The following is a 57,671-nucleotide window of genomic DNA, read 5'->3' on the forward strand; positions in this document are numbered from 1 at the left end:
AGATAGGCGTCGTAATGGACTTCGCCGGCATTCCATTCGTCGCCCTCATATCTGGCTTGGGCTTTTTCCGACGCGCTTTCCGAAGGGGCGGCAAGCCAGCAAAATGCCGATCGGCAAGCCACCGGCAGCGGCGCTTGCATGCCGTCGTGATAAGCGGCAACCAGGTCTTGCAGCTGCTGGTAGGCGTCATTTTGCTCGATAACGGGCATTTCAAGCACCGTGTCGGCACCGATCACCAAGGTGTTTACTGGCAAACCATCGGCACAAGCCGCCAAATGCTGTAGCCACTGCAATAATACATTCGGATATTTGATGGATTTATCCTTATTCAGCAGAGTTTGCGCCGTCAAATGTAACAGACCGGCTTGCTCGCTGTGCCGGCGCAGTTGACTGAGATCGCCGGTCAGTTGCACCGTCACGCCGCCGGCCAATGCAAACGGCGCTAGCTGCAACACATGCGGTTCTAAAACCTCTGACCATGCCGAAGCCAACTCACGATAACGCTCCCAAGCCGCTTTGACCGGCTCGACCAGCGCTGCGAAACTTATTTGGGCAAAACCACCCAAAGGCAGTTGTCCTTTCTGCATCATCACGGCCTGCTGCCGAGACAGAAATTCTTCCGTCTCATGCGGCTGCTCGGCGGTTAAGCCTTGCAGCAGTTCATCGCTGAATAAATAGGCTTGCAGACTATCGATTCCAAACGGTTCGCAATCTTCACTGGTGACCGTTTGGCCATCGAAGCCAAACTTCAGGGTTTGATTGCAAAAGCTTTTGACCGGCGCGCGCAAAAATCGCGCAAGCGATTCCAAGGTCAATAAATAGGTTTTATCGTCCGGGCCAGAGGCGATCAGACCGCTAAGCGGCTGAGCCACTGCGGGTGCAAACCATTCCCGGGCATAGGTAAAAAGATTCGGATCACGATTTTTGCGGACATACGCTTCGCTAAACGGTTGCAAGGGGTGCGCTACGGTAATGCTTGGCAACAAGGTGGGCTGGTCGGCAAGCGTCCAGCCCTGCGCCAGCACATCGCGCAATTGACTGATTAAAACCGAAGGCGGCCGCTCGCTATTATCACGGATACTGCGCCCTACCCAGCTTATATATAGCTGTTCGCGCGCCGACAGCAACGCTTCCAGGAACAAGTATTGATCGTCTTGCCGGCGCGAGCGGTCGCCGGGCCGATATTGACCGCGCTGACTCATCAAATCAAAACTATGCGCTTGTTGATTGCGCGGATAGTCGCCGTCGTTCATGCCCAACAGGCAAATCAACCGGAAGGGGATGGCGCGCATCGGCATCAAGGTACAGAAATTAACTCGGCCGCTGAGAAAGCGTTGATGTAAGGAGGGTTCGTCGACGCCAGCTAGCCAAGCCTCGCGCACCACAGCGATGGGCAATAAATCTGTCTGGCTTAAACCGGCTTGTTCGCAGTACCCGGACCAGCTAGCCAACGAACTTGTCAGGTTTTCCAAGGTCTTTCGCTCGCGCTCGTCGCTTACTTGAAAAAAATCGTCCAGCAATTCGGACAATAGTTGCAACCAGTCGCCAGGTGCATATTCCTGTCGCAACAGCTCTGCGTATTTTTCCAGGGTTTCTAAGAGAAACGCCAAACCACCCAGCCATTGCGCATCCAGGCCGCCGATTTCTTCATACGGCTGAATCTCATCAAAAGCCGCGCCGGCACCGACCGCGTACCCCAGCAACATACGCCGCAGCCCAAACTGCCAGGTATTGGCCTGCAAGTTTGCGGGCATATTGACTCGTTCCGCGCGTTGCCGAGCATTCAAGCCCCAGCGTATCCCGGATTCTTCTATCCATTGATGCAGCTTGGGGATCGCGGTTTCGTCAATCGCAAACCGTGCCCGCAAGGCCGGCACTTCGAGCAAGCCCAGAAATTCGCTGACCGCAAACCGCGACTCCGGTAAATTCAACAAGGCTTCCACGGCAAGCAGCAGCGGGTTTTGCCCACGCTGTTGCTGATCAGCCAGACTGTAGGGAATATAACGTGGATCGTCGCTTTGAATTTGCCCGAACACCGCATGGATATGCGGCGCATAGGTATTGATGTCCGGCACCATCACAATGATGTTTCGCGGAGATAAAGGCTTAACGCTTTGTTTTGCGCTATCGAAACGCGCCAACAATTGGTCGTGCAGAATTTCGACTTCGCGCTGCGGACTGTGAGCGATATGAAATTGGATAGAGGTATCGACGCTGGCCAGAGATACCGGTTGCTCGGGCAAGGGGTCCAAGTCCAAGATAGACTGCTGCAGATGTTGCAGCAAGCTACGCTGACCCGCTTCTCCGTAATCTTTGAACATATCGATTTTGCTGTCCGGCCAATGCCAGTTGGCATAGGCTTGGGTTTCATCGAAATGATCCAGCAAACGAATATAATCGCGGCCCTGTTTACCCCAGGCCGCCAATAAAGGTGGTGCCTGCAAATGCAACTCCGCATCGCTTAATGCCGCGCTCATACCCGATTTATACGTCTGCCGGCGGCGTTCGGCCTTTAGCAGTTCTTTGTCTTCGATGATGTCGGCCCAATAATGCTGACAAGGGTTATGCACGAACAACACAATCTGACAAAACCGGCCCAATTTGGCCAGCACTTCCAGCGACTGCTGCGGCAGGGAAGACAGACCGAACAACACAACGCGGCGCGGCATATTGGCGGGGCGAGCTGTTAACGCATCAATCTTGGCCATGAACTGCGCATGTACTGCTGCCCTACTGGCAAACGGCGAGGACTCCTCGCCCAAATCTTCGAGCACCGTGCGCCACAACGCGGCTTGCCAAAGTTGCGAACTCGGCAGCGGTTTGCTTTCGCCATGCCCGTTGCGCAACACATCCTGTCCTGCCGCCCAATCCGACACCCAATCGGAGCGATACACTTGGTATTGATCGAACAGATCCGCTAGTTGTTCGGCAAGTTGGTGGCGTTTGCGGCAATGGCTGTCCTCGGTTAAAAAACTCGCCAAAGTTTCAAAACCGGGTTGTTTCAACAAGCCTGGCAATAATCGGTATAAGCGCCAGATCAACGGGTCCTTAGCTAACAATTGCTCGGTGGGAATCTGCTCGCCTAATACCGCCCGGTAAATGCTCCAGATAAACAATGACGGCAACTGCATCTTCAGCGCGGCGGCAATGCCCAACGCGGAGTTTTGCGCCAAACTTTGCTTTAACCAATGCCCCATGCCGTTGCTCTGCACCAGAAAAATCTCGTTTTCCAAGGGCTGCAACGGATGCTGTCTGAGCCAGTACTCAACCACATCGCGTAGTTCTTCCAGTTGATTGGAGTGAATCACGGCAATGCCGTTGTCGAGGGAGTGGGTGTGACCTGCTGCGGGCATGTAGGCTGAAATAATTTATAGGGGCGCTGCGCCTATTATCGCTGCTTTTGACTGGAGCATCGAGACCTTGCGAATTAGCCGCAATACAGTCTTAGCTATTCGTCTACCTTTGTATTCCCTGTGGCGGAAATAGAAGCTCGATTGTGAAAGCTAGTGCTTAATCGCGCTAATACGCGATAGCTTAAATCCTTTTATATTCAATGCCTTGAGCTTAATTTTTATATCGCTTATTTATGGAATTAAGCACTAGAACAACTCAATCTCGGTGGCATGCTGGGTGGATTTAGGATTTTCGCCTTGCGGCTGTTTTTCCGTTTCCGACAGCAATAATTTTAAGGCGGCAATGCGCTGTTTGAAGCGCGCTAAACCGTCGCGCTCTTCCCGGTCGTGATGCAATCTTAAAAGCGCGTGCAAATAATGGCCGACATTTTTGGTATCCACGGCTATCTTAGCCATCATCTGCGTGACGATGTCTTCAAATTGCATAGCCATCACCCCTTCCTGAGCCAGCCGCTGTATTTCATTGCTTGCCACAGTGATGTTAGTTGAATGCCCATTCGCCTGGGATGTCATCTGAATCAATTCCTGACCCAGGCTGCCTAGGCTTTCGCGTGAGCGTTCCGCCAGGCTTAGATCAGTCTGCGCTGCTTGCGATACCTGCCGATCCACTTCTTGCAAGGACTGGATGATATCATCGAGAGTGGCGCGGATTTCATCGCTGAATTGCCGGGTCTGAGCAGCTAGTGCTTAGTTGCGTTATTAAGCGCTAATAATGTAATCTTGTAGGGATGTCACGAGTAGCCCCAAAAATTGAGTGTTCCGCGGAAGTACGGGCAGAGTTAGAGCGGCGCGCAGCGAGCCGAACGGAAGAAGCTCGAATGGTCGAGCGAGCCCGAATGATTCTGGGCTGTCTGGATGGCGCGCAAGTCCAAGCGGTTGCCGCGCAATGCCGAACGCGAGCCAATACAGTCATCAAGTGGCGAAACCGCTTTATGGCTCAGGGGCTTTTGGGGCTGTCAGACGAACCTCGGCCGGGCGCACCGAAGACGTATGATGAGCATTTTCGACAGCGTGTCTTGGCAATCCTTGAACTGCCACCGCCAAAGGGACAAGCCGTCTGGGATGGTCCCGCTGTAGCTAGGGCCCTGGATAGTTCGGTTTACGCGGTTTGGCGCGTGCTCCGTAAGGAAGGGATTTGTCTGCAACGACAGCGATCCTGGTGCGTCAGTACCGACAAAGAATTTGCGGTAAAGGCGGCGGACATTGTTGGCTTGTATTTGAGTCCGCCCGAGAATGCCTTAGTCATCAGTGTCGACGAAAAACCCAGTATCCAAGCGCTGGAACGAATGACCGGGTACGTTGAAACCGACAGTGGCAAGATCGCGCGCGGATTCCAGAGCACCTATAAGCGTCATGGGACACTGAATTTGTTTGCAGCTCTGCAGGTCGCAACCGGTAACATCATCGCCCAGATAACCGAAACGAAGCGGCGTGAAGATTTTCTCGGGTTCATGGACACGATTGTTGCCGAGACGCCGGCTGGCCAAGAGTTGCATGTGATTCTGGACAATTACTGTACCCACAAAAAATGCGACGCCTGGCTGGCTCAGCATCCGAATGTCCATTTCCACTTTACGCCCACCTCAGCCAGTTGGCTGAATCAGGTGGAAATCTGGTTTGGCATCCTGTCGCGCAAAGCTTTACGCGGCGCCAGTTTCCAAAACATCGCAGCCCTGCGGCAAGCGATTGAAGACTTTATTGCCGCTTACAATCCAACGGCTACACCTTTTCGATGGCGGAAACGCGAGGTCCGCGGTGCGCAATTACGAAATACTATCGCTAACTTACGGAATTAAGCACTAGCTTTCTAACTTCATCGGCAACAATACCAAAACCGCGGCCGGCGTGACTGGCCCGCGCCGCTTCAATTGCCGCATTCAAGGCCAGTGTGTCGGTTTGCCTGGTCAGTTTGGTTACCCCGTCAAGCGAATCTTCGATGCGTAAAAACTTGCTCTGCATCTGATTAAAACTGACGGCTATGCCCACGCTGGAGTCATTGACTTCCTGGATTTTTTTAACGAATTCATCAATCAGCGCATGCGTTTCATCGAAAAACTTATGTAAACCGGCCTGCTGCCGTTGTTGCTCGTCATCGGCGCCGGCCATTTGCAATATTTCATCCACTAGGGCGGTCAAAACCTTGCGTTGGTTGGTCGATTGCTGTTCCAGACCTGTCAAACTATTGGATAGTTTATGCGCGGAGCTTTGGATGGTATCGCGAGCCAAAGCCAGGTCTTGTTCCAAAATGCTGAAGCGATGTTCTGCGTAGTCCATGGCGCGATCAGACAAAAACTGGTACTCCGTCATCACCGACTCAAGTTCGTCTAACCGCTTCTGTTGGCGGTCTTGCCAATGTTTACGGCCGCGATAGGAAAAAGCTAAAGCGCCCATCAATAAAGCTACTGATAGCAAAGTAAAGTCAACCGGCGTTTGCAACGCTTGCCGACTCCAAATCCAGCAAACACTGTTTATGACAACAGCCAGACACAGCAAAACAGTATCTATGCGTTTCATATCGGCATGACAAGATGTTGGATCGGACCAGACGAGGTATCGGCAACCACCCGATTGCGGCCTTGATGCTTGGCAAGGTATAGCGCCTTGTCGACGCGATCAAGGAATTGGCTTTCGTGCTCGGTAATGGAAAACTGTCCGACGCCTATGCTGATAGTGACTTGTATCTGCTCGACGAAGGAATGGTCTTCTATCGTGGTACGCAAGCGATTTGCAAACTCGACGGCATCCTGAAGAAGTGTATGCGGCAGCAAAATCGCAAATTCTTCCCCGCCCCAACGAATGGCATCGTCGCTGCATCTGACCACGTTCATCAGTTTCAAACTGATGGCTTTCAAGATTTCGTCGCCAATCAAGTGGCCGTGTGTATCGTTAATGTGTTTGAAGAAATCGATGTCCAATAGCAACAGCGAAAACGCCGGGGCATCGTAACGCCGCATGCGGCCGATTTCATCGGCCAGCCTTTTATCCAGCATCCGTCTATTGCCAAGTCCGGTAAGGGGATCGGTCAACGAGGATTTTTCAAAGCCCTTGGCCTTGGCGTCCAGAATAGCCACCAGCTCTTTGAGTTCACCGGCATGATGTTTGATTAAATCAATCCAGGTGCCATAGGCAAATCCCACCAGTTCACTCTGCGTAACGACACCTACCAACTGGTTTTCCAGATTCACCACGATGGAGCGTTTGATGTGACAGGTTTTTAACTGCGCGAGCGCGTCTTGAATGGTTGAACTGACCTGGGTGGTAATGACCGGACTCGTCATATACTCCCGGAGCGGTCTGTCGGTGGTATCCGCGGCGGAAATTAGTTTAAAAATATCCTTGGTGGTAATGATGCCTATCGGTATTTTGGCTTCGACCACAATGATGGAATCCTCCATTTTTTGCAGATGGTTCAGCACATCATCCAAAATCCAGTCCGCAGTAAAGGTGACAGGCTCTATTCTGGTCACCAACTCGCCGATGGTTTTCTTTTGCACCAGAACGGTAGGATCGACCGCCGATAAAATGTCGGTATCGGTCAATATCCCAACCAGACTCCCAGCGGAATCGACGACACCTAAATACCGGTCGCCATTGTTTTCGAGGATTTCGAATGCGGTCAGAACCCGTTCATTTTCGAAAACGCAGGTAATCTTGCGTAATGTCAATTCAGCCAAGGTGGCATCACTGCTGCCGCCCGCGTGCAGATGCCGCAGCAAGTCTTCAACGGAAAATACAAAATATTCGTCGCCGATCTCCAGCACCACGCTGCTGACGTTATGCTGGTCTATCAACTGCGAGACCGAACGAATAGTCATATTTAACGTCGCGCGCAAAAGTTGTTTTTGCGCAATCGACCCAACCGTTGGAAAAATTGTAAATTCAGTCACGAGCGTCTCAAATTTGGCTATGCCTTGCGGTTATTGCTGGCCGAAAAGGGTTTGTTGGGTAGCAAGGGGGGCTAAGCCGGGGATTTTTGGCGTTTCTCACGCTTGTTGCTTTGTTGGGTGTTCAATATTTTAAACGGCGGGATAGTGACCAAATCATTCGGTCCTTGGCGCGTATTTGACTTGAAGGTATCGTGCAACCTCAGAAGATCCGTAACCGTTTTGGCGTTGGTTTTACGCATTAAATTAGCACGATGCACTTTGACGGTTTTTACGGAAATATCCAGTTTTTCGGATATTTCCTTGTTGGTGTGGCCCAGTACCACCAACTCGCAGGTTTCAATTTCGCGTTTGGTCAGATTACGGAATTGATTGTTGATAGTGGTCGCGAACTCATACTCGAAAAACGCCAGTTCAAGGCATTTGCGGATCTGTTCCAGACTGAACGGCTTTTCAATAAAATCAAACAAACCGGTTTTTATCGAACGCAAGGTGGTTGAGAGATCGCTTGAGCGGGTGATGCAAATCCGCGGGTATTCCAGTAACAAACCAAACTCGGAACCGGACGGCGATATTTCGACCACGTCCGGGTCAAACACCATCACAAAGGCAATATTTTTGCTGGTTAAATTCGCCTTATTGTCTACGATCCAGCGAGCCAACTCATCCCGACTGGCAACATATTCCACGTTGGCTTGCAAGCTCTCTCTGACCCGATTGATACCTTTAAAGGACGAGACCTCCCGGTCAGCAACCAAGATTAATCTATCGGTTTCCAAAATCTGCAGCGCCATAGTCTATAAAAGTTGATACAAAGGTTCGCATTCCAAAGCTTGTCAAGTGTACGTAAGTCCTAAGTTTTGTCTATTGGGCTAAGGTCTTAGATACGTCATCCGCTGCCCTGCTGTTCAGGCTCATTTATGCTTTTACTGAACCGGGCTCCCTACTTATCATTGGTATGCGATTTGGGCTGGTCGAAGCCCAGGCTGGTACGCATTAACTCAAACGGTCATTTAGTGGGCAACCGGGCGATCTTTGGCCTGCAAAGTCAATCCCCATGTGTTTCCAGGCTACGAAAACGACGCTAAATACCAAGCCCGAAAACAGGAAAAACTCGCCATTTATCAGAAGTACAATTTCAATTTGATTGAATTAACGGATACGGACGTGTTGAATCTGGACGCTATTTTGCCGAGGGTTTGTTGAATTTTGGGGTGCAGGGAAATTGATTTTGAATATTTCGCTGACGAGTTTTCTCACCCAATGAACCGTTGCAACGAATCAGCTCTAGCGTTTCAAAACATTTGCAGGGCTTCGTGTTGCTCTGCCCAGCCTTCCGCCCTTTGCGATATGTGAATTTCGCTGTTATCGATAAATTTCGATACAGGCCTTGTCTTCTTCAACCAATGCCGCTTGTATAGCGTTCTGATTAGCTAATAAGCAGTTAATGGTTGCCGCTTTGGATTGATTGCCGGTTTTTAGCCAGATAATTTTTGGTGGTTGGCCAAGTAAATTCGAAAGCTCAAAAAAGTCCGCGTCTTTGGTGACAATGACAAAGCCGTTGGACTTTGCGTACCGCCAAACGGTTAAATCATCGGCGTTTTCCATACCCAACAACGCTATTTGTGTCGTTTCTGGAAAGGCATCCAGCAAAAACGCCACCGCCCGACGGGATAGATTTTCGTCTAATAGCAGTTTCATCAAACAATGGCGGATACATTACGCTCACGATCTGCGGCAAAAGCCAAGCAGGCACGAATGTCGCTGGTTTCCAGTTCCGGATAATCCTCCAATATTTCATCCTCGGACATGCCATCGGCTAACCAAGACAAGACATCGTAAACGGTAATCCGCAGCCCCCGGATACAGGGCTTCCCGCCACGTTTGCCTGGTTCAAGTGTGATGATATTTCGATAGTCTATGGTCATGGCTTACATCCAAATAACAGTTAACTTAGAGTACCACCAGGCGATTCACACGTCATCCGTGATCACGTCGGTGTTAGACGCTCGCGAACGTTATCGCGGTTTGGCCAAAAACGCGGCGCGTTTGGCCTTCCTGACGGCGATAGCCAACGTGCTGCGCGGTGACGCTTATGAACGCCGGAGCCTGATTGCGTCCGAAATTTGAAAATAAGCCCGAAAACGGGCGGGTTTGCGAGGAAAAACCACTTTTTTGATAATAAACCGGTCGAATATTGAAATTTTTGACTCACTTTGACAGTGACTGCCTCTCAAAATGTTTTTTTTCAGAGGTTCCTTAAGGCCTCAATGCTTAGCCAACTTAGCCGCCGCAAGCTCGAATATAATAATTTCCGCCTCGCCCTTACCAACGTTTTCCACGGTCATTTCCGCGCCGGTTTCCCAGAACACTTCGCCTTGGCTGTAGACTTTGGTCTGGCCGTCATCCACAACCTTCAGTTTTCCCATCACCACATATCTTGGGCCGGGCCCTTCGTGGGTATGCAATGGGGTTTGATACCCCTTGGGGAAGCGCACCCGCAGTACATGGCTCTCCACTTCTTTACTGGGTAAAGTCACCGGCTTGGTCATTAACAATTCCCGCGAGAATTTGCTGGCGGTCTCGTCGGCTTGCACCATCGGCGACACACACGTCAATAATCCCAACACAGAAAGTAAGTAGCAAACGCGGTTTGATTGTTTCATAAGGGTGGCCTCAGCGCTAAGGGATGGGTGATAAGTAACGAGTATACAAAAAACGCTAGTTACCGCGCCCACTGAATTGGCATGGCGGGCGCTAATAAGCTAGTCTTCGGCTGGCACTTGCTTGGGCATTTCGCGGTTGATTAAGAAATACACCAGGGGAATCACCACCAACGAAAACAAGGTGGACGCAATAATGCCAAAGATAAAGCTCCAGGCCAGGCCCGAAAAGATGGGATCGAGGACGATCATCACCGAGCCCAACACTGCCGAAGCCGCCGTCAAAAAGATCGGATTCAAACGGGTGGCGCCGGCTTCGATGATGGCATCGGCCAGACTGATGTCCGGATTTCCGCGATAAATGTTCTCGATAAAATCGATCAGGATTATGGAGTTGCGCACCACGATCCCGGCCAAGGCGATCATGCCGATCATGGCCGTGGCGGTGAAATACACGGGATCGGCATATTGACCCACATCGGACGCAAACAGGTTGATGAACCAAAAGCCCGGCATGATGCCGATTACCGTCAGGGGAATGGCGATCATCATGATCAGCGGCACACCCAAAGAGCCGGTCTGCCCGACCAGCAGGATATATATCATCACCATCGCCGCGGCAAAGGCCAGGCCCAAGTCGCGGAACACATCGACGGTGATTTTCCATTCGCCCTCCCCGGCCATTTCCGCGCTGTATCCGGCTGGTAGCGGTTGCTGTTCCAAGGCATCCTGCAGATCCCATACCGCTTCCACCGGGCTGCGTCCGGCCATTTCAGCTAGCACATACGACACCTGGCGTAAGTTTTTGTGATAGATGGTTTGATCGGCTATTTCGTGGCTGAACCGCCCGATCTCGCTTAAGCGGATCAAATCGCCTTTCGCCGATTTCACCGACAGGTTTAACAAATCAGCCTCTGAGGAACGCGCCGCTCTGGGGTATTGCAGTGTGATCAGCAAGGGCTGGCGTTCGCTGGCAATATGCAAGGTACCGGCTAGGCCACCTTCTACCGCCAGTTGCAAACTGCTGGCGACTTGCTGATTGCTGATACCCAATAGGGCCGCTTTGTCATGATCCAGCACAAACTGCCATTGGTCTTGCGGGGCTTGCACGTAATCGTCCACATCCACCACGCCCTCGGTCGTTTGCAAATGCTCACGGACTTGTTTCGACACCTTCACCAAGTCCTGATAACCGGCTTCCGGCGGCCCGTAAATTTCTGCGACCACACTGGACAGCACCGGCGGCCCTGGCGGCATTTCTACAATTTTTAAGTTAGCGCCATATTTTTGACCGATGCGTTCTATATCCGGACGCATCCGCAAAGCAATGGCATGCGATTGTTGCCCGCGGCGGGATTTATCCACCAGAATGATACGTATGTCGCCGACATAAGCACCCTGGCGCAAATAGTAATGCCGCACCAAGCCATTAAAATCCATGGGTGATGCCAAACCGACATAGGTTTGATAGCTACTGACTTCGTTTACCGTGGCCAGATATTGACCCAGGGCCGTGGCGACTTCATTGGTGGCTTCCAAAGAAGAACCGCGCGGCATATCAATCACCAATTGCAGCTCGTTTTTATTATCAAACGGCAGTAATTTCAACGGCACGACTCTGGTCACCGCCATCAAGGTCGACAACACGAACGCCACAAATACCGCCAGCAAAAACCACAAGGCTTTGGATTTGTGACTTAGTAGCGGCGCCATAATGGCCTGATACAGCTTGAAACCTCGGGATTCCTGTAACCGAAATTCCGGTCCATGATCTTTACCGTAATCGCCCTTTAACAATTTATAACTAGCCCAAGGCGTCACCGTGAAGGCGATCAGCAAGGACATCAACATCGCTATCGGCACGTTAAAGGCCATGGGTGCCATATACGGTCCCATCATGCCGGTAATAAAAAACATCGGCACGAAGGACATGATCACCGCGAAGGTTGCCAAGATGGTCGGCGGACGAATTTCGTTCACCGCAGTCAGCAAGGCTTGTAACGGTGGCTCTTTGCGCATTTTGTAGTGGCGATGGATGTTCTCGACATCGACAATCGGGTCATCGACCAGCAAACCCAAAGACAGAATCAACGCGAACAGCGTCACGCGGTTGATGGTGTAACCGAAAATCAAATCGCACAGTAAGGTAATCGCAAAGGTCATCGGCACCGCCAACGACACGATCAGCGATTCTTTAAAACCCAGCGCCAGCGCCAGCAGAACAATAATGGTCAGAATTGCGATGCTCAGATGCATCACCAATTCATTGACTTTGTGATCGGCAGTTTCGCCGTAGTTACGGGTGACTGTGACCAGCACTTCATCCGGAATCAGCGTGCCGTGCAATTGTTCGGTCAATTCCAACACCTGCTCTGCCACGCCGACCGCATTGCTGCCGCGGCGTTTGGCAATAGCGATAGTAGCCATTTGCCGCTCTTCGCCGACCATCGGTAGAGAACCACCTTTGTGCCCTACCGTTTGCATTTGCTCCACACCAGGACCGAAGCCGATGCGAGTGTAATAGTCAGTGTCTTGCGGGCCATCGACGATCTGCGCCACATCGTGCAAATACACCAGACGGCCGGCGACGTTTTTCAAGACCGTCGCCCCGACCTGCTCCGGGGTTTCATAGTGCGGGCCGGCTTCCAGCAGGATTTCGTTATTGTGCTGATTCAAATGCCCAGCCGGCAGATTGACATTGCTTTGCGCCAGAGCCTGTTGAATTTCCGGCAAGCTTAGGCCGCTGGCTTGCAACTTGGCGGGATCAGGGTACACCGAAATCTGCCGAGGCGCGGCGCCGATGACCCAACTTTTGCCGACATCGTCGATGGCGCGTAAGCGCTCGATCAGCTCTTCGGCGATGCGGCGTACCGCCATAATGTCTTCGTTGGCCTTAGGCATGGACAGGCTCAATAGCAAGATCGGCACGTCATCGATTTCCACCGGCTTGACGACCCAATCGCTGACGCCGGGCGGGATGATGTCCAGATTGGCTTGCAGCTTATCGCGGGTTTTGATCAAGCTGTCTTCGATACTCTCGCCCACCCGATAGCGCACCGTCACCAGCGCTTCGCCGGGGCGGGAGGCGGAATAGACATATTCCACACCCTGAATTTGCTTGAGTAATACTTCCAGCGGGGTGGTCACGCGCTTTTCCACTTCTTCGCTGCTGGCGCCGGGGTAATGCACGAACACATCCATCACCGGCACGATGATTTGCGGATCTTCCTCGCGTGGCGTCAAAGTCAGCGCCGCCGCTCCCGCCAACAGGGAAATCAATAAAAACAGCAGCGATAAATGCGAGGTGGTGAATAAGCGGACGATGGCAACCGTCAGGCTGTCTTTTTTCGCTTCCATGGTTTTGTTCAACTCGCTCATTGCTCCAACCCAGCGTTACTCAAGATGGTTTCGCCGGCGCGCAATCCGGAAAGTATTTCGACTTGGTCGCCATACTGTTTGCCGGTGCGAATATGTCGCGTCAATAGCCTTTGCCCATCCAGTACTTTAACCGCTTGCAGTTGGCCGTAATGCAAAATGGCTGCAGACGGGATCATCACGGCTTGTTGTGCACTGGCACAAGCCAGCTCCAGCCAACCGAATTGGCCGTGTTGCAAACCAGGCATGTTAGGTAATTTAACTTTTACTGCCAGGGTGCGGGTTTGCGGATCGATTTCCGGCGCTATTTCGTCTACCGTCGCCGCCAGCGTTTGTTGCGGCGTATCGAAGCGCACTTTCACTTCCATGCCTAACTTAATGACTGCGGCACAGTGGCTGGAAATGGCTGCTTCCAGGCGCAAGTCATCGGGTTTGTGCAAAGTGACGATGGCTTGATTGGGCAAGCCCATGTCGCCCGGCTCTTGTAAACGCTCACCGACTACCGCGTCGAACGGCGCATAGAGTACGTTCTCGCCCAGCATCACTTTGCTTTGTTGCGCGGAACTGGCCGCTTGATTGGCCATGGCTCTGGCACTTTGCGCTTGCGCCAGCACTGCTTCGTAGTTTTGGCGGGTGGCCGCTTGCTTGTTGTATAGATCGATAATGCGTTTTTCTTCGGCATTGGCCTGGGCCGCCTGGGCCTGAGCCGCCGCCTGCCCCGCGCTGGCGGCATTGTAAGCCGCCCGCAGATCGCGATCATCGAGACGGGCGATGACTTGGCCTTTTTTGACTTTGTCGCCCGGATTCACGGTTATTTCCAGAATGCGCGCATTCAATTTCGGGGCAATTTTCGCCGCCAGGCGGGATTTGACCACGCCTTGCCAAGACAAATTGTTCTCCGCAGTCTGCGTGCCTACTTTTAAGGTGTGTGCGCCGGCGGGTATGCTGCTCTCAGGCAGATCCGTGTTGCCGGGTTCGGTCTTATCCTGGCCACCCAAGATGCCCAGGGCAAATAAAATCACCAGCAACAGCGCCGTGATCGCTGCCGCAGGGACCAGCCATCTCGGCGCATTTGATTCAGAAAAATGTTCGGTCATCGTGACTCCTTTATTGCCAGTAACCGGTGGCTTGTTTCAGTTCCGCTTCGGCCCGCAAGGCATCGAAACGTGCAGTGATTTGTCGGGTATGCGCCTTATCGCGCGCCACTTCAGCTTCGATATAACGGGTCACGGTCACGACACCGGCTTGGCGTTGCTCATTCACTAAACGCAGGGCTTCTTCCGCCGCTTTGACCGCAACGGCGCTGACTTCGGCGCGACTCAGCGCATCTTGTAGTTTGATTTGGGCGGATTTCAGCTGTTGCTCGATGCGCAAACGGGTCTGTCTGGCTGCCTCTTGGGCGGCCGTCAGTTCGTGCTCGGCTTTCTTGATTTTTTCTTGCGTCGCAAAACCGGAAAACACATCCACTTCCACCATTACCCCGGCAGTGACGTTATCGCGGTTGCTGCTGAACGCCAGATCTTTGCTGTCGGAACCATAACTGACAAAGGCGTCAGCGCGCGGTAGGTGCGCGGCTTGCGCGACATCAAGCTGACGTTCGGCCATCGCCACACGCTTCTGCGCGGCTTGTAGTTCAGGATGGTTGCTGAGTGCTTGATTCAGTAATTCGTCAAAAACCGCCGGACTGGCCGGTAATGCGGCTTGCCGAGTTGTATCGATGGTAAAAGGTGCGTTAACGGGTAAGCCCAGCAAGGTTTTCAACATACTCTGCGCCAGCTCGATGGCGTTTGCAGCTTGTATTTCCGCATCCTTGGCTTCGGCCAATTGTACTTCCAAGGACAATACATCGGACTTTAATACCGTGCCGGCATCAAAGCGAATCCGTGACTGATCCAACTCGCTTTGCACTGCCGTAATCGAGCGCCGACTAATCTCGTGGGCTTCCATTGCCGCCAACTCGCCGTAATAGGCTGCGGTGACGTTATTCACCAACTGATTGCGGGTCGCGGCCTTTTCCAGTTCCGAGGTTTCGATACCCAGTTCCGCCGCCTGTTTGCGGTAGTAGTCCTGTCCACCGCGAAACAACGAATACGTCGCTGTCACTTGCGGCCGATAGTTATCAACACCGCCGGGATGATTGAAGTCGTTGCCGGCAAAGCTGAGCCGACGCTGGGCAATGATCATCGCAAAGGCTTGCGCCGGATTATCGCTGTGCTGATAGGACAAACTGGCTTTGATTTGCGGGTAAAAACTGGCCAAGGATTCGCCCAACTGCGCATTGGCCTGTTGAATACGCGCTTGCATGATGCCCAGCTCGGGATTGTTCGCCAGCGCGGTGTCAATGGCTTGTTCCAGGCTATATTGACTGGGTTCGGTATCGGCTAAGGCCGTCTCCAAAACCAGCATCAGCACGAAAACTAACCGCCATAAAGTTCGATGTATCATTGAGTAATCTGCATGCAATTAGGGCAAATGGATTGATAGAGAAGTCTAGACGCATAGCGCCATTGGTTGGCCAACGGCACTGTTGCGTTTGTCATCCCCTATCAGCGCGGCGCAAACCAGTGTCAGCCTTTCAACCGCATAATGCCAAACATTTTTAAGGTCAGTTTTTCATAGTAAGGCTCGCTAATACCCTTGCGAACTTTACGCATGAAGTATTTTTCATAACCAATTTTAGCCAAATGCACCCATTTACCGCTGGACGCCCACTGCACGTTACGTGGCGGAATTTGCGGCATGGCCAGGAAAGCGACGCCCGAATCGCCAAAGTCCGCCAGACATAGTGCATTCCAGGTGCCTTTTTCTTTAGGCTGCTTGCCATCAAGTTCTGCCCGTATGTTATGAGCCGTAGCAGTAACCATCGACTCGATCATGTAACCAGTCTTAGGCGTGCCGGTCGGCACCGGGGTTTGCTCGAGCGGTGGAATGGCGATGCAAACCCCAATTGAGTAGATATTTTTATACGTGGGATTACGTTGATTCTCGTCAACAATGACAAAACCGCGCGGATTCACAAGCTTGTCAATACCGGTCAAGGCATCGACACCTTTAAAAGCCGGCAGAATCATACTGTGTTTGAACGGTAACTCGTGTTTCTTTTTCTCCTGACCGTTTTCATCCACTTCCGTGACATACATCATGCCGGCTTCGATCTTGTCGATTTTGGCATTGCAAATCCAATTGATATGTTTGTTCCGCATCTCGGCTTCGAGCATCCCTTTGGTATCGCCTACGCCGCCTAAGCCCAAATGGCCGATATAGGGTTCCGAGGTGACATAGGTCATTTTCACCTTATCGCGGATTTTACGTTGCCGCAGATCGGTTTCGGCGATGAACATGTATTCATAGGCAGGGCCAAAGCAAGACGCCCCCTGGGCGGCACCGACGATAATCGGACCCGGATCTTCGACAAACTTGTCCCAAAATTCACCGGACTCGCCGGCATGATCGACGTGGCACACCGATTGGGTATGGCCGTTGGGCCCCAAACCCGGCACCTCGTCAAAGGCCAGTTTCGGACCGGTGGCGATTACTAAAAAATCGTAATCGACTTGCGAGCCATCGGCCAATTCCACGTGATTGTTTTCCGGGTGAAAACGGGTGACTTTTTGTTGAATGAAGCCGATCTTCTTTTTCTTGAACATCGGTGCCAATTCGACCTTGATATCTTCCGGCTTGCGCCAGTTGACCGCCACCCAAGGATTTGAAGGCACGAAATGAAAAGTCGGGGTATCGGCGATCACCACTACCTCGTCTTCTTTCCGAGCGTTTTCTTTCATTTCCAATGCCATCGGGATACCGCCGATGCCCGCGCCTACGATTACGATTTTTGCCATGAGACTACTCCAAATTGATAGATAATTATTTTTTTGCCGCTGTTATTGGCAGCTTTCTTTAATGCCCAATTTTTTAAGAATCATTTCCAGCGGGCAGAATCGGGTAAAACCGCTTTGAAACAAATTGGCCCCGACAAATGCGGTAAACCAAAGCCAATTGCTAGACTGAAATAAGGGGCTGCCTTCAACGCCGAGACTCAGCGACAGCAACACAAACAAGCCGGCGACAATACGGACGATACGTTCGGTGGTCATGACAACCTCTCTTTGCTACGTTGCGCCAAGCTCTCGCACGATTGATCGATGCCGTGATGGTCGATGTCGCACACCGATTCCAGCCACATGGCGTTGATGATGGCGAAGGACGCCGCGAAACCGACGCCGAGTATCCAAGCGAAATACCACATGATGTGTCTCCTTAATAAAGTGTGTGACTGTCTTTAAGCACAGCCGCTTCGGTCACGCTGCCCCACATCACCCGGTACACAAAACGGGTGTAGAGCAAGACGATGGGCAGAAAAATGATGGTGATCCAAAACCCGAGTAATAAAGTGTTATGACTGGAGGTACCGTCCCACAACGTCAGGCTGGAACCGGGCGCGGTTGATGAGATCAACAGGAAGGGAAACAAACCAAAACCAACCGTCAACGCCACACCGCTAATGCCTAGGCTACTGAGCACGAATGCCCCCATTCTGGACTCGCCCTTGCCTAGCAACCAAGCCAGCCCGATACCGACAAACGCAGTCAGCGGTGCCAGCCACATCCAGGGATAGGCCATGAAATGTTGCAACCAGCTTGCGCCATGGGCGACGACAGTTTTATGCAGGGGGTTGGACGGTGCATCGGTAGCCGCCATTTGGGTAATTTCCGGGCGATCAATACCCACGAATACCCACACAGTAATCGTAGCCAATGCCAATAAAAGCATCGGCCCCAAGGCATTGACGGTATTGATAGCGCGGTCATGAATCACGCCTTCGCTACGCCATTTCAGAAATAATGCGCCGTGGAAAGTAGTTAGCAAAAGGCCGGTGAACCCACACAACAAGGCAAACGGACTCAACAATGCCCAGAACGACCCGTCGTAAAACGCGCGCAGATCTTGGTCGAAATGAAACGGCAGGCCCAGAAGCAAATTGCCTACCAATACGCCGAGCAGTACCGGCGGTAAGCTGCTGCCTATAAACAGGCTCCAATCCCAACTGTTGCGCCAGCGCGGATCTTCGATCTTGCTGCGGTAATCAAACGCAGCCGGGCGAAAGAACAAGGAGAACAATACCAGCAACATTGCCGCATACAACCCGGAAAACAACGTGGCATACACTGCCGGCCAAATCGCGAATATCGCCCCTCCTAACAACACCAGCCACACCTGATTACCTTCCCAGGTGGCGCCGACGGTGTTGATGATCACCCGGCGTTCCACGTCGGATTTACCGATAAACGGCAGCAAGGTGCCAACTCCGAAATCAAAGCCTTCGGTCAATGCGAAGGCAATGCCGACGACACCGATAAAGACCCACCAAATCAGGCGGATGGTTTCATAATCAAACATAATGAACTCCTGTTGACAAATGGATTAGGCGGCTTGCTGTTCGAGACAATAGCGGCCGGTATGCAAGCTGCTGGGGCCGAGGCGAACGTACTTCAGCATCAGATACATCTCGATGATCAGCAATATCGTGTAGAACAAGGCAAAACCGCCGATACTGAACCACAATTGCCCGGCGCTGAGGCTGGAAACGCTCATGTGGGTAGGCAATACACCGGAGATCGTCCACGGTTGGCGACCGACTTCGGCAACAAACCAACCGGTCTCGGCGGCAATCCAGGGTAAGGGGATGCACCACACCGCCATGCGCAACAGCCAGCGTTTTTGATCGGCCACGCGGGTAGCGCAGTAGTAAAACGTCATCGCAAAGATAAACAGCATGATAAAGCCGCAAGCCACCATGATGCGGAAGGTCCAGAATAGCGGGGCTACTTTGGGAATCGTGTCGTTGGCGGCTTTTTGGATGGTCGCGGCGTCGGCATCAGTGACCTTATCGGTGTATTTTTTCAACAATAAGCCATAACCCAGGTCGGCTTTATGGGCCTCGAACGCTGCTTTGGCACTTAGGTCACCGCCACGCAGTTTTTGCAAATTGTCGTAAGCCAGCATGCCGCTTTCGATGCGCACCACGCTCTCTTCACGCAAATCTTTTAGACCTTTAACGTCTTCATCAATGGAACGGGTAGCGATCAAACCCAGCACATAAGGCACTTTCAACGCCATATCGGTTTTCTGATTGTCCTGATCGGGCAAACCAAACACGGTGAAACCAGCAGGGGCCGGGTGGGTATCCCATTCCGCTTCAATCGCAGCCAGCTTCATTTTTTGGGTTTCGCCGGAGGTGTAACCGCTTTCGTCGCCCAGCACGATCACCGATAAGACGGAGGCCAAACCAAACGCCGAGGCGATGGAAAACGAGCGTCTGGCGAAACCTATGTCGCGCTTATTAAGCAAGTACCAGGAGCTGATGCCCAGCACGAACATCGAGCCGGTGACATAACCTGCCGCGACGGTATGCACGAATTTGACTTGCGCCACCGGATTGAAAAACACGTCAGCAAAGCTAGTCATCTCCATGCGCAGCGTTTCGTAGTTAAACGCCGCACCGACCGGATACTGCATCCAGCCGTTGGCGATTAATATCCATAACGCCGACAGACTGGTGCCCACTGCCAGCAGCCACGTCACCACCAAATGCTGCACCCGGCTCAACCGATCCCAACCGAAGAAAAACAGACCCACAAAGGTCGATTCCAGAAAGAACGCCATCCAACCTTCCGCAGCCAATAAGGGCCCGAAGATGTCGCCGACGTAATGCGAGTAGTAAGCCCAGTTGGTGCCGAACTGAAACTCTAGCGTCAATCCGGTGGTGACACCCATGGCAAAGTTGATTCCAAACAGCTTGCCCCAAAATTTGACCATGTCCTTATAGACTTCCTTGCCAGTCATGACATACACCGACTCCATGATGCCGAGGATAAAGGTCATGCCCAGGGTCAAGGGCACGAAGAGAAAATGATACAGCGCGGTTAGCCCGAACTGCATGCGCGACAGCATGACTATATCGTCACCGAACATGGCGAGACTCCTGGGTGGGTTGTGAGGAAAAATCGGAATTGATGTGGACAGGTGCAGCGGGCAAGGCAAAGTGTGCGGCGATGTCCGGTTTAGAAACTGGGCGCTCTTGCCAGCGGAAAATCAGAAACCAGAGGCCTGTAAGTAGAATCACTTTTATCAATAGCGCTGCGGCTATTTCCCAGCGTAGCAAGCCGGATTTCGGTAAGGCGGGATGGGTAGTATCTGTCATAGCCACCTCTTTGTTTAGAGCCATGGAAATGCTTGCGGGTAAATCGGCCTTGTGCGGCTTACTCAGGGAAAACAACGTTTGCCGAATAGCTCGGCAATATTGGCTAGCAGTGGCCGGCAATCCCTCTTTATTTGTAGTGTAGTTCGGTTTTGAATTCGGCACCTGTCTTAGGCAGTTAGAAACCAAAAGCGCAGAAACGCTGTTTTTGATCGCCATCGTATCTTGGCGACGACCGCCTAGCGGCGGATGGTTGTATCTTGAGGTATCAGTTTCTGAGAGTTGACCGAAAAACATACGCACTTCACAAATATCATTAATCAATAATATTTCTATATCAATTTGCGTGCCAAACGTGATTTCTCCGATTAATCAAGGTAGGTAAGGGCCAATCAGCTATTTAGAGGTGCAAAATACGTTTCATTATGAAACATTGAAACAACACACAGTAGGATGAAACAAAAATGAAACGTGACACACCGATTCTGCAACAGTCTCCCGCTTTGATAAACCGACGCCCTAAATGCTGCCGCTCCATTGAGTATTGGAGCCCAAGGGCTTAAAGGGACTCCGCTCCTCGCCGGAACGACGATTCCAAAAAATTCAAAAGAGGATCAACCCGGGCTGTTTATCACTGGTGTTTCGTGCGGATTGCGCGCGTCGAAACCCAAGCGGATGCGCCTATCGACACACCAAACGGTATTTAAGCGCCGGGTTAATGCTATGCGACTGGCAATTCGGTACTTCTGTTATCACCGAACCAACAGTTTATAGGTTTGCTCCACCATTTTAGTTAAGCCGCGCTCTTTAAAATGCAGCTCGGTCGCTAAGGCGTCGTCACTGGTCAGCAATTCGATTTCACACCAGTGACTGTACAAACGCTCAACCTCGTCGGCTTGGACGCTAAACGGCGGCCCCGGCATTTCGTGTTGCGGATAATCGAATGCTATCAGCAACATTTGCACGTTGGCGGGTAACAGCGAGGACAATTTCATCACGTAATCAATGCGCATATCCGGCGGCAAAGCCACCAGCGCCGCCCTATCGTAAACCGCATCAAACTCACCGACGTCGGCAGCTTGCAATGCAAAAAAATCCCCGCAGAAAATCTGCAAACCGTCCACCTCGCTGACCCAAAAATCGCCCTGGCGCCGCACCGTTGGTTGCAAATTGTTATCGGCGAAAAACGACTCGACAGCCAGCGGACTTAATTCCACCCCCACCACCTGATAGCCCATAGCCAATAGCCAGAGTAAGTCCTTGCTCTTGCCGCACAGCGGGACAAACACCCGCGCTTTTTTGGGGATAGACAAGCGCGGCCAATGCGTTTGCAAAATGGGGTTGAACTCATGCTTGTGAAAACCGATTTGGTTCTGTTGCCAACGCTGATGCCAAAAATCGTGATCCATAGCCTGCCCTCTGATTTGATATTGCAGAAATAGCCATTCTATTTGACTTGCCGGTTTACTGCTTGGCATTGTTGGCAACAAAAAAGCCGACTTTTTCGAACAGCGGCGATAGCTGACAGCAATCAGCTCTTCATGTCCGCTGGCGCGGCTTATCGATACTGAACATCCTCTTGAATTTCCGCTGTTAAATGCCTCATTGACCTGCCGCCAGCCTGGGCTTCGAAGAGCTCAGCCCGAACGGGTAAAAAGGACCGGCGTAATAAATATAAGCTAACGTAAGAACCCATGGACGTAGATCCAGCAAATCGTGATACATTTCGATGCGTCGCGCGGTCAAGCGAGCCGGAGCCGTTGCGAACGCTTCTTCTGCATAGGCAGAATAAAGAACCGGTTCAACACACGCTGCCGAGCAAGCCATACGGGCTTAACTCGGTAGTCGACAATTTTTAAACCATCACAAGGAATTTTCATGGAACGTCGCGATTTTATTCGATTGAGTGCCGCCGGTGCGGCGATCAGCGCCATTGCCCCCAGTCTGGCCCAAGCCGCGGAAGCCGGCAAACAACCTACACCGCCGGGCGATGTGTTTTACACCAAGGATGCGCAAGGCCGCTGGGCCGGCAAAGCCGCGACGCATTTGCCGGTGATTGAAGTCGTTAAAGCCGACGATAAAACCACCGTCAAAATCACCACCCCGCACGAAATGAAAGGCTATGAACATTACATCGTCAAACACGTATTGCTGGATAAAGACTATAAATTCCTGAATGAGCGGATGTTCGATCCCAGCAAAGACCCGGTCGCCATTTCCGAATTCAGCCTGGCAGGATACAGCGGTACCGTTTACGCCTTGAGCCTGTGCAACAAGCACGATCTTTGGTTGAATAGCGCCGAGGTATAAAGCCATCAGATCGGCGATAACAAGGAGGTTATCGCCGTTTCGCCACTTATTTCCGTCAAACTCTCCTGGGTATCGGCGGTCATCGACCCGCACCCGTCATTTATCTTGCTCCAAAGCGGCCACAAGTCCAAACATCGTTTTTCGGGTTTCGCTTCTACGAAGCGGACTTTCGTGGTTTCCGGCAGTCGGCGTATTTGAGCCATTGAGTATGCTCCGACCAATGGCATCAAACCGGCTGTATTCCGACCATGATTTGGCTTATCTCAAACTCCAGATGTAGATGCAGGGTACGCTCGCGCACCCATAGCGGGTCATCATGGTAGCGACTGACACAAGTTACGCGATGTGTACCCAAGCAGACTGCACAATGTTTTCAAGCGGCTATGATCGATTCGGTTGTCATGACTTGTTTCCTGCGGCAATCGCTACAACCCGGGTGCTATCATGGGTCCCATCGATAAACATTTAAAATTTTTCCAATGATTGCAATTCTTGAAGCCAGTCGCGCGGGTTTATTGTCCAGAGCGCATTGGCTGAATAACCTGTTGGCCGGCGTGATTGTCGGCGTAGTGGCGCTGCCTCTGGCCATGGCCTTTGCGATAGCCTCCGGCGCCAAACCTGAGCAGGGGCTATACACGGCCATCGTGGCCGGTGGGCTGACATCCTTGTTTGGCGGCAGCCGCGTGCAGATAGCGGGGCCAACCGGCGCCTTTATCGTGATTCTAGCCGGCATTACCGGCAAATACGGCATCGGCGGCTTGCAAATAGCTTCCTTGATGGCCGGCATCATATTATTGCTTATGGGGCTTACCAAGTTGGGCGGCGTCATCAAATATATACCCGATCCGGTCATCGTCGGCTTTACCAGCGGTATCGGGGTCATCATTTTTGTGGGGCAATGGAAAGACTTTTTTGGTTTGAGCCCCGCAGCCGGCGCCGAGAATTTTCATGAAAAATTTTGGGCGTTGGCACAGGCGTTTCCTGGGCTGCACCTTGAAACCACCTTGTTAGGTGGCTTGACCTTGGCGGTGTTGCTGATTTCCGGCCGGATTCTGAAACGTATTCCCGCCCCGCTGGTCGCCATGTTGATTGCCACCTGCACGCAGTGGCAATTGCAATGGGACGGCGTGGCGACGATAGGCAGCGCCTTTGGCGGCATTCCGCAGCAGTTGCCGCAATTTCAACTGCCGGCAATGTCGGTATCGGAGGTGCTGCAATTAATCGGACCGGCTTTTACGATTGCTTTGCTGGGCGCGATTGAGTCGCTGCTGTCCGCCGTGGTCGCCGACAGCATGGCCGGCACCAAACATGACGCCAATCAGGAATTGATCGGTCAAGGGATTGCGAACATATGCTCTCCATTGTTCGGCGGCTTTGCCTCTACCGGGGCGGTTGCCCGCACGGCGACCAATGTGCGCAATGGCGCCAACAGTCCACTGGCGGGGATTGTGCATACCTTGACCTTGATCGGCATTGTCATGTTGCTGGCCCCTTATGCGTCGTTGATTCCGCTGAGCGCGTTGGCCGCCATTTTGTTTGTCGTGGCCTACAACATGAGCGAGTTGCACCGTTTCGGCCACATGCTCAGAACGGCGCCGAAGTCGGATGTGGCGGTGCTGCTGATTACCTTTTTGCTCACCGTGTTCAGCGATTTGGTCATCGCCGTCAATATCGGCGTGATGCTGGCGGCGCTGCTATTCATGAAACGCATGTCGGAAGCCGTGGGCATAGAGCGGCAAGCGCACGACGCCGTCATGGAAGAACTCGATGACGCGGATTTTACGCTGCCAGCCAATACCGTGGTTTTTGCCATGGAAGGGCCTTTCTTTTTTGGCGCGGCGGCAAGATTGGAATCCGCGCTGGAGGTGATTCACGGCCATACCGAAATTCTGGTCTTGCGCCTGGAAAAAGTGCCTTTTATCGACGCAACCGGCCTGCAATCGCTGTGGGATTTGCTGGATAACTGCAAACGGCACAAAACCAGACTAATCCTGTGCGGCGCAAGACCGAATGTCTTCGAAAAACTCCGCCGCGCAGGGCTGGTTGGTCAAGTCGGCAAGTCAAATGTGGTGGACCGAATACAACAGATCGCCATGGATATTACTAAAAAATAACTTCCCTGCTTATCCCTCAACCCAGAAGAGGCTTTCGTAAAAGCTAAATCCGCTCCTTCTCTCACTGGAAAAAGTTTGGGATGGCGGCATATACCGTCACCTCTTCAGATTCATCGCCGGAAAGCTGTGAATTCCGAAACCTGAAAGCGGGCATTCGTCACTGAGTCCAACCGACGCGAAGCTGAGGCGCGAGTGCTAATCTTGAATGTCCGGTTTAAGCGGCTAGGCGCTTTAGTCCTTTGAAGGCATTGTGGGTAAGGCTTTTTGCCAGCCGGTTATACGAGTTTGCTTTGCCCGCAAGGCTTTGGAGTTTGTCCGCAACGTAAAAACCTTGCGATGCTGGCGACAGCAAAAAACCCAAGACGAGAGCTTAATTACCTTATGCGCAACCCTATAAGCGATAACCGAATAGCGTCTAGGCTTGCAAGCCTAATTTGGAGACTCAGTGATAACAAAAAGACCCACTATTTTGGCGTCAGTAGTTACCAAACGTAGCTACGAATCGCCCCGATAACACCAATGCCAAGGCTCGTAAACATAACCGAAGCGGTTATCGCGCGGGAATGACAGAAAAAATTGAAAGCGTTTTGCGTTGCTTGATAGCCACTGAAAAGCAGCCGTTTGTTCGAACCGCTCGCCCAGTTCCGGGCAGTCGTCGCTGCCTATATCGATGGCACGCCCGGTGTGGTGTTCGCTGTAACCGGGCGGGGCCAAGACGCGCAGAATCTCCTCGATAGTTTTGCCCATCCCGAGCTTACGCCGAATAATGTCGGCTTGATAATCCGCACTGCGAAAGGCCGACACCATCACTAGCGTAATGCCCTCCTCGGCGGCGGCCTGTTTCAATGCGTGCCAAGCGGCTGCCGCAGCCGCTGTGAGATAAAACGCCCTGCCCTGCGGCGTGGTGTCAGCGACGATCAATTCGGCGGGCTCGCGGCAAAATGCCAAACCCCTGGCTGCCGGCAGCTCTTCTGGAATGCCCAGTTCGATGAATAGCTCATAAATACGCTGCAAGTATTCGTCAAGCGGTTGGGCAATCATGGGCTACATCTCATTGAGTTCATGCAAGCGTTGGTAATCGCTCGTGGTGTCGACATCCAGTCCCGCTTCCAGCAACGGCACTTTTACCAGTGAGTCCTCGAAGCGCAGCAACAAGGGCTTGGCTCCCCGGTCGCCGGTCAAGCTGGCTAGCTGGTCAAAATAAGCAGCCGGAAGCACGGCCGGCACGCCAAACGATTCCGCATACTGACTGACGACGATGCGCTCCGGCGCGTTTTGCCAAGCGCTAAGCAAACTTTGCAGATGCGCGGCGTTGATCAAGGGTTGGTCGCACAGCATCAACAATACCGCGTTAGCCGTGTCCGGCACAGCCTGGATACCAGCCCGAATCGAACCGGCCATCCCGTCCGCCCAACTCGTATTCAATACCACCTTACTGCCGCTCAAATCGACTGCGGCTTTTATCGCCTCAGCATTTGCGCCCAATACCACCACCGTCCGCTCCGCCAACACGACTTGCGCATTGGCAAGCGCATGCGCCAGTAATGGACGCTCCTGCCAAATCAGTAATTGCTTGGGGCTGCCCATCCGGCTGGAGGCACCGGCCGCCAGTATGACGGCATGCACATTATCCATGGCTGCATGCATGTTTGAGCGCAACCGGCTCTATCCCCTGTTGCCAGCCGCTACGGCCGTTGAACTGGGCCTGAATGCCGGCCACGATGGACAAGGCAATCTCTTCCGGAGGTTGCGCGCCGATGTCCAAACCGAACGGGCGGAACACCCGTTCGACTATCAGTGCCGTGTTGTCGCCCAGACTTTGCAGTAACCGTTGTTTGCGATGCGCCGGACCCAGCAAACCGACCAACTCGCCGTTTTGGGTAATCAACATGCGCGCGCCGGTCTTTTGGTAGGTCGAGCCAAAGGTTTGTTGCCAAAAATTGGCGTGCGTTTTTTAGTGGATGATTCCTGCACTGACTATTCCTATAAAGAGATTGCCGCTCGAGCAGTTAAAAACTGATTAGGGTTTTGTCCGCGACTTATTGACGGCCTCCTAGCACAAAATGCATAAGGTGTGGAAACTCAAGCCTTGGCTTTTTTATCCTTACGGATGCCCCGGACCGCATACGTCCTGGCTTTATCTTTGGCGGTTTCCGCAAAGAAGGTCTTCCAGGTCTCGCCGCCTCTGTCGGCAATTGCCGCCGAAATATCCTTAAATAAACTGATACCTTCCAACACCATTGTCGGGGTAAAACCATAATCGTGGGTGAGGTAGTAACTGATGCTCATCAGATAGGTTTTTTCTCTACTCATGAGCTTGATCAGACGCTGCTTTTGTTTATCGTAGACATAGTAAGAGGTCAGCGCCAGCAGGCTCAGGCCAAAAAATTTCGTCCACAACAAAATGTAGGCATCGTCTTCATAGAGCTTCTGACCCTTGTTCAAAATGGCATCGGTTTTATTCATATGTATCCTCGGTGAAAGTGTCGGGCATCTTAATTTAAGTTTGAAAATTTTGTGTTGGAAATATTGGATAGTGTCGTCATAACACAGCCGCCCAAAGCGCAATACCGCGTAACTACAAGGCTACCAAGAACCAAGCGATGTTTTTAGCTTAACCAGTAGCTATGCCATGCCATCGCCTTAAATGCAAAAAAGCCTTCTCCACCTGATGGCAAAGGCGATTAGAGGAATCAACCTTTTTCTGGGGCTGAGTGATTTTCATCGACAATTGACAGATGACTAAAGCTCTGGCGAGGCCGGTCGTCGATTGCCGACGAAGTCATGATACGCATGAGAATGTTGGATTATTATTTCGGAGTTCGTTCCAAACCTTCGTTCCAGCACCCTGATTTTAAAGCATCGTCAGCTTGGCATATCACTACCCGAACTGATGACTTTTACCCTTACGGCGCAAACTCAAAGCCGCCGCCCAAAATCTCTTAAAAAAAATAAGGGATATAACCCACAATACGCGAAATAACACACTCTGCATAGCGTTATAGCCATCTAAAACCCCAGAAAACCGCCACACTTATTACTACTCCACCCTATCAAACAAAACAGCCTATCGCATTGTTTTATATGAACATAACCATAGAAAAACACTAGCAACCCTTGCTCAAATATATTTTGGCGCATGTTTTGCTTTATAAATAGTGCTGCACCCACCTGGGCGCAGCCACCAAGTCGCCACACTCGTCGCAAGGCGGGGCCGGAAAGCTGCGGATCTGATTCAGATAGTCGAGCTGCCTCTTATGAGCGGGTAAGAGAAGGGTCTAGCCGGTCGAGATTCATACACCGACAACTACCCATAGCGCTCGCTCACTGGTCAGGAATAGTTTGTTGTATCACCTGATTAGCTAAACCCGTTGTTTAACTCACTACGCAAGCAAGCCCGGTATTTAAAACTCTTTGGACGGTCTCTCTCGCAACCATAGCGTAGCGTGATCAATTCAGGAATATTGAAATACATAGCGGTTTTAAGGCTGTTCAAATTGCGCGGGAAGCCATCGGCCCAGCACTTACCGTACGCAAAGGACCGGAAAGTAAGAGGCTGACATCGCGGCATCCGGCGCAGGTGCGTTAGGCAACGACTCGCAAAGGGAATTGCGAAACATTGAATGTCGCCGGTAAAACCTACCGGTAAAAATCTTCGTCTTACTATGAAAGGAATTGAAATATGTCTGTTAACACGAAACATGCGCCTGCCTTGAAAAAGGTCGCTGCAACACTTGCTATTTCACTTTTAGGCCTCGGCAATGTACAAGCCGAGACCGTAAACGGCACCATCTATAAAACCGTCGACCCGGTTCACGGCGCCGGCACCACAATCGATTTCTACTCGTTCTCCTTGTCATCAGCTGCCAATGTGATAATCGATGTCCTGGCGAATGAAGGCTACGCAGCGGGCTGGGGCGCGCATCCCGGCGCGTATGTCGATATAAACGGCGACGGCGAACTGACACTGGCAGATAGCCAATTCCGCATTTTTCAGGACACAGTCTCACTGACTACCGAAATCGTCAGCGGCGACGACAGCCCAGCTTACACCATACCCGGCAATACCGGCGGATGGGCCGATGGCAGCTTGTTGAGCCGAGACTCCTACCTGGCTACTGCATTGGACGTGGGCAATTACATTATTGCTTTTGGCGATTACTCTCTAACCATCGAAGAAGCTGTGCTGGGCTTCAACAAGGGCGACACCATCACCGGTGCGACCGGCGTCAACCCGATAACGGGCGCCACCGGTCAGGATCATTTCGATTATCAAATTACCCTGACCGCCACCGACTACGTCACCGGAGCCAGCCTGCCTTTGACCATCACCGGCGAGGGTGTTAGCGCAGTGCCGGTGCCAGGGGCCGTTTGGTTGTTCGGTTCTGCATTAATGGGATTCAGTGTATTAGGCAAACGCCGCACCGCGTAACCCCGGCAAACAAGAGCGAAAAGGTCAGCCGACATCAGCTGTCGACTCACCCCTCGCAATGCATGTCTAAACCCTTTGGAGATGTCTATCTTTTGGCTGCCAGGCCCGAAATACTCAGACAAATCCAAATTAAACAGCAACTTAAATCTACCACAATCGTAAACAACGATGTGGTAGATATTGGAGACACTCAAAAATGAACATCGATTTACAAACTATTTTTAAAATCACCCTATCGTCCGCCGCGCTAACCCTTGCCGTTGCTCAACCTGCGACGGCGGCTTGGTCAGGCGCCGATAACACTCTCGAGCTGGGCACCAGCATCTCAAACCCTAGTTTTAATTCCAGCAATTTGGGCTTCGCGGGCAATCCGTCTCTGTCCAATGATGGTTGGGGCATGCAAGGTGCATTTACCAACTTCTATTTGAGCTCATCAGCCCAATCCGTGACTGTCGACGCGCGTTCGTCCGCCGCAAACTTTCCGGCCTTTTCAATTTTCAGAACCAATGTGGCTTATTCGGGTGAAACGGTCGGCGTCGATACACCGGCTGAGCTAACCGGCCAAATTCACAAATTTAACTCGGTCGGCCAAGCCGGCGATCCAGGCATTATGTGGGCAACCGGCGCGGACGGCATTGTCGAAACCCTGGGCTACGTCAGTTCCTCAAGCAAAAACTACGTTAACTCTTTCGGCGGCGTCATCGACTCCGGCGCCCACGATGTCAGTATCGACAATCTGTATGAAACCGGCGTATCCGGCACTATAGGCGTCACCGGCAACCCTGCTTTTGCCAACACCAAAAGATTCGCGACCTTGACACTGAACGACTTGCAAGCTGGCTGGTATGCCGTGTTCGTCGGCGGTGCAGACGTCCTCGGAAGCAGTGCCGGCATCTCTTTGAACATTTCCGCGTCGGCCGCCCCTTCTACCTACACACCGGCGGCGGTGCCAGTACCCTCCGCTGTCTGGCTGTTCGGCACGGCACTGGCCGGCTTTATAGGCAGAGGCAAACGCAACGCTAAAGCGTAAGCCAACACCCAGCAGATAAGCCGATGTTCCTATAAAAAAAGGAAGCTTGGCGAGGGACTTCGCCAAAGGAATAAGGATGGCCGATAAATTACGCTGTGTGATTTATCGGCCTTTTTTATAGCTTGAGCCCGCTGATGCGGGCGTTTTGGCCGTATTTGTTGCCAACCAACCATTTCTCAGTGGAGTTTCACCATGACATTGTTTCGTCATAGCCAATTAGCGATTGTTTTAGCCGGAGGTGTACTGCTCAGTTTCAGCGCCGCCGCGGTCGAATTGGCACTAGGGCCCATGCCGATAAGCCTGAAGCATTTGCCCGTTCCGCCTGTTCCCGGACTACTGGACGGCCCGGACCCTATTGTCGTCAACAAGAATGCCGCGATTGCCTTGGGCAAAGCGCTGTTCTGGGACACTAACGTGGGTAGCGACGGCATGGCCTGTGCGTCCTGCCACTTCCACGCCGGCGCCGACGGCAGAGTAAAAAATCAGCTTGCTCCGGGCGGCCAATCCAGCCCTTTAAGCGATCAAACATTCAGCAATGCCATGACGGGTGCATCGTTGGGACCCAATCACACCCTCAGCATTGGCGACTTTCCGCTACATCAACGGGAAGATCCATTCCAAGAACATTCTGCGGTCCTCTACAACACCGACAATGTAGTCGGCTCGTCCGGTACTTTCGGTGGTGAATTCAGAGCCGTGGACCGCTACACAGCGCCTAACGACACCTGCAGCCGCAGCGTGGACAGCCTGTTTCATGCCGGCGCGGTCGGCACCCGCAAAGTCACGCCGCGCAATGCGCCCAGCGTGATCAATGCGGTGTTTAATCATCGCAATTTTTGGGACGGCCGCGCCAACAATGTGTTTAACGGCAGCAGCCCTTGGGGCGACCGAGATCCCGACGCCGGCGTCTGGGTAAAACAGAACGCCACGACGCTAATTAAGCAGCGCCTGCATTTAATCAATTCCTCGCTGGCGTCATTAGCGGTAGCTCCGCCACAAAACACTACCGAAATGGCCTGCCGCAACCGGACCTTGATGGAACTCGGTAGAAAGCTGCTGTTACGCCGCCCGTTGCAAAACCAAAAAGTACATCCTGAAGACAGTGTATTGGGACCTTACAGCCTCAATAGCAAACCCGGCACGAACACTCTGTATAAGCTGCTGATCATGCAGGCATTCAATCCCAAATACTGGTCGTACAGCGGTAACCCGCCAATTCCGGCCCCCAAAGGGTTTGCGCCCTATAATCAAACCGAAGCCAACTTTGGCATGTTCTTTGGCCTGGCCATCCAACTCTATGAAAGCACATTGATTTCGGACGAATCGCCCTTCGACAACAGCGCCCGCGACACTGGCAATCAACCCATAGAACTCAGCGCGTCGGAATTGAACGGCTTAAAACAATTCCGAAAAAATCAGTGCGCGCTCTGCCATTTAGGACCCAACTTCAGCGCGGCGTCGATCAACGCCAATGCGGCCATTGCCAAAACCCATCCGGAAGCCTTCGGTGAACCGACTTTCTTCATCAGCGCATCCACCAATGTGGTCAATCGCATACCATTGCTTATCAAAAACACCCCAGTCACCGCATTTTTCGATACCGGCTTTTCTTCCACAGGCGTCACCGAAGAAACGGCCGATATTGGCGCAGGCGGCGTCGACGACTTTGGCAACCCGCTATCGTTCAGCCGACAATATTTACAACATTTGGCGGGCAATAATGCCGCTGCACTGGATGAAGATGTCACTAAAGTGAGAGCCTGCGATTTTCAGGAAGCCCTTGCTTTAAATATCAAACTGCCTTATTCACTGCCGAGCTTGTTTACCATCACCGACGGCATAAGACCCCAGCCACAAAGCACGGAGAACTGTTTCCTGCCCGCAAACAATGCCTTTTTGCCCACGACCGCTGCCGCCTTAGCGGAGTTGAACAAGCCCAATACCCGGAAAATGGTAGCGTCTGTCGACTCGACATTTAAAATCCCCTCGCTACGCAATATCGAGTTAACCGGACCATACATGCACAACGGCAGCATGGCCACCCTGGAACAAGCGATCGAATTTTATTCGCGAGGCGGAAATTTTGCCTACGACAGCAAACAAGTTACTCGGGTATTTCCGCAGCCCAATCTACAACTGGATGCGCAAAACCGAGCCGACCTGATCGCCTTCCTGAAAACCTTGACCGATGAAAGAGTCCGCTACGAAAAAGCCCCCTTTGATCACCCCGAAATCAAAATACCCCACGGCCATGTTGGCGTGGAGCAGACAGTAAGCGGCGGTAATCCGCTGGGAGCCGTTCTGGGTAAAGATGAATTTCTGACCATTGACGCGGTGGGCGCCCAAGGCAATTCATCACCGATACAGCCTTTCGAAGCATATTTGGCACCCTAACGCGGTTTAAATTTCAGCCCACAGTCACCGGCTAAGGCCGGTGACTTCCAATCCATGCAAGGCTAAAAAAGGTAATAACAGCACCTTAGCTAAGCCACACCGTTATGCATGGCAAGAAAACTAGCAAACACCGGCTTCTGAAAAGGGGGATTCCTAGAAAATGGCCCCTATTTATCGGCAAAACGCCGCGATCAATCATTCCCGTAATTTGTCCACGCTCAGCACTGAGGCATTCTCAGTCGCCGGCATGCAGATTATCCAGGGCTGCAAGCTGTTTGACCGCAACAGGCTCTTTACCCAGTTGCAAGCCACTACGGCCGTTTAACTGTGCTTGAATGCCCGCCACGATGGACAAGGCAATCTCTTCCGGGGTTTGCGCGCCGATGTCCAAACCGACCGGGCCGAATACCCGTTCGGCTATCAATGCCGCATTGTCGCCCAGGCTTTGCAGTAATCGTTGTTTGCGATGCGCCGGACCCAGCAATCCGATAAACGGCACCCGGCAATGCACGATGGCTTGCAAGTAGCGCTGATCGTATTCGACGTTATGGGTCATCAGCATAATGGCATTGAAGCGATTTAAATCTAGTTGGGACGCGACCTGATCCGGCATCAGATGCAATAATTGATCGGCTAAAGGAAAACGCTCGGGTTTGATATGCGCGGGCCGGTGATCGACCAAGGTGACGCGCCAACCCAAGGATTTGGCGTAGTTCACCAGTGGTATCGCGTCGGCGCCGACCCCGAATATCAGCAACTGCCAGGGCGGTTGCACCGGATCGTAAAAGACTTTGATGTCCTGGCCGTCAAGCGGATGGGTTTCGATACGCGGTTTTTGTTGCAGTGCCGTTTGCAGCGCCGCCGTGGCAAACGGAAACGGCGCGCTGGGCAAGATCGGCTGTTCGCCGACGATGGCAGCCGGCAAGAACTGGCTGCGGCCGGACGGAAAATCCGCATGCGCGGACTCGAACACTGTCACCAATACCCCATGCGCTTGGGCTTCGGCGGCTTCTACCAACTGACTCAACGGACTAAAATCCTGCTCGGCTTTTAATAACTGCAGCAAAACCCGGACAGCGCCGTTACAACCCAAGCCCAAACCCCAGATTGCATCTTCGCCGGAACGCATATCGTAAAATACGGTTTTGGCTGCGCCGGTTGCGAACACCGCAGCAGCCTGCTCCACCAAGTCCCGCTCGAAGCAGCCGCCACCCAGCAAACCGACCAACTCGCCGGCCTGGGTAATCAGCATCCGCGCGCCGGCCTTTTGGTAAGTCGAGCCAAAGGTTTCGATAATGGTCGCCAGCACGCTGTCCTGCCGGTCGCGTTGCAGTTGCCGATAGGCTTCGAGCAGATGATTGATGTTATGGGCCATGATTTACTCGCTTGCGGGTCTGCCGGCGATTGTACTAGCCATATCAACTCCAGCTCAAATCGGTACGCAATAACGGCAATTGCCGGATCCGCACACCGGTGGCGGCGAAGATCGCATTGCACACCACCGGCGTCATTTTCTCGTTTTACATTTAGGTTAAACAGCTTCGCTCATATCGGACATTCGTAGCCATCAGTGTCGGGACCGCCATACCACTTTGCGCGCAGACGAACCGCTCGATTTCCAAACGTCTCCCGAGCAATTTATCGCGGCAACTCGCCGATTATTCTGCCATTAACCTAACGTCGCCCCACCGTCAATCACTAAATCCTGAAGGGTGATATGTCCGGCCCGATCCGACAACAGAAACGCCACGGCGTGAGCTATATCGTCCGGTTGGGCCAGTTTGCCGAGCGGAATCCCTAGCCGATGTTGCGCCAAGGAGCCCTCGATGACTTGCGCGGCGCTACCGGCACCGGCGCGCCAGAAGCGGCGCTGCATGTCGGTTTCGGTGGAGCCCGGCGACACCAGATTGCAACGAATGCCGTATTCCGCCAGTTCCAAGCCTAAACAGCGGGTGAATTGCGCGGCGGCCGCCTTGGATGCAGCGTAGGCCGCCATACCGGTCCTCGGCGTCGATGCAGCATTGGAACCAACCGTCACAATAGCCCCGCGCCGCCGCTCGCGCATCCGACGAGCTACCGCGCGGCTTAGCGCAAATACACCGTGACAGTTTACGGCAAAGCTTTCCAGCCAGTCCTCGTCACTGGCATCCACTACATGACCGGGAAGCAGCACGCCGGCGACATTCACCAGATAGTCGATTTCACCGATTTCCGCTTCCACGCCAGTGATCGCGGACTCGATGCCGGCGCGGTCGCGTAAATCCAGCGCCAGCGGATATAGCCCCGGCATCGACTCATAAACCTTACGCAAGGCGTCGGCGTCGATGTCGATGGCAACCACGGTCAAGCCCTCGCCGGCCAACCCGGCGGCTACCGCCTGGCCGATGCCCCGCGCGGCACCACTTACCAGTGCAACGCCGGGGCGCAAACCGAATCCGGCACTAGGTGACGACTGTCTTGCCAGTTTCATGATTCGGCCGTGGCAACCGGCGTAAGACGATCCGCCGTCGTTGTCGATGCCCCCTGCGACGCGCCGAAACGGTGTAAGCCGGCCAGCAAGCACAAGCTCACGCAGGTGACACCTGCCGCCAGCCAGCCGACGCGATCAAAATGCTGCAATACCGCGCCATCCCCGCCGGTCATCCAGCCCGCGCACCAGGCTGCTAAACCGGATGCGGCCTCGGTGCTCGCGGTATTCACCGCCATGTAGCGGCCCCGCAACGGTGTCGGCACTCTGCCAATCAGCCAAACCGAGGCCGGAATAGACCGAGTGGAGGTTAAAGCCATAAACAACACAAACACCGCCGTCGTTTGCCATAATGGCCCCGGTTGTAACTGAGTCAACCACAGATGCGGAATGATGCTGGCGACCATCAATACAGCCAGAATCCCGGCGGCACCGAAACGATCCACCGCACGGCCAATACCGCGCGCCACAACGAAAGTCGCCAATCCGGCGCAAAGATAAATCCAGGACAAATCACGTAAATCAACACCCAATGTGCCGTTCAAGTGCGCGCCCAGATAAGGCACGATCAGAAAACCGGCAAAAACGATGCAAAAGCTCAACACCCAACCCAAGGCCAGTGCCGGCGAACGCAAACTCCCGCGCCCGGCACCGACACTAACGGGTGCTCGGGGTAAGGCCCGGTACAATCTTAGCCACCACAAGGCAGACAGTGCCGCAACCGCTAAAAAAGGAATTCGCCAGCCGCCCAACGCCGCCAATCCCAGGCCGGAGGGCACACCGATCACGGCACACACGCCGAAGGCCGACATAATGGTACCGATGGCCTGGCCGCGGCGCTCGGGCTCGATGCGGTCGGCTATCATCGCCATCATGGTTGCGTTCATCAACCCGGCGCAGGCACCTGCCAACGCCCGAGCGACCAGCAATTCGCCGAATTGCCCCGCAAAACCACAAGCCAGCGTGGCGACCACAAATCCGGCGTACAAGGCCAACAAGGTGCGCTTGCGGTCGCCGCGATCAATCCATCGACCACCGAGCAGACTGGTCAGCGCCGAGGCCAGTGTATAGACACCAACCAGGGATCCGAAGCGCGCCGGACCCATGTCGAAATCGCGCATCAACGCCGCGCCCAGCGGCATCAGCACCATATAATCAAGTAAAAGCGTGAATTGAAGTACCGCAAACAACAGCACTAAACGACGCTCCGCTAGACTAGCCGACGCTTCGGCGGACGGGCCGACCGAAGCCATGCTCACAGGCAAAGGCTGCGCTTGCGGCAACGGCAAATCGGCTTGTCTTACCGGCACGACGACAGGTGTACCGTCGGGTGCGCTCAGGATATGGCTATCGATGCCGTAAAGCTGCCGCAATAAAACCGGATTCAATACATCCACCGGGGAACCGCAGGCCGCTAGTCGGCCGTTATCCAAGGCCACCAACCAATCCGCATGGCGCGCGGCAACTAGGTCGTGCATTACCACCACCACGGTGCGACCGGCATCCGCCAACGCCCGCAACAAGGCGATCAATTCCAGCTGGTGCCCGGGATCAAGCATGCTGCCGGGTTCGTCCAGCAGCAGGACCGGCGTGGACTGAGTCAGCATCATCGCTATCCACGCGCGTTGCCGCTGCCCGCCGGAAAGTTTGTCCAACGGTTGTCCAGCCAATTCCGTCAAGTCGGTAAGACGCAAGGCCTCGCATCGGGCGGCCTCGTCTTCTGCTGACCAGCTCGCCATCCAATGCCGATGGGGGTGGCGTGCTAGCGCCAGCAAATCGTTTACCCTCAGTCCAACCGGTGCTTGCGGAAACTGCGGTAAAAAACCCACGCTACGTGCCAAGTCGGCGGTTGAGAATAGTTGCAAATCGTCGTCGCCGAGCTGGATACATCCTGAATCGGCTTGATGCAGACGAGCCAGGCAACGCAGCAAGGTACTCTTGCCACAGCCGTTGGCGCCGACAATGGCGGTCACCCGTCCGGCCGGAATTTGCAGGCTGAGGTCGCGCAATACGGGTTCCGCACCATAGCCGGCGATTACTTGGTCAACCCGAAACTCCAACATTACCCGGCTCCATAAGCTTTCGGCCGCATCAGCAACCACAATAAAAAAGGACCACCCAAAAAACCGGATACGACGCCGACGGGCACTTCGACCGGTGCGGCCGCTATGCGCCCGAGCAAGTCTGCACCTGTGACCAGTACCGCGCCGATACTGGCGGAACACCATACCGGTATGCCGCCGTCCGGCGACAATCGCTGTGCCAGCATCGGCGCGGCGAGCGCGACGAAACCAATCGGCCCGCCGACGCCCACTGCGACGCCCGCCAGCGCGGCGGCCAGCATCAGCACGGTAAAGCGCAGCTGACCTAAATTGACCCCCAAACCGCGAATACTGTCGTCGTGCAGACATAACAGCGCCAAAGCGCGGGAAATGACCCAACAGACTGTCAGCAAGATGCCGAGCAGCGCCGCAGCCACCGTGACCACAGGCCAGGCGCGTCCGGCTAAACTACCCACACTAAACGCATACAGACCGGTGGCATGGAAGATGGGCAATGTCGCCAAGGCAATGTCAAAGCCGGCGCGCAGTAAACTGGCAATGCCCAGCCCGACCACGAGGACCCGGTAACCCCGCGTACCCACGCCGCCGGCGGCCAGCAAGGTGAATACAGCGGTGATCAGCGCACCCGCCACCGCACACCACCACGGGCCCAACAAACCGGACGGATTTAGAATCAAACTCAGGGCCAACGCCAGTAATGCACCGTCGTTGATTCCCAAAACATCGGGACTGGCCAAGCGATTGCGCGTCAAGTTTTGCAATAGGGCGCCGGCGGCGCCGAGCCCGATGCCAACCACGAGTGCCGCACATAAGCGCGGCAAGCGAAATTGCGTCACCAGCGTGGACAGCCAGTCGGACCCAGGGCCAAACAAGCCGGCATACACTTGCGATGCCGACAAGCGTGGCGTGCCGGCATCCAGCGCGGCATACGCCAGCACCAGCAATAGCGGTATCAGCGCTAGGCGGCGAGCAGCCTTGGTCATCGCTCAGTTCCGGCCGGCATTAAAGCCAGTGTGGCGTCGCGATTTACCATCCAGATCAGTAAGGGCGCGCCGATGCCGGCCAATACGGCGCTAACTGGCGCTTCGAACGGGGCAAGCAACAAGCGCGAGCTTAAATCAGCCGACAGCATCAGCGCCGACCCCAGCAAAATAGAATAGGCAAGTTGGGAGGTGATCGTCACGCCGGCCAGCGTCCTGGCGCAATAAGGGGCGATTAATCCCAAAAACGGAATAGGGCCAGCAAGTGCTACGCTGGTGCCGGTCAACAGTGCCACGACCACCACCGCCCCCACCCTAGCCGGAACGGGTCTCTGACCCAGCGCGCGCGCCAGATCATCGCCCAAGGTCAGCGCCGATAACGGGCGCACCAGCGCCATGGCCGCCGTCAAACCGACGCCTATCAGCACTAGGCCGGGCCAAAGTAAGCCGGCATGCGGATGGGCTAAGGAACCCAGCAACCAAAACCGATAACGATCCAGATTGGCGGTGCTGACCAAGGCCAGCCACGCCGTCAGACTATGGCAGGTGGCGGTGAGCGCCAATCCGGCCAACACCAGGCGTAAAGGCGATGACTGGCCGCCGCCGGCACGCGCCAACAGCAAGACCAAAAGACTGCCCAAGCTTGCCCCACCCATTGCCCAGCCGATCTGCGCAGCAGGACTTTGCCCGGCAAACCAAGCGATACCGAGCGCCACCCCAAGTGCGGCGCCACTGTTGACACCCAACAACCCGGTTTCAGCGAGTGGATTGCGCGTGACGGTCTGCAACAAAACCCCGGCTGCGCCCAATGCCGCCCCCAGGGCCAAGGCCTTAAGTAGGCGGGGCAGCCGCAATTCGCCCAGTACCAGATCGACATGGGCGTCGCCGGACGCCCCTAGCAGCCAATGCAGACTGTCTTGCCAGCCGACACCACCTGCGCCAAAGCTTAACGATGCGAAGGCCAACAACAACACGGAAAGTGGCAACAGAACACCTAAAAGAGCGGCTTTAGGCGCCTTCACGATCCGCTCTCCACCGCGTGAAATGCCGATACCACATCTTCAAGGAGCGTTTTGGCAGCCAGCGGACCACCGATGACCGTCCATAAAGCCGCATCCACTTCGCGCACTCGATGCAGCCGCGCTGCCCGCAATTCCGCAAAAGCCGGTTCGTCTCGCAAGGCGGCGACGCCGTGCGGATCGGGTGCAAAATTACCTATGAACAACCAATCGCCGTCGATGTCGGCCAACACTTCCCGGCTTAACGGCGCTCCATGTCCGGCACCGGGTTGACGTTGGGCAGGAGGCCGAGTCAAACCCAAATCTGTCAGAACCCGCCCGGCAAACGCATCGCCCAGCATATACATGGGTCCGTTAGGCGTAAGCCGAACAATGCTCACCGATTCACCCCAGTGCGCTTTCAGCTGCTCTCGCAGGCGGGCAGCCAGCGTACGATACTCTTCGAGTACTTGCGAGCCGGCCTGCTGCCGACCCACCGCATCCGCAATACGCCTCACGCTGTCTTGCCAGTGTTCACCAGGATAAAAGCTGACTACGGTCGGCGCAATCGCGCGTAGTTGCTCCAGGAATGCGGGATCGCTCTGACCGCCGGCCAAGATCAAATCCGGGCGTAGCGCGACGATGCGGTCCAAAGACGGCTGGGCGAAATCACCTACGCTGTCTATCCCATTCACCCGTCCCCCCAAATAGCGCGGCGGGTGCTGGCTGCCGCGACCGTTGCTGGCACCGACAGGCCGGAGACCAAGCGCCAGCGCGGCGTCCAAATCCAACTCGCTCAATGCCACCACACGTTGCGCCGCTTCTGGCACGCTTACCGGTCGGCCGATGGCATCGATTAACTCACGAGCCCCCTGTTCCGGCGTAGCCGGCGGCGGGCCATCGCATGCTGCCAATAGTAATATCAGCACAATCCTTACCCTAAACATAGGTCTTTTCATGTATTCCCATCCATGTAGCGGTGCCGCTCGTCGTGGTAATCCTCTTCACTCCAACCCCGACACCAATAGGGCACTGTATAAAGAGACGCGGGGGATAAACCTCGTTCGCGCAGCAGGTATTGGCGAATGGCGAGCACAGAGGCGCTCTCGCCGGCTATCGTCGCGAATACCCGTGCCTCCGCCGGCCAACGGATTTGGCGGACTGCGCCCGTCAACGGGCTCGAAGCGCGCGCATGCAGCCAGTGCAACTGCACGCCCGGCGGATGCTGCAACACCAGTTGATCCGCCGCGTCCGTCACTTCGATCAAGGCCGCTCCGATTGCCGTGCCCGGTAGGGTTTCCAGTACCGCCGCGATAGCCGGCAGGGCGGTTAAATCGCCGGCCAACAAATGAAAATCGGCCGCGGCACTCGACAACGGGGGACCGCCCACGCCGGCAAGACCGATAATGTCGCCGATTGCGGCACGGATGGCCCAGCGCGAACCGGGACCCTCGTCGCCGTGCAGCACGAAATCGACATCGAGCAAATTCTCGGCAAAATCGACGCGGCGCAGGCTATAGGCACGCGCTACGGACCGGAAGCCGTCCGGCCACTGCGCGTCGCCGGTCGAGTTCGCGCCTGAAACAGGTAGCAGCAATTTGAGATGCGCGCCTGGCCCAGCATGAACGATGTCTTGCAAGGCCTCGCCGTGAAAACGGATTCGGCGTAAACGCGGACCTAAACTGAGTGTTTCCCGTACAGTTAAGCGCTGAGGAACGCGGGTAAATCGGCTACGATGCGTACTAAGGGTCGTCATGCAAAAAATCGAGTGGTTAAGCTGACGTGGGATTATACGGTCGGCCACGGGCTAACTGGGACGCGGGGCCGTGGATTGAACGGCTGGCAAAACAGCATGCATTTTTTGCAAAGATAGCTTAACAACGAGCGCGCAAGCTGCCAGGGGGAGTGCCAAATTGGCGCCGGAAAGCCGTTGCGAAGTTGCCGGCGTTGGTGTAACCGGCCAAATGCGCCGCTTCGCTGACGCTGACACCGTCGCATTCCAATGCGTGGCGCGCATGATCCAGCAGCCGGCGACGCTGATACGCGAACACACTACTGCCGGTGTATTGGCGAAAGTAGCGCTGCAGGGTACTGGGACTCATGCCGATGTGCTCGGCCAAGGCCTGCATCGACCAGCCGTCGCCCTCTCCGCTATCGAGAAAGGCGCAAAATTCGGCCAATCGCCGCCGTTCGCGCGGCCTAAGCACGCACTCCGGCTCCCGGTGGCCGTCCGTCAGCGCCGCCAAAGACTCGGCGGCGATATCCAAGCAGCGACTTTCCAAGCATAGGCTCATCAGCGGCGTGCCGGAGGCGCACAATTCGAACACGCTAGCCGCCAAAGTCCGCAAGCGCGCAGACAAACGCCACTGTTGCGCCGCCAGATGAGTACCTCGCAAGTGGTTCAGCCCCGGGTGTGCGGATAGTACGTGTTCGTGCTCGGCCAGCCAGCGGGTACCGAACGCCAAACTCACCACCTTCCGCCGCGCGCCGCGCCGCAACTGACGGGAAAAGCACTCGCGCCGACTTAAAGCGACGACCAGTCCGCGACGATCGCCGCCTGCGCCTAGCAAAAAACGTTGATCGCCGTAGCTTACATCCGCTTCGCCAGCCAGCGGCAACACGATCAACAGCCCAGGCTGCAACGTTCCCGTCACTTCCATATCGAGTTCGTCTCGCACATCTGAGGCGTACAGCGACAAATCGGGCTGCAGCTGAAACTCTCGCAGCCGACCACTGACTATCGGGGAGCCACTGGGAGCCAAGGATACAGCCGCACCTCCAGGGGTGCTTAGACCCGGTCGCGACAGGGCCGAGCAGTCGATCTTGGATGAGGTGAGAGTTGATAGTCGATTCATAGGATTGTGTCCGAGTAATTCATGAATGATGTTCCAAGCCGGCATCTGCGCGGCCCGCAAAGGAATCCGATTCCCCCGCAAACGCGCACGCTTGCTTTGGGTCGGATAATAGCAGCCACCAATGTTAATGTAAATCATTCCTATTTGAAGACTAACCATGAAAACCACCTCCCCTGTCGGTTCGAAACTTACTCTCCCCTTAACTTTACTTTTACTCGCAGCAACCGAACACTCCTTGGCCGGCTCGAATGAAGCGGACACGGATAAGACTGTCGTCATGGACACGATTAACGTGACCGGTAAAGCGGTCAAAACTGATACAGACACCGAAACGGTGGAAGACACACCCTCGACGTCGATCAAGGACGTATTCGAAAAAAATATCTCGGTCGGCGTCGGCGGCCCTACCGCGACATCTCAAAAGGTGTTTGTCAACGGCATCGAGGAAACCAATCTCAACGTACAGATCGACGGTGCCCGGCAGGTAAACAATATATGGCATCACAACGCAAACCTACTGATCGACCCCGGCGTGCTAAAAGCGGTCAGCGTGGATGCCGGCGTAGCAGCGGCGGACGCCGGCCCCGGCGCGCTAGGTGGCTCTTTGCGCTACGAAACCAAAGACGTCGATGACATGTTGCAGCCCGGACGGGATTACGGTGCGTTTTTAAGCGGCGGCTTCGCCAGCAACCTAGACACCTTTACCAAATCCGGCGCTGCCTACGGGCGGTATCGCAATGTCGAAGCCATGGGCTATGCCTCGCACGCCGAAGGCGGCAACTACGACGCCGGCAATGGTGATCCAGTCCAGGGCACCGGCACCAACCTGTTGAGCGCTTTAGGAAAACTAGCCTACACCGCGGAGGGCGGACACCGTTTCGAGGCCTCGGCTCAGCATCTTTCAGACGACGAAATTCGACCGTTCCGCGCCAATTTCGCCGCAGTGCGTGGTCAGACCTTATTGTCGGAAAATATCTTCAACCGCAATACCGCGAACTTCAAGTACAGCACCCGGCAGCCGAGCAAGTTTTACGATCCGGAGGTTCGCTTTTACTATAACGATACGTCGCTTTCCCGACCGAATCCGAACGGCGGATTTCGTCCCGGCTATTTCGATTCCACCATCGAAAGCTTCGGGGCGACGGCGTTGAACCGCATTAAAACGCCGTTGGGCGAACTCAGCGCCGGCATGGATTTTTATCAGGATCGGGCGCTAACCGATAACTTTCGCGATGCTTCGATGACCGAAACAGCCCGAAATTTAGGCGGATTCGCGCAATTACGCGGTGAGCCCGCCGACTGGCTTAAATTTTCCGGCGGCGTCCGTCTTGATTCTCAAGAATTCGAATCGGTAGACCGGAAACTGTTCGACAATACCGGCGCCAGCCCCAACGTGTCTATCGGCATCACGCCCTTGCCAGACTTGACGCTGAACGGCAGTTATTCCTATGTCTTCGGCGGCATCCAACTGGCCGAAGCAGCACTCTTCCACACCATGCCGTATTCGGCTTATTCCGCCGATCTTGCGGCGCAACGCTCCACCAACGCCAAGGCCGGGCTCAGTTACCGCTTGGCAAGCGTCAAGTTTGAGGGCGAAGTGTTTTCGACCCGAATCCAAAATACGCCGGCATATCAAGAGGGCGACGACAGTTTCGTCCGGGTTAACGGCCCGGCAGTCAAAACCGAAGGCTTGAATCTAGGCGTAGGCTATCAACGCGCAAATGCCGATTTCGGCGCGCATTACACCAACACCGAAGTCAGCTACGATCATTCTCAACTCGGCACACTGGCGTTCTACTTAGGCTCGCCCGTCGGCGAAATCATCAAGCTGCACGCCGCCTATGCGTGGTCGGAACTAGGGATAAAAACCGGGGTAAGTTCGGAAATCGCCCTGAAGTACCGCTTCGCACAGGATTCGGGCAATCGCGATCTCAACGGCTATCACACCTACAACGTATTTGCCCAATGGCAGCCGAATTTTTACCGCGGCCTGACGCTGCGCGCCGAAGTCAACAATCTCACCGATGAAGACTATACGGATCGCTACACCGCCGGTACCGCAGTCGGATTCATTACGCCGCTGCAAAATCCCGGCCGTAGCGTACTAGTTTCAACCAGACTGGAGTTCTGAACCCCTATGTATACCGACACAAGTCAGTTGTTTTCCGTAAACGCCGCCACGACCGAGCGGATGGGCGACCAACAGCCCACGGCAATTGAGCTGCTGCATCGCTATGGCGCCGGCTCCAGTTTTTTCTTGGGCTCTCCCGAGCGTACCCTGCTTGGTAGCGGCATCCGGGCTAGGTTAACCCGCCATCCCGGAGAGCCGACAGCCGCCGCTCTGCAACGTTTGTTCGCCGATGTCAGGCAAAAAGACGATACGCCGGCTATTGCGGTGGGCGCGCTGCCGTTTGCTCCCGAAGCCGATCCGGTATTGTTTATTCCCCAGCAAATGGCAACGGCGGGCCGCCTCACGCGCCACGCAATAGCCAGGACGAAAGCGACCATACGCAGTTCTGTAACTCAAGAGCGGCCAACACCGGCGGTCTATGCCCAACAGGTGCAACAAGCGTTGGACTTGATACGGCAATCAGCCTTAAAAAAAGTCGTGCTGTCCCGAATGCTGGAAGTGGTGGGCGAGAGCGATGTCGATCAGGCCGGCGTGTTACGCAATCTGGCGGCGCGCAATGCAGCCGGTTACACCTTTGCCGTCGATTTGCCCACTGTATCGGGAGGTGTCCGCCGCTTGATAGGTGCCAGTCCTGAACTATTGTTGCGGCGCAAAGGCACACAGGTATTGGCCAATCCAATTGCCGGTACCGAACCGCGCAGCATCGACCCTGGCGAGGATCTGGCGCGATCCCGCCGCTTGTTGCACTCTGCCAAGGACCGCCACGAACACGCGCTAGTGGTGGCTGCCGTAGCGGACACCTTGCGGCCCTATTGCCGCACCCTAGAGGTGCCGCCGGTTCCGGAGTTGATTGCGACGCCCCGCGTCTGGCATCTTTCCACTCGGATCTGCGGACAATTAAGCCACTATGCCCCCAGCTCCTTTGACTTGGCCATAGCCTTGCACCCGACACCGGCCGTATGCGGCGAACCACGCGATCTGGCTCGCCAAGCCATTGAGCAATTGGAAGACTTTGATCGCGGCCTGTTCACCGGCCTGGTGGGCTGGTGCGACGCCAACGGCGACGGTGAATGGGCAGTGACGATACGTTGCGCGGAAATCGAAGCCAATCGCGCCAAGCTATTCGCCGGCGCCGGCATCGTCGCGGATTCCGAACCTTGGCGGGAAGTGGCCGAAACCTCGGCCAAATTTCGCACCTTGCTGGACGCACTGCAGGGGGATGGCGTATGACGGCATCCGATTTCACGCCGTGGCCGGACGAGTTGGTCAGGTCCTATCGCGAACAGGGTTGGTGGCAAAACCAAACCTTGGGCGCTTTGTTACGCGAATCGGCGCAGCGCTACGGTGAACGTATCGCATTGGTCTGCGGCGCGCGGCGCTGGTCGTACCGCGAGCTCGACGAACGGGCCGATCAGTTGGCGACCGGGTTTGCGCAATTGGGTTTGCGCACCGGCGAACGTGTAGTGGTGCAATTACCCAACATCGCCGAGTTTTTTGCGGTGTGTTTTGGCTGTTTTCGCCTCGGTCTGATCCCGGTGCTGGCGCTGCCTGGGCATCGTCGCGCCGAAATCGCCGCGTTCTGCCAGCTGGCCGAAGCCGCCGCCTACGTGATACCGGATCGCCACGACGGATACGATTACCGCTTGCTAGCGCGGGAAACACTGGCATTGGCACCGTGTTTGCGCCACGTGATCGTGGCCGGCGCGGCGGAGGAATTCGTACCTTTGCAAAGCCTTTATGTGAAGCCGTTGGCGCTGCCGGACCAGGACCCAGCAGCGGTAGCGCTGTTACAACTTTCCGGCGGCAGTACCGGAACGCCCAAGCTGATTCCGCGCACGCACGACGATTATCTTTACAGTGTCAGGACCAGTGTGGATATTTGCGGTTTCGACGCCGCTACCGTGTATCTGGCGGCCTTGCCAGTCGCACACAACTTTCCGTTAAGTTCGCCCGGCACGCTGGGCACCTTATATTCCGGTGGCCGCATCGTGTTGTTGACTCGACCAGAGCCGGACGCAGCTTTTATGCTGATCGCCGCCGAAGCGGTCAGCCATGTAGCATTGGTGCCGTCGCTGCTTTTGGCGTGGCTGGAGCGCGCTACAAGTCTGCGTCCTCCGCTTGGCAGTCTGCGCCTGGTCCAGGTGGGCGGCGCCAGTCTGGCAGCGGAAGTCGCCGCCCGCATTAAACCGGTGTTCGGTTGCGCACTGCAGCAGGTATTTGGCATGGCCGAGGGTTTGGTCACTTACACTCGGCTGGACGACGATCCCGATGTCATTCTGGAAACCCAGGGCCGGCCTATGTCGCCCGGCGACGAGATCCGCATAGTCGACGACGAGGACCGAGTGCTGGCCGACGGCGAGACCGGCCATCTGCTGACCCGCGGTCCCTATACCATTCGAGGCTATTGGCGCGCCGACGAGCATAACCGCAAGGCATTTACCGTGGACGGTTTTTATCGTACCGGCGATTTGGTCAGGCGCCGCGCCGATGGCAGTTTACAGGTGATGGGCCGGAGCAAAGATCAAATCAACCGTGCGGGCGAAAAGATTGCCGCCGCAGAAGTGGAGCAGCATTTGCTCAGCCATCCGCGCGTACGCAACGCGGCGCTGGTGGCTATACCGGACGCACGCCTGGGCGAACGCAGTTACGCCTTCGTCGAATTGGCCGAGCCGGACTCGGAGGAAGCGCCGGCGCGAATCGCTCTAGGGCTGAAATTGCACTTACGCGATCACTGCGGACTGGCCGCACATAAAATTCCCGACCGAATCGAATTCATTGACCGCTTACCGCTTACCGCGCCAGGCAAAATTGCGAAACCGCAGCTGCGGGCGCTGGCGCTTAACCTGACACGAACACCGACATGAGCATACCCCGCATCCCGCCATACGACCTTCCAGAACAACTACCCACCGGAAAAGCGAACTGGCGCTTGGACCCAAGCCGTGCCGTATTACTCGTGCACGACATGCAACAGTATTTTCTGAATTTTTTCGAACCATCCCAGCCGCCGATCCCGGCGCTGCTGCGCAATTGCACCGACCTGATCGCCGCCTGCCGCTCTGCCGGCATGCCGGTTATGTACACGGCGCAACGCGGCGGACAGGCGCCGACCGAGCGCGGGCTGCTCAACGATTTTTGGGGGCCCGGCTTAGCGAACGATCCGGCGCTGGAACGTATTGTCGATGCTGTTGCACCCAACCCGGAAGACACGGTGTTCCCGAAAGCGCGCTACAGCGCTTTCAAGCGCAGCGACCTGGAGACGCACCTGCGCGCGCTGGGGCGCGATCAGCTGGTGATTTGCGGCGTCTATGCCCATATTGGCTGTCTGATGACGGCTGCGGAAGCCTTCATGCTGGATATCCAAGCCTTTTTGGTTGGCGATGCGCTGGCCGATTTTTCACGCGAAGAGCACGAACAAGCCTTGCGCTATGCCGCCGGGCGTTGCGCATGCGTTCTCAGCAGCCGCGATGCAATGGTCGCTTTGGAATCGCTTAGTCCCAGCCTGGACGCATTACGTCGCGAAATTGCGGAAGCGATGGCAATCAACCCGGCTCTATTGGGCGATGACGACGATCTATTGCTGATGGGCTTGGATTCGCTGGCGCTGATGACATTGATGCAGCGTTGGCGCCAACGCGGATTCGCTGCCGAGTTCGCAGAGTTGGCGCCGTTGCCGACACTGAGAGCCTGGCACGCTTTGTGGCAAGACTCTGCCGCCGCGAAGGCAGACAGACGATGATACGCGATCAACCCGGTCTGCCCTTAACCCAAGCACAGACAGGTGTCCTGCTTGGCCAACAACTCGCCGGCGAAGCCAGCGTCTTTTATGCCGCCGAATACACCGAACTAGACGGCCCACTCGATTACGAATTGTTTACACAAGCCCTGCAGGCCACGTTGCGCGAAGCTGACGCGCTGCAGGTCCGCATCGTCGAGATGGACGGGACTTATCGGCAGCAGCGCGTCGAGCATAGCCCGCCGACTTTGGCGGTAGCGCCCGCCGAACAGCTTAGCCAGACGGCATTCATGGCCGAACTGTTCGTGCAACTACAACAAGCCTTCAATCCCGCCGCCGGCTATCTTTATGAGCATAAGCTCTATCGCCGGGGGGCTGAGCGCCACGTCTGGCTACATCGCGCGCACCACCTACTGCTGGACGGCTACGGCTTCCAGCTCATTGCACGGCGAGTTGCCGTTTACTACGAGGCGCTGCTATCCGGCAAGCCTTTGGCAGCGGCTGCTTTTGGCACCCTGGACGCCATTTTGGAAGCCGATCAGGCCTATCAGAATTCGTTTGATCGTGAGGACGACCGCCGATATTGGCTCGCCGAACTAGCCGGGTTGCAACCCAAGTCCCTGTCACCCCATCCCACGCCCGGAATCGGCCGCGGCCGCCGAATCGGAGGGGCCTTGCCGGACGCAGTGTGTCTAAGCCTTAAGCGCCGTGCGCTGGAGCTGGATTTGAGTTGGCCGGAGTTATTGATTGCCGGTTTTGCCGGCTATTTGGCCCGATACGGTTACGGTCGCGACACGGTACTCGGCCTGACTACGATGCTTCGCGCGTCGGGGGCGGTTGCCCGCACTCCGTGCAGCGCCATGAACGTCATGCCCTTGCCGCTCCGGCAGGTCGAAGAACTGGATCTAGCCAATGCGGCTCGCCGCCTGCGCCGGGATTTAGCCCGACATAGACCACATCAACGTTACCGTTTCGAGCATTTGGAATTCGATCTGGAAGATGCCGGTTATCCGCGCGGCCTACTGGGCACCGAAATCAATGTCATGCCGTTCGAGCCACCGTCGCGTTTCGGACCCTGCCGAGCCCTCACTCATACCTTGGCGGCGGGGCCGGTGGAAGATCTGGCTGCGGTGTTCATGGCCCGAGGCGATGCTATTGTCCTTGATCTGGATGGGCGCGAGGAAAATTACGACGAGCCAACGTTGCGCAAACATTGGCTCGGCATAACCGATTATCTGGCGCAAGCGTTGGAGTCGTCTTAGTCGTCAGGCCCCGCTCGCATAACCCAAATTTAGCCTTATACTCCGGCCTCACCGAATTTACTGGGCTTGGCTATGGCTGCATTCATGCTTGATAGCGACTACGTCATAGCCTAATTGCAAGCCGCTGCGGCCGTTGAGCTGCGCATGGATGCCCGCCACGATAGACAACGCAATTTCTTCCGGCGTTTGCGCGCCGATGTCCAAACCGACCGGACCGAATACCCGTTCGGCCATCAGCGCGGCATCGTCGCCCAGGCTTTGCAGTAATCGTTGTTTGCGATGCGCCGGACCCAGCAGACCGATAAACGCCGCCCGACACTGGACGATGGCTTGCAAGTAGCGTTGGTCGTATTCGACGTTATGGGTCATCAGCATAATGGCATTGAAGCGATTTAAATCCAGTTGGGACGCGACCTGATCCGGTATCAGATGCAATAATTGATCGGCTAAAGGAAAACGCTCTGGTTTGATATGCGCGGGCCGGTGATCGACTAAGGTCACGCGCCACCCCAGGGATTTGGCGCAATTCACCAGCGGTATCGCGTCGGCACCGGCACCGAATATCAGCAACTGCCAAGGCGGTTGCACCGGGTCGTAAAAGACTTTGATGTCCTGGCCGTCAAGTAGATGGGTTTCGATACGCGGTTTTTGCTGCAAGGCCGTTTGCAGCGCCGCCGTGGCAAAGGGAAACGGCGCGCTAGGTAAAATTGGCTGCTCGCCGACGATGGCCGCAGGCAAAAACTGGCTGCGCCCTGCCGGGAAATCCGCATGCTCGGACTCGAACACCGTAACCAATACCCCATGCGCTTGAGCTTCGGCGGCTTCCAGCAACTGACTCAATGGACTGAAACCCTGCTCGGCTTTTAATAATTGCAGCAACACCCTAACCGCGCCGTTACAACCCAGGCCCAAACCCCAAATCGCGTCTTCCCCGGAACGCATATCGTAAAACAAGGTTTTGGCATGGCCGGTTTCGAACACCGATCCGGCCTGCTCCACCAAATCCCGTTCGAAACAACCGCCGCCCAGCAAACCGACCAACTCCCCGGTTTGGGTAATCAACATCCGCGCCCCGGCCTTTTGGTAAGTCGAGCCAAAGGTTTCGATGATGGTCGCCAGCACGCTGTCGGCGCCGTCGTGTTGCAATTGCCGGTAGGCTTCGAGCAGATGATTGATGTTATTGGCCATGATTTACTCGCTTGCAGGTGTGCCGGCGATTGTACTAGCCATATCAACTCCAGCTCAAATCGGTACGCAATAACGGCAATTGCCGGACCCGCACACCGGTAGCGGCGAAGATCGCATTGCACACTGCCGGCGCCAATGGCGGCAGTGCTGGTTCACCCAGACCGGTGACCGGATAGTCGGTTTTCAGAAAATGCACATCCACCCGCATCGGCGTATCGGCAATACGGATCATCGGATATTCGCCGAAATTGCTTTGTACGATCCGGCCTTTTTCGATATTCAACTCCTGAAACATCAAGGCTCCCAGACCATCAATGACCGAGCCCTGCACCTGGTTTTCCGCACCACTGAGATTGACGATCTGCGCGCCGATGTCGGTAGCCACCACGACTCTATCCACTTTAAGCTTGCCGTCTTTGGAGACCGTAACTTCCGCAACCTGGGCGATGTAACCCAGATGGCTGAAATGAAAGGCTATGCCCTGCCCTTGGCCGCGCGGGAAAGTTTTCTTGCCCCACTCGGATTTTTCCGCGACGTGCTGCAATACATGCTTCATCCGATTCACATCGTACGGGATGCCTTGCTGGCCGGTGCCGGGAATAAAGCCCTTATCGCCCAGGATTTCCAAGCGAAACTGCAAGGGATCGCGGCCGGCGGCATGCGCCAGTTCGTCGATAAAACTATGAAACACCCAAGCGAACACATTACTGCGGGGCGCCCGCCATGGCCCCATCGGGATATTGCATTCCAACGGCGTTTGTTCCAGCAGACAGTTTTCCACCCAGCGTCCCGGAAATTCGTCGCCGGACAGGTTGGCGCCGCTGCCCAGTTCCAGGGTTTCCTTGCCGTCCTTCACCACTTTATGCGCAAAGGTGACGAAATGGTTATGCCAGGCAATCAGCTTGCCTTTATCGTCCAGGCCGCCTTTTAAAAAGTGAAAGCCACCGGCGCGGAATTGGTCGTGTTGCAGATCGTCTTCGCGAGTCCAGGTCAGTTTGACCGGTACGCCGACTTGCTTGGCAATCGCCGCCGATTCGATGATGTAATCTGGAATCAAACGCCGGCCAAAACCGCCGCCGCTACGGGTGATATGTAGCGTAATTTTCTCTTTCGGAATCCCCAAGGTTTCGGTGACGATCTTCTGCCCGGCTTCCGGGTTTTGCGTCGGCGCCCAAATCTCGATGCCACCGTCCTTGAACCAGGCCGTACAATTTTGCGGCTCGATGCTGGCGTGGGAGATAAACGGATAGCTGTAGGCCGCTTCCACGGTTTTGTCCGCGTCTTCCAATGCTTGCTTGGCATTGCCGTCGTTACGCAACACCTCGCTGCCGGCCTGCTCGGATAATTCCTTGGCCTTGGCGCTAAAGCCGGCCCAACTTTGCGCGGCCGCCGGGCCTTCGTCCCACACTACTTCTAGTTGCTTACGGGCGGTGAACGCCGCCCAGGTGGAGTCGGCGACAATCGCCACACCCGGTAACAAGCCTTTTAAGCTGTTTCCGCCCTCAACGACAAAGGCATGTTTTACGCCGGGGAGTGTTTTGATTTTATCCAGGTTGGCGCTGACCACCTTGCCGCCAAAAGCCGGACATTTTTGATAGGTCGCATACAACATACCGGGCAATTGCACATCTATGCCGAATAAAGGCTTACCGGAGACAACGGCCGGATTATCCACGCCGCCGATTCGGGTACCCAGTAATTTATAGTCTTTAGGGTCTTTCAACTTCACCGATTCCGGCGCAGGCACCGGAATCGACACCGCCTTTTCCACCAACTGCCCATAAATAAGCTGCCTACCGCTCGCCGGATGATGTACGGCGCTATCTTTGGCGAACAATTCTGTGTCGGGCACCCGCAGGATTTCGGCAGCCGCCAAGATCAGCATCGTCCGCGCCGTTGCGCCGAGTTTATGAAACTCCTGATAATTGGTCGGCGTGGAGCGGGAACCGCCGGCGCTTTGGCTACCGTAAATTGGATCTAAATCGCCCTGCACGATTTGCACATCCAGCCAATTAACCTCAAGTTCTTCGGCAATGATCATCGGCAAGGAGGTCTTGATGCCCTGGCCTATTTCCGGCTGCTTGCTGATCAAGGTCACCTTGCCGGTCGGGGCAATGTGAATAAAGGCATTGGGTTTAAACACGCTGCTTTCCGCAATGGTGGCCGGCTTGGCAACCCGCTTGGCGGCGCTATCGGCCACATTCAGATAAAAACCCAACACCAAGCCGCCGCCGGCCAGCGTGGACTTGCGCAAAAAATCGCGGCGGCTGGCATTTTCCAATTCGTATTCGTTCATATCGACTCCTTGACACCGAGTTCAGCGGCACGGTGAATGCCGGCACGTATCCTTAAATAAGTCCCGCAACGACAGAGATTGCCGGCAAGTTCGACATCGATCTCGGCGTCGGTCGGACGGGGATTTTTTTTCAGCAGCGCGGCGGCGGTCATGATCTGCCCGGCCTGACAATACCCGCATTGCGGCACATCCAGCTCTTGCCAGACTTTTTGCAAGGGGTGTTCACCAGTCGGATGTAGGCCTTCTATCGTGGTGACCCGGCTTTGGCCGATTTTTGAAATCGGCGTCAGACAAGCCCGAGTCGGCTGGCCGTCGATATGCACGGTACAGGCACCACACTGGCCTATCCCGCAACCAAATTTGGTACCGACTAGATTGAGATGGTCGCGCAGCACCCACAACAAGGGCGTGTCGGGATTAACATCCACGGTGTGTTGTGTCCCGTTGACGTTGACTGTGTATTTGCTCATAAAAATTGATGATTGGATGGTTGTAATTATCTGGCGCGCATTCGTAGCAACCCACAGATAAGCAAAATTCGCACCTATATAGGATTGGCATACACCTTACACACAAAGACCATGTAAACAGTTGAATCCCAAGCCATTTATTAGCAAATTCGAGTCTTTAAAAGAACACAAGTCACTTATCACAATCAGACTTACCCTCTCAGGAGCCAGGAAATAGCTGATATATCAACACCAAGTCAGCAACTTTTGCTGACAGGCAAACACCTAAACTACCTATAAATCAGCATTTTTTCTTTGCAAACAACAAGTTGAAAACTGGCATATAAATTGAGTAAGTAATTTGGCGATACAGCAGATATTGGATTATCTCGTATTGTTAAAACCGCTATATTCTTAAGTTTATTCAGACCTACAAATCATAAATAAACTATTGAGGTATTACTCGGTTTTAAATAGTAAATTAACTAACCATTTCCCAGGGGGATATTATGAAAACGACCGTAGCATTGATTACCAGCGCCTTATTAATTGCCAGCAGCGGCGTATTTGCCGAGGAACATGCTGCCGAATCCTTAAAACATGCCGAGCATGCCGTAACCCACGGCAAAGCCGGCCATGCGGATCAATTGGTGGAGCATGCGGAAAAAGCCCTGGCTCACGTCGATAAAGCGGAAAGCGCCGCCACCGGAGAAGCCAAAGCACACATCAGCGCAGGTAAAAAATCACTGGAAGAAACCATTGCGCACGGCAAACAAAACCATGCCGAAGTAGCCACCAAACATGCCGAAGAAGCCGTAGGCCACTTCAAGGCAGGTAATGTTTAAACTACCGTAACGCAATATATAACAGACAAAACGCAACTAATCGGCTATTGCGGATAAATACCGAAGTAGCCGATTATAAATATTCATTATTTCAAAAATATTACTTACATTTTTTTCAAAAAAGGGACTACTTAAAATGGCAAAAATTACCAATTTGCGGGTTGGAGAATCCTTGGTCGGCGAAGGCAATGAAATCGCTCATATCGATTTAATTATCGGCCCACGCGGCTCAGCGGCGGAAACCGCTTTCGCGAATGCATTAACCAATAACAAAGACGGCTTTTCCACTTTATTGGCGGTGGTAGCGCCCAACTTGCTGGTGAAACCCGCCACGATCTTGTTCAACAAAGTCACGATCAAAGGCTCGAAACAAGCCGTGCAAATTTTTGGACCGGCACAACGCGCGGTAGCCATTGCGGTGGCGGAATCGGTGGAAGAAGGCATTATTCCCGCCGACGAAGCCGACGATTTGTTTATTTCCGTGGGCGTATTCATTCACTGGCTGGCTGAAGACGACGCCAAAATCGAAGAATACAACTACAAAGCCACCAAGGAAGCGATTGCCCGTGCTGTCGCCGGTTTTCCAAGTGCTCAGGAAGTGATTGCCGCGAAGCAGGATGCCAAACATCCTTTCGCAGCCAATAAGGTATAAGGCGGGTAATGACGGCGATCAGCGGCTTTCTGGGGTTAGCAATACCCAGGCTTCGGTTATGCATAGTCAAGTCGCCAGCGAACGTTAACATGCCTGTAATTCAACCAAGCTAGGGTGCAAGTGTGCTAATTGTCTATCGCGTCATCCTCGGCATCATTCTGGTTTTAGGGATGCCATGCACCCAAGCCAACCCCAGTCCGGAAGCTGCCACGGATCAGGTAAGCGCCAGCCTGATTGCTTCGCATACTGCCGTGCATCCTGGTGATGAGATCTTGATTGGCGTGCACCAGCAGATTATTCCGCATTGGCACACTTACTGGAAAAATCCTGGCGACTCAGGCCTACCAACCAAAATTCAATACCAACTACCAGCCGGCTGGTCGGTGGGCGAGATCCAATGGCCTACGCCCAGCAAAATCGTACTGGGGCCGGTCGTCAATTACGGCTATCACGACGCGGTCACCCTACTCTCGCCGCTGCGGGTAGCCGAGAACGCGGAACCTGGTACAGAATGGCCCATCTCAGCAAAGGCGAAATGGTTGGTTTGCGAGGAAGCCTGCATTCCCCAAGAGGTGGAATTAGCAATACAGTTGCCGGTGGTCGCCAAGGGCGTAGCGGTCGGCCCAACCCATCCTTTGATCGCAGCTGCCCAAAATTCATTACCTGGTGTATTACCCTGGCAAGCCAGCTTGCTTGAAGGTCCGGCCGGCACGCTCCGGTTACACCTGACTGGCGAGCAACTACCTGCGCCAGACCAGCACGCGCTGGCCTTCTACCCCGACCAATGGGGACCGATTTCCCATGCTGGCGAGCAAATAACAAGCTTAGCCGACGATGGCCTGGACATCCGCTTGCCATCCGGCGACCAGCTATTATCCCCCGGACAAACACTGACCGGCGTGCTGACGGTCGCTAGCGGCGACAGTTTGCGCGCTTATCAGATCAGCGCGGCGTGGCCTGGCACGGCAAATCCCGTCCAGGCTGAGCCGGCCAGCGCCTTGGCCGAGCAAACCTTGCCAACCGCCCTGTTACTGGCCTTGGCCGGTGGTTTGATATTGAATCTAATGCCTTGTGTATTTCCGGTATTGTCGTTAAAAGCCTTGGCATTAATAGAACAAGCCGCTCACGATCCCGGTAAAACTCGCAGACACGGTTGGGCTTATCTGGCCGGGATATTGATTAGTTTCACCGCATTGGCCGCTGTGTTGGTCGCGCTGAAGGCCGGTGGCGCCGGCATTGGCTGGGGTTTCCAGTTTCAGTCGCCGTGGTTCGTCACGATACTGGCCTACTTGATATTTGCGGTGGGCTTAAGCTTATCCGGAGTCTTCAATATCGGCACCGGCATCACCGGCTTGGGCCATAAGCTGGCCACTCTGGATGGTTATGCCGGCAGTTTTTTCACCGGCGTGTTGGCCGCAGTCGTGGCCACCCCCTGCACCGCCCCCTTCATGGGCGCAGCCATTGGCTTTGCCATCACCCAAGCACCGGCAACAATGATCGCCGTATTCCTGAGTTTAGGCATCGGATTAGCCCTGCCTTACTGGCTGCTTTGTCAGTGGCCGATACTTCAGCGCTGGCTACCCAAACCCGGGGCATGGATGGAAACCCTGAAACAAGGGCTAGCTTTTCCAATGTACGCCACCGCCGCTTGGCTGATTTGGGTGCTTGCCCGTCAGGCCGGCCCGGAAGCAGTTGCCGGTACCTTGGGCGGCTGTGTGTTGGTTGCCCTCGCTGTCTGGTTATTGCAAATTAGCCGAAACGCCACCCAAATAAAGCGCCGCGTCATCCACACCAGCGCCGGCGTAACTTTACTGCTGGCCTTGCTGGCGGGCGAACTAGGCATCCAAACCTCGTCGCAAGCAAGCTATGCAACGGACAGCAACAATCAACACTGGCAAGCCTACAGCGCTGAAAAACTAGCCCAATTGCGCAGCGAAGGCAAACCGGTGTTCGTTAATTTCACCGCCGACTGGTGTATCACCTGTTTGGTTAATGAACGTGTTGCCTTGAGTAGCGAATCGGTTCGCGGCGCGTTTCTCAAAGCCGAGGTGACTTACCTGAAAGGCGACTGGACCAACCGTGATGCGGGTATCGCCAAGGTATTGAGCCAATTTGGTCGCAGCGGCGTGCCCTTGTATTTGTATTTCGGACCGGGAGCGCAGGAGGCGATGGTATTACCGCAAATCCTGACCCCTGATCTCGTTATCGGCGCCATTCAAAGCGCCCGTCTTTAACCATCAGCAATGGAGTATTTATGATTTCTCAGCGTTTGTTCGGATTGATGACCGTTAGTTTAATGCTATTAATGCCGGCCCTTGCCAAAGCAGAGCCGGTGGTAGGCCAGCCGGCACCGGCGTTTTCGGCGGCGGCAGCAGAAGGCGGCGCTTTGAGTTTGGCGGCGCTGCGCGGCAAAACCGTGATTCTGGAATGGACCAATGCCGACTGTCCGTTTGTGCAAAAACATTACCAATCCGGCAATATTCCCAATTTACAAAAACAGGCCAAAAACCAAAACATTGTTTGGTTGCAAGTCATTTCTTCCGCGCCCGGCAAACAAGGCTTTGTCGACGCGGCAACCGCAAAAAAACTCAATCAAGAGCGTAACGCCACACCCGCCAACACCCTGTTCGATGCGGACGGTGCCGTGGGTAAATTGTACGGTGCCACCAATACCCCGCATTTGTTCATCATCGATCCCAATGGCGTTCTGCTTTACAAAGGCGGCATAGACAGCATTGCCTCGGCAGACCAGGCCGACATCGCGACGGCTGAAAATTATATTTCTTCAGCACTAAAAGAACTGGCGGCCGGTAAACCCATCAGCAAAGCCGTGACCAAACCTTACGGCTGTACCGTCAAATATGCCGGTTAATGCCTGCAGTAGCTGAAATTAGCTTTCATGAGTGGGACAGTGACGCAAAACCTTGTGTCGCTGT

At 54.6% G+C, this 57,671-nt stretch carries 48 protein-coding genes, 2 pseudogenes and 1 riboswitch (1 of these 51 running past the window's edge); of the genes and pseudogenes, 16 read left to right on the forward strand and 34 right to left on the reverse strand.

The window, feature by feature from the left end; translation table 11 throughout:
- On the reverse strand, positions 1 to 3,353 hold the 5' portion of the coding sequence (gene recC, locus JWZ98_RS12325; protein ID WP_205450277.1) for an exodeoxyribonuclease V subunit gamma. The gene continues 139 nt to the left of window position 1, outside the view; 3,353 of the gene's 3,492 nt are visible here — the first part of the coding sequence; its start codon is at positions 3,351 to 3,353; its stop codon lies off the left edge, out of view.
- A 246-nt stretch (positions 3,354 to 3,599) separates the two neighbouring features.
- On the reverse strand, positions 3,600 to 3,887 hold the full coding sequence (locus JWZ98_RS12330; RefSeq protein WP_205450278.1) for a hypothetical protein: 288 nt from the start codon (positions 3,885 to 3,887) through the stop codon (positions 3,600 to 3,602).
- 254 nt (positions 3,888 to 4,141) lie between these two features.
- Between JWZ98_RS12330 and JWZ98_RS12335 the strand changes: the two genes are divergently transcribed.
- Positions 4,142 to 5,209, forward strand: coding sequence for an IS630 family transposase (locus JWZ98_RS12335; RefSeq protein ID WP_205450279.1), 1,068 nt, complete (start codon positions 4,142 to 4,144; stop codon positions 5,207 to 5,209).
- Here the strand turns inward: JWZ98_RS12335 and JWZ98_RS23420 are convergent.
- From JWZ98_RS23420 to JWZ98_RS12360, 5 genes are all read right to left on the reverse strand, one after another.
- Positions 5,193 to 5,927 (reverse strand): methyl-accepting chemotaxis protein, encoded by a 735-nt coding sequence (locus tag JWZ98_RS23420; protein WP_205450280.1) that lies wholly within the window; start codon positions 5,925 to 5,927, stop codon positions 5,193 to 5,195. The two genes, JWZ98_RS12335 and JWZ98_RS23420, sit on opposite strands and share 17 nt — an antisense overlap.
- Complete coding sequence (locus JWZ98_RS12345; RefSeq protein WP_205450281.1) at positions 5,924 to 7,300, reverse strand: diguanylate cyclase; 1,377 nt, start codon at positions 7,298 to 7,300, stop codon at positions 5,924 to 5,926. The genes JWZ98_RS23420 and JWZ98_RS12345 overlap by 4 nt, the downstream gene beginning before the upstream one ends.
- Before the next feature lie 71 nt (positions 7,301 to 7,371).
- Complete coding sequence (locus tag JWZ98_RS12350; protein WP_205450282.1) at positions 7,372 to 8,091, reverse strand: LuxR C-terminal-related transcriptional regulator; 720 nt, start codon at positions 8,089 to 8,091, stop codon at positions 7,372 to 7,374.
- Positions 8,092 to 8,662: 571 nt separating this feature from the next.
- Complete coding sequence (locus JWZ98_RS12355) at positions 8,663 to 8,998, reverse strand: DUF5615 family PIN-like protein (protein WP_205450283.1); 336 nt, start codon at positions 8,996 to 8,998, stop codon at positions 8,663 to 8,665.
- A complete protein-coding gene (locus tag JWZ98_RS12360) occupies positions 8,998 to 9,225 on the reverse strand; it encodes a DUF433 domain-containing protein (RefSeq protein ID WP_205450284.1) in 228 nt (75 codons plus the stop codon). The genes JWZ98_RS12355 and JWZ98_RS12360 overlap by 1 nt, the downstream gene beginning before the upstream one ends.
- On the opposite strand from JWZ98_RS12360, the gene JWZ98_RS23195 reads away from it, so the two are divergent.
- Positions 9,224 to 9,427 carry a hypothetical protein gene (locus JWZ98_RS23195; RefSeq protein WP_240347965.1) on the forward strand — a complete coding sequence of 68 codons (204 nt, stop codon included), beginning with the start codon at positions 9,224 to 9,226 and terminating at the stop codon, positions 9,425 to 9,427. The two genes, JWZ98_RS12360 and JWZ98_RS23195, sit on opposite strands and share 2 nt — an antisense overlap.
- Positions 9,428 to 9,564: 137 nt before the next feature.
- On the opposite strand, the gene JWZ98_RS12370 is transcribed toward JWZ98_RS23195, so the two are convergent.
- The 11 genes from JWZ98_RS12370 to JWZ98_RS12420 all read right to left on the reverse strand — a co-directional run bounded on the left by JWZ98_RS12370 (position 9,565) and on the right by JWZ98_RS12420 (position 21,942).
- Positions 9,565 to 9,963 carry a cupin domain-containing protein gene (locus tag JWZ98_RS12370; RefSeq protein WP_240347967.1) on the reverse strand — a complete coding sequence of 133 codons (399 nt, stop codon included), beginning with the start codon at positions 9,961 to 9,963 and terminating at the stop codon, positions 9,565 to 9,567.
- A 99-nt stretch (positions 9,964 to 10,062) separates the two neighbouring features.
- On the reverse strand, positions 10,063 to 13,338 hold the full coding sequence (locus JWZ98_RS12375; RefSeq protein ID WP_205450285.1) for an efflux RND transporter permease subunit: 3,276 nt from the start codon (positions 13,336 to 13,338) through the stop codon (positions 10,063 to 10,065).
- On the reverse strand, positions 13,335 to 14,432 hold the full coding sequence (locus JWZ98_RS12380) for an efflux RND transporter periplasmic adaptor subunit (protein ID WP_205450286.1): 1,098 nt from the start codon (positions 14,430 to 14,432) through the stop codon (positions 13,335 to 13,337). The genes JWZ98_RS12375 and JWZ98_RS12380 overlap by 4 nt, the downstream gene beginning before the upstream one ends.
- 10 nt (positions 14,433 to 14,442) lie before the next feature.
- Complete coding sequence (locus JWZ98_RS12385) at positions 14,443 to 15,780, reverse strand: TolC family protein (RefSeq protein ID WP_205450287.1); 1,338 nt, start codon at positions 15,778 to 15,780, stop codon at positions 14,443 to 14,445.
- Positions 15,781 to 15,902: 122 nt separating this feature from the next.
- Positions 15,903 to 17,174: an FAD-dependent oxidoreductase gene (locus tag JWZ98_RS12390; protein ID WP_205450288.1), complete on the reverse strand. Its 1,272-nt coding sequence runs from the start codon at positions 17,172 to 17,174 to the stop codon at positions 15,903 to 15,905.
- Between the two features lie 42 nt (positions 17,175 to 17,216).
- On the reverse strand, positions 17,217 to 17,429 hold the full coding sequence (locus JWZ98_RS12395) for a DUF2892 domain-containing protein (RefSeq protein WP_033156334.1): 213 nt from the start codon (positions 17,427 to 17,429) through the stop codon (positions 17,217 to 17,219).
- A complete protein-coding gene (gene cydX, locus JWZ98_RS23505; protein WP_020481307.1) occupies positions 17,426 to 17,581 on the reverse strand; it encodes a cytochrome bd-I oxidase subunit CydX in 156 nt (51 codons plus the stop codon). Before cydX ends, JWZ98_RS12395 begins: the two co-directional genes overlap by 4 nt.
- A gap of 11 nt (positions 17,582 to 17,592) precedes the next feature.
- Positions 17,593 to 18,732, reverse strand: a complete 1,140-nt coding sequence (gene cydB / locus JWZ98_RS12405; RefSeq protein WP_205450289.1) for a cytochrome d ubiquinol oxidase subunit II — start codon at positions 18,730 to 18,732, stop codon at positions 17,593 to 17,595.
- 24 nt (positions 18,733 to 18,756) lie between these two features.
- Positions 18,757 to 20,307, reverse strand: coding sequence for a cytochrome ubiquinol oxidase subunit I (locus JWZ98_RS12410; protein WP_205450290.1), 1,551 nt, complete (start codon positions 20,305 to 20,307; stop codon positions 18,757 to 18,759).
- Positions 20,297 to 20,857, reverse strand: coding sequence for a cytochrome oxidase putative small subunit CydP (gene cydP, locus JWZ98_RS23205; protein WP_225893093.1), 561 nt, complete (start codon positions 20,855 to 20,857; stop codon positions 20,297 to 20,299). Before cydP ends, JWZ98_RS12410 begins: the two co-directional genes overlap by 11 nt.
- Before the next feature lie 428 nt (positions 20,858 to 21,285).
- Entirely contained in the window at positions 21,286 to 21,942 is a 657-nt protein-coding gene (locus JWZ98_RS12420; protein WP_033156460.1) for a thiopurine S-methyltransferase, read from the reverse strand.
- A gap of 469 nt (positions 21,943 to 22,411) precedes the next feature.
- Here JWZ98_RS12420 and JWZ98_RS12425 point away from each other — a divergent pair, with 469 nt between their 5' ends.
- Both JWZ98_RS12425 and JWZ98_RS12430 read left to right on the forward strand, forming a co-directional pair.
- Positions 22,412 to 22,843 carry a desulfoferrodoxin family protein gene (locus tag JWZ98_RS12425; RefSeq protein ID WP_033156337.1) on the forward strand — a complete coding sequence of 144 codons (432 nt, stop codon included), beginning with the start codon at positions 22,412 to 22,414 and terminating at the stop codon, positions 22,841 to 22,843.
- 479 nt (positions 22,844 to 23,322) lie between these two features.
- Complete coding sequence (locus JWZ98_RS12430; RefSeq protein ID WP_205450291.1) at positions 23,323 to 24,957, forward strand: SulP family inorganic anion transporter; 1,635 nt, start codon at positions 23,323 to 23,325, stop codon at positions 24,955 to 24,957.
- Between the two features lie 495 nt (positions 24,958 to 25,452).
- On the opposite strand, the gene JWZ98_RS12435 is transcribed toward JWZ98_RS12430, so the two are convergent.
- The 5 genes and pseudogenes from JWZ98_RS12435 to JWZ98_RS23210 form a co-directional block, all read right to left on the reverse strand.
- Positions 25,453 to 25,998: a M15 family metallopeptidase gene (locus JWZ98_RS12435; RefSeq protein ID WP_205450292.1), complete on the reverse strand. Its 546-nt coding sequence runs from the start codon at positions 25,996 to 25,998 to the stop codon at positions 25,453 to 25,455.
- A 3-nt stretch (positions 25,999 to 26,001) separates the two neighbouring features.
- Positions 26,002 to 26,592, reverse strand: a complete 591-nt coding sequence (locus JWZ98_RS12440; protein ID WP_240347968.1) for a nucleotidyltransferase family protein — start codon at positions 26,590 to 26,592, stop codon at positions 26,002 to 26,004.
- Positions 26,585 to 26,872 (reverse strand): annotated as a pseudogene (locus JWZ98_RS12445) (XdhC family protein); the annotation flags it as partial. The gene JWZ98_RS12440 and the pseudogene JWZ98_RS12445, both read right to left, overlap by 8 nt.
- A gap of 167 nt (positions 26,873 to 27,039) precedes the next feature.
- The gene (locus JWZ98_RS12450) at positions 27,040 to 27,423 is read right to left on the reverse strand and encodes a hypothetical protein (RefSeq protein ID WP_033156342.1); all 384 of its coding nucleotides are present in this window, start codon (positions 27,421 to 27,423) and stop codon (positions 27,040 to 27,042) included.
- Positions 27,424 to 27,535: 112 nt separating this feature from the next.
- Positions 27,536 to 27,640: pseudogene (locus tag JWZ98_RS23210) on the reverse strand (IS5/IS1182 family transposase); the annotation flags it as partial.
- A 498-nt stretch (positions 27,641 to 28,138) separates the two neighbouring features.
- Positions 28,139 to 28,213, forward strand: a riboswitch (cyclic di-GMP riboswitch).
- Positions 28,214 to 28,639: 426 nt separating this feature from the next.
- Between JWZ98_RS23210 and JWZ98_RS12455 the strand changes: the two are divergent.
- The 3 genes from JWZ98_RS12455 (at position 28,640) to JWZ98_RS12465 (ending at position 32,813) form a co-directional block, all read left to right on the forward strand.
- Positions 28,640 to 29,389 carry a hypothetical protein gene (locus tag JWZ98_RS12455; protein ID WP_101052258.1) on the forward strand — a complete coding sequence of 250 codons (750 nt, stop codon included), beginning with the start codon at positions 28,640 to 28,642 and terminating at the stop codon, positions 29,387 to 29,389.
- Between the two features lie 196 nt (positions 29,390 to 29,585).
- Positions 29,586 to 30,419: a hypothetical protein gene (locus JWZ98_RS12460; protein WP_101052257.1), complete on the forward strand. Its 834-nt coding sequence runs from the start codon at positions 29,586 to 29,588 to the stop codon at positions 30,417 to 30,419.
- 192 nt (positions 30,420 to 30,611) lie between these two features.
- Positions 30,612 to 32,813 carry a cytochrome c peroxidase gene (locus tag JWZ98_RS12465; protein ID WP_205450294.1) on the forward strand — a complete coding sequence of 734 codons (2,202 nt, stop codon included), beginning with the start codon at positions 30,612 to 30,614 and terminating at the stop codon, positions 32,811 to 32,813.
- Positions 32,814 to 33,048: 235 nt separating this feature from the next.
- On the opposite strand, the gene JWZ98_RS12470 is transcribed toward JWZ98_RS12465, so the two are convergent.
- The 8 genes from JWZ98_RS12470 to JWZ98_RS12505 all read right to left on the reverse strand — a co-directional run bounded on the left by JWZ98_RS12470 (position 33,049) and on the right by JWZ98_RS12505 (position 42,176).
- Entirely contained in the window at positions 33,049 to 34,188 is a 1,140-nt protein-coding gene (locus JWZ98_RS12470; protein WP_205450295.1) for an XdhC/CoxI family protein, read from the reverse strand.
- 294 nt (positions 34,189 to 34,482) lie between these two features.
- Positions 34,483 to 35,283, reverse strand: a complete 801-nt coding sequence (locus JWZ98_RS12475; protein ID WP_205450296.1) for a 2,3-dihydro-2,3-dihydroxybenzoate dehydrogenase — start codon at positions 35,281 to 35,283, stop codon at positions 34,483 to 34,485.
- A complete protein-coding gene (locus tag JWZ98_RS12480; protein WP_205450297.1) occupies positions 35,280 to 37,343 on the reverse strand; it encodes an MFS transporter in 2,064 nt (687 codons plus the stop codon). Before JWZ98_RS12480 ends, JWZ98_RS12475 begins: the two co-directional genes overlap by 4 nt.
- Positions 37,343 to 38,326 (reverse strand): iron ABC transporter permease, encoded by a 984-nt coding sequence (locus tag JWZ98_RS12485; RefSeq protein ID WP_205450298.1) that lies wholly within the window; start codon positions 38,324 to 38,326, stop codon positions 37,343 to 37,345. Before JWZ98_RS12485 ends, JWZ98_RS12480 begins: the two co-directional genes overlap by 1 nt.
- Positions 38,323 to 39,345 carry an iron ABC transporter permease gene (locus tag JWZ98_RS12490; protein WP_205450299.1) on the reverse strand — a complete coding sequence of 341 codons (1,023 nt, stop codon included), beginning with the start codon at positions 39,343 to 39,345 and terminating at the stop codon, positions 38,323 to 38,325. The genes JWZ98_RS12485 and JWZ98_RS12490 overlap by 4 nt, the downstream gene beginning before the upstream one ends.
- The gene (locus tag JWZ98_RS12495) at positions 39,342 to 40,280 is read right to left on the reverse strand and encodes an iron-siderophore ABC transporter substrate-binding protein (RefSeq protein ID WP_205450300.1); all 939 of its coding nucleotides are present in this window, start codon (positions 40,278 to 40,280) and stop codon (positions 39,342 to 39,344) included. Before JWZ98_RS12495 ends, JWZ98_RS12490 begins: the two co-directional genes overlap by 4 nt.
- Positions 40,277 to 41,077 carry a siderophore-interacting protein gene (locus JWZ98_RS12500; RefSeq protein ID WP_205450301.1) on the reverse strand — a complete coding sequence of 267 codons (801 nt, stop codon included), beginning with the start codon at positions 41,075 to 41,077 and terminating at the stop codon, positions 40,277 to 40,279. The genes JWZ98_RS12495 and JWZ98_RS12500 overlap by 4 nt, the downstream gene beginning before the upstream one ends.
- 118 nt (positions 41,078 to 41,195) lie before the next feature.
- Positions 41,196 to 42,176 carry an AraC family transcriptional regulator gene (locus JWZ98_RS12505; protein WP_205450302.1) on the reverse strand — a complete coding sequence of 327 codons (981 nt, stop codon included), beginning with the start codon at positions 42,174 to 42,176 and terminating at the stop codon, positions 41,196 to 41,198.
- 157 nt (positions 42,177 to 42,333) lie between these two features.
- Between JWZ98_RS12505 and JWZ98_RS12510 the strand changes: the two genes are divergently transcribed.
- From JWZ98_RS12510 to JWZ98_RS12530, 5 genes are read left to right on the forward strand one after another with little or no spacing between them, the layout of a single operon-like run.
- Entirely contained in the window at positions 42,334 to 44,307 is a 1,974-nt protein-coding gene (locus JWZ98_RS12510; RefSeq protein ID WP_205450303.1) for a TonB-dependent receptor, read from the forward strand.
- 6 nt (positions 44,308 to 44,313) lie between these two features.
- Positions 44,314 to 45,537, forward strand: coding sequence for an isochorismate synthase (locus tag JWZ98_RS12515; protein WP_205450304.1), 1,224 nt, complete (start codon positions 44,314 to 44,316; stop codon positions 45,535 to 45,537).
- Positions 45,534 to 47,171, forward strand: coding sequence for an AMP-binding protein (locus tag JWZ98_RS12520; RefSeq protein ID WP_101053345.1), 1,638 nt, complete (start codon positions 45,534 to 45,536; stop codon positions 47,169 to 47,171). Before JWZ98_RS12515 ends, JWZ98_RS12520 begins: the two co-directional genes overlap by 4 nt.
- Positions 47,168 to 48,046, forward strand: coding sequence for an isochorismatase family protein (locus tag JWZ98_RS12525; RefSeq protein WP_033156349.1), 879 nt, complete (start codon positions 47,168 to 47,170; stop codon positions 48,044 to 48,046). Before JWZ98_RS12520 ends, JWZ98_RS12525 begins: the two co-directional genes overlap by 4 nt.
- Complete coding sequence (locus tag JWZ98_RS12530; protein ID WP_033156350.1) at positions 48,043 to 49,305, forward strand: condensation domain-containing protein; 1,263 nt, start codon at positions 48,043 to 48,045, stop codon at positions 49,303 to 49,305. The genes JWZ98_RS12525 and JWZ98_RS12530 overlap by 4 nt, the downstream gene beginning before the upstream one ends.
- Positions 49,306 to 49,362: 57 nt before the next feature.
- On the opposite strand, the gene JWZ98_RS12535 is transcribed toward JWZ98_RS12530, so the two are convergent.
- Genes JWZ98_RS12535 through JWZ98_RS12545 form a run of 3 tightly spaced genes read right to left on the reverse strand, consistent with a single transcriptional unit; the run spans position 49,363 to position 53,259 of the window.
- On the reverse strand, positions 49,363 to 50,493 hold the full coding sequence (locus tag JWZ98_RS12535) for an XdhC/CoxI family protein (protein WP_205450305.1): 1,131 nt from the start codon (positions 50,491 to 50,493) through the stop codon (positions 49,363 to 49,365).
- A gap of 43 nt (positions 50,494 to 50,536) precedes the next feature.
- Positions 50,537 to 52,789, reverse strand: a complete 2,253-nt coding sequence (locus JWZ98_RS12540) for a molybdopterin cofactor-binding domain-containing protein (protein WP_033156352.1) — start codon at positions 52,787 to 52,789, stop codon at positions 50,537 to 50,539.
- Positions 52,786 to 53,259, reverse strand: coding sequence for a (2Fe-2S)-binding protein (locus JWZ98_RS12545; protein WP_033156353.1), 474 nt, complete (start codon positions 53,257 to 53,259; stop codon positions 52,786 to 52,788). Before JWZ98_RS12545 ends, JWZ98_RS12540 begins: the two co-directional genes overlap by 4 nt.
- Positions 53,260 to 53,747: 488 nt before the next feature.
- Here JWZ98_RS12545 and smbP point away from each other — a divergent pair, with 488 nt between their 5' ends.
- The 4 genes from smbP (at position 53,748) to JWZ98_RS12565 (ending at position 57,607) form a co-directional block, all read left to right on the forward strand.
- The gene (gene smbP / locus JWZ98_RS12550; RefSeq protein ID WP_033156354.1) at positions 53,748 to 54,083 is read left to right on the forward strand and encodes a small metal-binding protein SmbP; all 336 of its coding nucleotides are present in this window, start codon (positions 53,748 to 53,750) and stop codon (positions 54,081 to 54,083) included.
- A 136-nt stretch (positions 54,084 to 54,219) separates the two neighbouring features.
- Complete coding sequence (gene fae, locus JWZ98_RS12555; protein ID WP_033156355.1) at positions 54,220 to 54,735, forward strand: formaldehyde-activating enzyme; 516 nt, start codon at positions 54,220 to 54,222, stop codon at positions 54,733 to 54,735.
- 122 nt (positions 54,736 to 54,857) lie between these two features.
- Positions 54,858 to 56,969, forward strand: a complete 2,112-nt coding sequence (locus JWZ98_RS12560; protein WP_240347972.1) for a thioredoxin family protein — start codon at positions 54,858 to 54,860, stop codon at positions 56,967 to 56,969.
- A gap of 20 nt (positions 56,970 to 56,989) precedes the next feature.
- Positions 56,990 to 57,607, forward strand: a complete 618-nt coding sequence (locus JWZ98_RS12565) for a redoxin domain-containing protein (protein WP_033156357.1) — start codon at positions 56,990 to 56,992, stop codon at positions 57,605 to 57,607.
- Positions 57,608 to 57,671: the final 64 nt, after the last annotated feature.

Origin of the sequence: Methylomonas sp. EFPC1, assembly GCF_016925515.1 — a bacterium.
In the GTDB taxonomy this organism is placed as follows: Bacteria; Pseudomonadota; Gammaproteobacteria; order Methylococcales; family Methylomonadaceae; genus Methylomonas; species Methylomonas defluvii.

Coding starts and splice junctions, on each gene's coding strand:
- JWZ98_RS12335 (WP_205450279.1), top strand. CDS start 4,142: ATGTCACGAGTAGCCCCAAAAATTGAGTGTTCCGCGGAAGTACGGGCA.
- JWZ98_RS23420 (WP_205450280.1), bottom strand. CDS start 5,927: ATGAAACGCATAGATACTGTTTTGCTGTGTCTGGCTGTTGTCATAAAC.
- JWZ98_RS12350 (WP_205450282.1), bottom strand. CDS start 8,091: ATGGCGCTGCAGATTTTGGAAACCGATAGATTAATCTTGGTTGCTGAC.
- JWZ98_RS12355 (WP_205450283.1), bottom strand. CDS start 8,998: ATGAAACTGCTATTAGACGAAAATCTATCCCGTCGGGCGGTGGCGTTT.
- JWZ98_RS23195 (WP_240347965.1), top strand. CDS start 9,224: ATGGCTTACATCCAAATAACAGTTAACTTAGAGTACCACCAGGCGATT.
- JWZ98_RS12360 (WP_205450284.1), bottom strand. CDS start 9,225: ATGACCATAGACTATCGAAATATCATCACACTTGAACCAGGCAAACGT.
- JWZ98_RS12370 (WP_240347967.1), bottom strand. CDS start 9,963: ATGAAACAATCAAACCGCGTTTGCTACTTACTTTCTGTGTTGGGATTA.
- JWZ98_RS12375 (WP_205450285.1), bottom strand. CDS start 13,338: ATGAGCGAGTTGAACAAAACCATGGAAGCGAAAAAAGACAGCCTGACG.
- JWZ98_RS12380 (WP_205450286.1), bottom strand. CDS start 14,432: ATGACCGAACATTTTTCTGAATCAAATGCGCCGAGATGGCTGGTCCCT.
- JWZ98_RS12385 (WP_205450287.1), bottom strand. CDS start 15,780: ATGATACATCGAACTTTATGGCGGTTAGTTTTCGTGCTGATGCTGGTT.
- JWZ98_RS12390 (WP_205450288.1), bottom strand. CDS start 17,174: ATGGCAAAAATCGTAATCGTAGGCGCGGGCATCGGCGGTATCCCGATG.
- JWZ98_RS12395 (WP_033156334.1), bottom strand. CDS start 17,429: ATGACCACCGAACGTATCGTCCGTATTGTCGCCGGCTTGTTTGTGTTG.
- cydX (WP_020481307.1), bottom strand. CDS start 17,581: ATGTGGTATTTCGCTTGGATACTCGGCGTCGGTTTCGCGGCGTCCTTC.
- cydB (WP_205450289.1), bottom strand. CDS start 18,732: ATGTTTGATTATGAAACCATCCGCCTGATTTGGTGGGTCTTTATCGGT.
- JWZ98_RS12410 (WP_205450290.1), bottom strand. CDS start 20,307: ATGTTCGGTGACGATATAGTCATGCTGTCGCGCATGCAGTTCGGGCTA.
- JWZ98_RS12420 (WP_033156460.1), bottom strand. CDS start 21,942: ATGGATCACGATTTTTGGCATCAGCGTTGGCAACAGAACCAAATCGGT.
- JWZ98_RS12425 (WP_033156337.1), top strand. CDS start 22,412: ATGGAACGTCGCGATTTTATTCGATTGAGTGCCGCCGGTGCGGCGATC.
- JWZ98_RS12430 (WP_205450291.1), top strand. CDS start 23,323: ATGATTGCAATTCTTGAAGCCAGTCGCGCGGGTTTATTGTCCAGAGCG.
- JWZ98_RS12435 (WP_205450292.1), bottom strand. CDS start 25,998: ATGATTGCCCAACCGCTTGACGAATACTTGCAGCGTATTTATGAGCTA.
- JWZ98_RS12440 (WP_240347968.1), bottom strand. CDS start 26,592: ATGGATAATGTGCATGCCGTCATACTGGCGGCCGGTGCCTCCAGCCGG.
- JWZ98_RS12450 (WP_033156342.1), bottom strand. CDS start 27,423: ATGAATAAAACCGATGCCATTTTGAACAAGGGTCAGAAGCTCTATGAA.
- JWZ98_RS12455 (WP_101052258.1), top strand. CDS start 28,640: ATGTCTGTTAACACGAAACATGCGCCTGCCTTGAAAAAGGTCGCTGCA.
- JWZ98_RS12460 (WP_101052257.1), top strand. CDS start 29,586: ATGAACATCGATTTACAAACTATTTTTAAAATCACCCTATCGTCCGCC.
- JWZ98_RS12465 (WP_205450294.1), top strand. CDS start 30,612: ATGACATTGTTTCGTCATAGCCAATTAGCGATTGTTTTAGCCGGAGGT.
- JWZ98_RS12470 (WP_205450295.1), bottom strand. CDS start 34,188: ATGGCCCATAACATCAATCATCTGCTCGAAGCCTATCGGCAACTGCAA.
- JWZ98_RS12475 (WP_205450296.1), bottom strand. CDS start 35,283: ATGAAACTGGCAAGACAGTCGTCACCTAGTGCCGGATTCGGTTTGCGC.
- JWZ98_RS12480 (WP_205450297.1), bottom strand. CDS start 37,343: ATGTTGGAGTTTCGGGTTGACCAAGTAATCGCCGGCTATGGTGCGGAA.
- JWZ98_RS12485 (WP_205450298.1), bottom strand. CDS start 38,326: ATGACCAAGGCTGCTCGCCGCCTAGCGCTGATACCGCTATTGCTGGTG.
- JWZ98_RS12495 (WP_205450300.1), bottom strand. CDS start 40,280: ATGAAAAGACCTATGTTTAGGGTAAGGATTGTGCTGATATTACTATTG.
- JWZ98_RS12500 (WP_205450301.1), bottom strand. CDS start 41,077: ATGACGACCCTTAGTACGCATCGTAGCCGATTTACCCGCGTTCCTCAG.
- JWZ98_RS12505 (WP_205450302.1), bottom strand. CDS start 42,176: ATGAATCGACTATCAACTCTCACCTCATCCAAGATCGACTGCTCGGCC.
- JWZ98_RS12510 (WP_205450303.1), top strand. CDS start 42,334: ATGAAAACCACCTCCCCTGTCGGTTCGAAACTTACTCTCCCCTTAACT.
- JWZ98_RS12515 (WP_205450304.1), top strand. CDS start 44,314: ATGTATACCGACACAAGTCAGTTGTTTTCCGTAAACGCCGCCACGACC.
- JWZ98_RS12520 (WP_101053345.1), top strand. CDS start 45,534: ATGACGGCATCCGATTTCACGCCGTGGCCGGACGAGTTGGTCAGGTCC.
- JWZ98_RS12525 (WP_033156349.1), top strand. CDS start 47,168: ATGAGCATACCCCGCATCCCGCCATACGACCTTCCAGAACAACTACCC.
- JWZ98_RS12530 (WP_033156350.1), top strand. CDS start 48,043: ATGATACGCGATCAACCCGGTCTGCCCTTAACCCAAGCACAGACAGGT.
- JWZ98_RS12535 (WP_205450305.1), bottom strand. CDS start 50,493: ATGGCCAATAACATCAATCATCTGCTCGAAGCCTACCGGCAATTGCAA.
- JWZ98_RS12540 (WP_033156352.1), bottom strand. CDS start 52,789: ATGAACGAATACGAATTGGAAAATGCCAGCCGCCGCGATTTTTTGCGC.
- JWZ98_RS12545 (WP_033156353.1), bottom strand. CDS start 53,259: ATGAGCAAATACACAGTCAACGTCAACGGGACACAACACACCGTGGAT.
- smbP (WP_033156354.1), top strand. CDS start 53,748: ATGAAAACGACCGTAGCATTGATTACCAGCGCCTTATTAATTGCCAGC.
- fae (WP_033156355.1), top strand. CDS start 54,220: ATGGCAAAAATTACCAATTTGCGGGTTGGAGAATCCTTGGTCGGCGAA.
- JWZ98_RS12565 (WP_033156357.1), top strand. CDS start 56,990: ATGATTTCTCAGCGTTTGTTCGGATTGATGACCGTTAGTTTAATGCTA.